The organism is Streptomyces sp. NPDC002328 (assembly GCF_042890065.1).
In the GTDB taxonomy this organism is placed as follows: domain Bacteria; phylum Actinomycetota; class Actinomycetes; order Streptomycetales; family Streptomycetaceae; genus Streptomyces.
The window spans coordinates 465978-522589 of record NZ_JBIARQ010000001.1; the positions used below are offsets into that span (position 1 = coordinate 465978).

Consider the following 56612-nt stretch of genomic DNA (forward strand, 5'->3'; position numbering starts at 1 on the left):
CGGGGCCCCCCCCCCCCCCCCCCCCCCCCCCGGGGGGGGGGGGGGGGGGGCGGGGCGGGGGGGGGGGGGGCGGCCCCCCCCCCCCCCCCCCCCCGGGACGGCGAGGGGCGGCATCATGCCATGCATGCGTGCTGCCCGGCTCATCAAGATGGTGCTGCTTCTTCAGTCCCGGCCCGCCATGACCGCCGCCGAGCTGGCCCGCGAGCTGGAGGTGTCGGAGCGGACCGTCACCAGGGACGCCCAGGCCCTGTCCGAGGCCGGCGTCCCGGTGTACGCCGAGCGGGGACGCGCCGGCGGCTACCGCCTCGTAGGCGGCTACCGGACGCGCCTGACGGGACTCGCCCGAGGCGAGGCCGAGGCGCTGTTCCTGAGCGGCGTACCCGGCGCGCTCAGGGAGATGGGCCTGGAGGACACCGCCTCGGCGGCCCGCCTGAAGGTGTCCGCCGCCCTGCTGCCCTCCCTCCGCGACGCCCCGAGGACGGCGGCGCAGCGGTTCCACCTGGACGCCCCGGCGTGGTTCCAGGAGCCGGAGCCGCCCCCGCTGCTGCCCTCGCTCGCGGAGGCGGTCTGGGACGACCTGCGCGTCACCGCCCGCTACCGGCGCGGCGAGGACGAGGTGTGCCGGACGCTGGAGCCGTACGGCCTCGTGCTCAAGGCGGGCGTCTGGTACCTGTGCGCCCGCGTGACGACCACCCCGGCGGGCCCAGCGGACCCGGCGACGACCCCCGGTGCCTTCCGGACGTACCGCATCGACCGGTTCAGCGCGGTCGAGCCCCTGCCGGACCGTTTCGTCCGGGACGACCTCTTCGATCTCCCCGGCTTCTGGGCCGACCAGGCGGAGCGTTTCGCGCGGTCGATCCTGCGGGCGGAGGTCGTGCTGCGGCTGTCGCCGACGGGCGTGCGCAGACTGCCGTACGCCGTGGATCCCGTGGCCGCCCGCGACGCCCTGGCAGGGGCCGAGGCCGAGGAGAGCGCGGGCGGGTGGGTGACGGCGGTGCTGCGGGTGGAGTCCGAGGACGTGGCGCACACCCAGCTCACCGCGCTGGGCCCGGAGGCCGAGGTGCTCTCCCCCGAGTCGCTGCGCCGCCGTCTCGCCGAGGACGCGGCGCGGCTGGCGGAGCTGTACCGGCGATAACAATCCCCCGCACTCCGGGTGCGGCCCACCCCTCCAGGCACGATGCTGGGACCCGTGATGGACGAGACGGAGTTCTGGGAGCTGGTCGACGCCGCCCGCGAGGCGGCCGAGGGGGACCCCGAGGAACAGGCCGACCTGCTCGTGGACCGGCTCCTGCGGCTGGACCCGGACATGGTCCTGGACTTCGCCCGTCACTTCGAGGCCCGCTACCACCGCGCGTACACCTGGGATCTGTGGGGCGCCGCGTGGGTGCTGCTCGACGGGGCGAGCGACGACGCCTTCGACTTCTTCCGGTGCTGGCTGATCGGTCAGGGCCGCGAGGTGTACGAGGGCGCGGTGCACGATCCGGACTCGCTCGCCGAGCTGCTGGGCGAGTTCGACGAGGAGATCGACGGCGACGGCGAGGAGCTCGGCTACGCCGCCGACGAGGCCTACGAGCAGCTCACCGGGACCGTCGCCCCGGATCTGGGCATCGCGCCCGCGCCCGCGGAGCCCGAGGGCACGCCGATCGACTTCGAGAACGCGCGGGCGCTCGCCGAGCGCTACCCGCGACTGTGGGAGCGCTTCAAGGACTGATCGCCGCGGCGGACGCGGAGGCGCGTCTCAGGCAGCCGTGCGGCGGCGGGTGCTGTCCGACGGGATGTAGGCCTGCGGCTGCTCGGCCCGCACCGCGTGGTGCATCGGCGCCTTGTTGGCCTGCTCCAGCGCGGAGGCGGTGCTCGCGGCCGGGCCGAGGACGACCGCGGCGACGGCGCAGACGACCGTCCAGGGGCTGCGGGCGGCGCGGGTCCAGCCGGCGGCCGTGTCGACGCTCTGCGTGCTGTTCATGGCTTCCCCACCTCCGGGTCGGTTCCTGTCACGCATGACCGTAGGGCGCGGGGATGGGAGGACTCTGAACGCCGCCTAGGGCATTCCTGTGAACGCGGGGAACGACGTCCGGCCCTGGAGCCGGGCCGCCGTCCGGCGGATCTCCGGCAGGCGCTCGGCGAGGGCCGCGCCGGGGCAGGTCGTCATGAAGCCGTCCCGGTGGCCGGCGAGGGCGGGCAGCAGGACGGTGGTGCCGGCGGCGAACCGGCTCTGGCTGTTGCTGGAGGTCAGACGGACCGTCGACCGCGGGTCGACTCCGGACCGGCCGAGCTTCCAGGCGGCGACGGCCGCGATCGCGTCGACCATCGGCTGCGGCACGGCCGCCCCGGCGGTGAAGGTGCCGAGCGCGGCGACGCCGGCGGTGCGGTGGTTGAAGCCCTGGGTGTGCGCGCCGGTGACGGCGCGGTCGATGCCGCCCGCGCGGCCCTCGTAGACGGTGCCGCAGCGGTCGACGAGGAAGTTGTAGCCGATGTCGTCCCAGCCCCGCGCGCCGGTCTGGCCGGTGTAGAGGTGGCGGATGATGCGGGGCGCGTCGGCGCAGTCGTAGCCGTTGGGCGAGTCGGTGTGGTGGACGAAGACGGCGACGACCTTGTCGTCGTGGCGCGGCGGCGGCTGGCTGCGGGCGGCGAGGCCGGCCGGGTCGGCGGGGTCGGCGAGCCAGACCGAGCGGGGCACGACGTAGGGCCGGGGGGCGAGGTGCGCGGTCGCGGGGCGGGACCCGGCGGAGTGGAGGGCGCGGGCCGCCGCGGCGGCCGTGGCGGCGTGCTCGATCCCGCCCGCGCACAGCGGCAGGGCGAGGGCGGCGGCGAGTCCGGGCAGACAGCCCAGGGTGACGAGGAGCGGTCTCGGCAGCCGTGCGGGAACACGCAGCCGTGCGGGAACACGCAGCCGTGCGGGAACACGTGCCCGAAGCCGTTCCGGAAGATGCGCCGGAAGGTGTGCCGGAAGCCGTTCCCGCACGCGCCGCGCGAGGCGGGTGGCCTGTCGGATGGCACGCATGGTCCCACTCTCGGACGGTTCGTCCAGGTCCGCGATGTGTGGTGTGCCACCCGGTGGAACCATCCTCCCGGTCCGTGGCGTTTTTCGGGGTACACGCGTGCGTGGCCGGTTCGGTCCGCCACGGGTGTGGCCGAATCACACCTGATCACCGGGCCGGTCCCGCACGTACTAGAGGATCCGAGAGAAAGGCGGCCGCGTGGACCTGCTCGACATCCTGCTGGTGCTGGTGATGCTGGCGTACGCCGCCTCGGGGTACCGACGCGGCCTGGTGGCCGGCTGTGTCTCGCTGGCCGGTTTCGTGGGCGGCGCGGTGGTGGGCGTGTGGGCGCTGCCGTGGGTGATGGGCCTGGTGACGTCGGGCACGACGGCGGCGACGGTGACCGCGGTGCTCACGGTGCTGGTCCCGGCGGCGGTCGGGCACGAGCTGGCGGGGCGGCTGGCGCTCCGGCTGCGCCGGGAGCTGGACCGGGGGCCGCTGCGGGTGGCCGACGGGATCGGCGGGGCCGCGGCGAACGCGGTGGCGGTGCTGATCGTGGCGTGGGTGGCGGCGAGCGTGCTGGGCGCGTCGGCGTCGCCGATGGTGACGTCGGCGATCCGGGACTCCCGGCTGCTGGGGACGGTGCAGGACACGATGCCGGACACCACTCCGGCGTGGTTCTCGCGGGCGACGTCCGCGCTGACCCAGGCGGGCTTCCCGCAGGTCTTCAACCCGTTCGAGACGGAGTCGACGGCCGAGGTGGCCAAGCCCTCCGGCGACAACGTCACGGCGAGCGCGACGAACGCGGCCAAGCTGAGCACGGTGAAGGTCGAGGGCGTCTCGGGCAGCCAGGGCCGCGAGGGCAGCGGGTTCGTGTACGCGGCGGAGCATGTGATGACGAACGCGCACGTGGTGGCGGGCATCGACGACCCGACCGTGCGGGTCGGGGGCGTGGGGCGGACGTACGAGGCGCGGGTGGTGCTGTTCGATCCGGCCAAGGACGTGGCCGTGCTGTACGTGCCGGAGCTGCGCGCGCCGGTGCTGCGCTTCGACGACGAGGCCGCCCGCGGGGACGCGGCGGTGGTCGCCGGCTATCCGCAGGACGGCGGTCTCGACCTCCAGGCGGCGACCGTGGCCAACCGGGTGGACGCGATCGGCAGGAACATCTACAACGACGCGACGGTCACCCGCGAGATCTACTCGGTCCGCTCCAAGGTCCGCCCCGGCAACTCCGGCGGGCCGCTGCTGACCACCGACGGCCAGGTCTTCGGCGTGGTCTTCGCCCGCTCCACCTCGGACGCCGAGACGGGCTACGTCCTGACGGCCGCGGAGGTCTCGGGCGACGCCGAGCGGGCGGCGGGGGCGACGCAGGCGGTGGACACGGGCGAGCTCACGTCGTGAGCGGCGGGGGCGGCGGGGGCGGCGGCGGCGCTACAGGAACCGCCCCATGAGGACGTCGTCCACGTACTGCCCGCGCAGCCGGAACTCCTGCGGCAGGACGCCCTCCACCGCGAACCCCTCGGACGCGTAGAGCTCCCGGGCGGGGGCGTTGTGGCCGAGGACGCGCAGGGTGAGCCGGCGGGCGCCGCGTCGGCGGGCCTCCTCGACGGCCGCGCGGACCAGGGCGCGTCCGACGCCCCGGCCGCGTGCCTCGTCGGCGACGGCGAGGCCCTGGATCTGCCGGACGTGGGCGTTGCAGGCGAGGTGGGTGGGGAAGCCGAGGCGGATGTAGCCGACGAGGCGGGGCCCGGTGAGGTCGGCGGGGTCGGCGAGTTCGGCGAGTTCGGCGAGTTCGGCGAGTTCGGCGACCAGGTGGTCCTCGGGGCGGTGGCGTTCGTCGAAGAAGGGGCCGTACGGCGGCTGCGGCTCGGGCACGACGGCGTGCAGCGGGGACCAGGTCAGCCGGTCGAGCAGGGCGAGGGCGTCCTCGTCGGCGGGCAGGGCCGGGCGTATGCGCGGGGCGTCGGGCAAGGGGACGGGCTCGGGCGTGAACTGGGGCATGGGCGTCACCCTATGACTCGTCATGGCGCGTGATTTCGCGGCGGCACCCGGCAGGATGGCGGCATGGAACCTACGCGAATCGCGGTGGCCGGCGCGTCCGGTCTCATCGGCAGCGCCCTGGTGCGGTCCCTGACCGCGGACGGACACGAGGTGGTGCGCCTGGTACGCCATGCGCCCGAGTCCGCCGACGAGCTGCGCTGGGACCCGGAGCGGGGGCGGGTGGACGAGGCCGGGCTCGCCGGGTGCGACGCCGTGGTCAACGTGGCGGGGGCGGGCGTGGGCGACCGCCGCTGGACGGACGCCTACAAGAAGCGGATCCATGACAGCCGGGTGCACGGGACGCGGGCGCTGGCCCGCGCGCTGGCCTCCCTGCCCGAGCGGGAACGGCCTCGGGTGCTCGTCAACGGCAGCGCGATCGGCTTCTACGGTGAGACGGGCGAGCGGATCGTCGACGAGGACGCGCCCTCCGGGAAGGGCTTCCTGCCGGAGCTGTGCGTGGAGTGGGAGGCCGCCGCGGCCCCCGCCGCTGAGGCGGGCGTGCGGACGGTGTTCGCGCGCACCGGGCTGGTCGTCGCGCGCGGCGGCGGCGCGTGGGGACGCCTGTTCCCGCTCTTCCAGGCGGGGTTGGGCGGGCGGATGGGCGACGGACGGCAGTACTGGTCGTACGTGTCGCTGCACGACGAGGTCGCGGCGATCCGTCATCTCCTCGACCGGGACGACCTGTCGGGGCCGTTCAACCTGACCGCGCCGGAGCCGCTGACGAACCGGGAGATCACCGAGGCGATGGGGCGGGTGCTGCACCGGCCGACGCTGTTCGCGGTGCCGGCGCCGGTGCTGCGGAAGGTGCTGGGCGAGATGGCGGGGGATGTGCTGGGCAGTGCGCGGGTGGTGCCCAAGCGGCTGCTGGAGTCCGGGTTCACCTTCGCGTTTCCCGGGATCGACGATGCCCTGCGCGCCGCCTGAGGCACCGTCAGTTCGCTGAGGAACCGGCCGGGACCGTATGCGACCGCTGTGCGACCGTGCCCTGTCCATGCGCGACTGTTCCCGACCGTTCACGGCCCTACCCTCGATCCGAACTCGGGTATCCCGGACGCCCGTTGGGGGCATCACGTCTCCACCGGCCGCGCAACCTCGAGGCGAGGAGGGGCACGTGCTTGAGCCCGCTTACCAGGCAGACGTCGTCATCGTGGGAGCCGGGGTCGCCGGTCTCTCCGCGGCGCATCGGCTGACCGACGCAGGAGTGACGACGACGGTCCTGGAGGCCGCCCCCTGCGTGGGCGGCCGGATGGCGACCGAGAAGGTCGACGGCTTCCGGCTCGACCGCATCGGACAGCTGCTGTCCACGGCGTATCCCGAACTGGCGCTCACCCCGGGGCTGGACGCGCTGGTGCTGCGTCCGTTCGCCCCGGGGGTGCTGCTGCACAGCGACGGACGCCGCCAGCGCGCGGGCGCGTCGGCGGCCGCGGGGAGCGCGGGGGGCGCGCGGGGCGCACTTCACGCCGTACGCGCCCTGACGAGCGCCCCTCGGCCGGGGTCGCTGTCCAAGCCCCGCCCCGGGGGCGCGCGGGCCGTGGCGGCCCTGCCCCGGGTGCGCGCGGGCGCGCCGCTGGGCACCGCCGTGGACCAGGCGCGGCTCGGCGCCGCGCTCACCCGGATCGCGGCGATGCCCGTCGACCGGCTGCTGCGCCGCCCCGAGTCGCCGGCCGCGCAGGCCCTCGCGGCCCGGGGGCTGCCCGCCCGGACGATCGACGGCTTCCTGCGTCCGCTGCTCGCCGCGCTGCTGTGCGACCCGGACCTCACCACCTCCAGCCGGTGCGCCGACCTCGCGCTGCACGCCTTCGCGGCCGGACGGCTGTGTCTGCCGGAAGGCGGGGCGGACGTGCTGCCGGAGCTGCTCGCGCGGACGCTGCCGGCGGGGACCGTGCACACGGGGGTGCGGGTCACCTCGGTCTCGACGACCTCGGTGACCACCGCCGAGCACGGGGTGTTCCGCTGCCGCGCGGTGCTGGTCGCGACGGACGCCCGGACGGCGGCGGAGCTGCTGCCGGGGCTGCGGGTGCCCGACTTCCACCCCGTGACGGTCCTGCACCACACGACGGACGAACCGCCGGCGACCGGCGGTTCGCTGGTCCTGGACGCCGACCGGGGCGGGCCCGTCGCCCACACGGCGGTGATCAGCGATGTCGACCCGAGCCGGGCGCCGGCCGGACGGACGCTGATCTCGTCCACGGTCCTCGGCGCGCCCCCGCCCGGCGTCGACACCGCCGTCCGCATCCACCTCGCCCGGCTCTACGGCGTCCCGACCGCCCGCTGGGAGACGCTCGCCGTCCACCACACCGCGGAGGCCGTCCCGGCGATGCGGGCGCCGCACGATCTGCGGCGGCCGGTGCGGCTGCTGGCGGGCCTGTACGTCTGCGGCGACCACCGGGACACGAGCACGGTCCAGGGCGCCCTGCACTCCGCCCACCGGGCGGCCAGGTCGATCATCTCCGACCTCACCGCAACAGCCTCCCTCCACACGGCGGACCCCACCCCCACCTTGCGCCACCCCACACCGGCAGCAGCATGACCCTGGGGGCTCCGCCCCCAGACCCCCGGGCCTATGCCCACCCACCACCCGACTCGCTTGGGAGAAGGGCGAGCAAATCCAGCCCGTCCGGCGTTTGAGGACGAGGCCCGTTCAGGGCCGAAAGGGGGGTCCGGGGGCGCAGCCCCCGGGGACGGGGCGGTTAGGGACGGCGGGGCGAGGAACACCGGCCCCGCCGCCCGGCGGGTCAGCCCAGCCCCACCACCCGGTCCCGATACAGCCGCGCCGGCGCGGCATCCCGATACGGCTCCAACCGCCGCTCGAAATCCCGCACATACTCCACAGCCCGCACCGACCGCATCTCCACCGCCTGCCCCGCCGCCTCGGCCGCCAGCTGACACGCCTGGTCCAACTCCCCCAACCCCAACCGCGCCGACGCGAGCACGACCCGGCAGAACAGCCGACTCCGCGCGAACGCCACCGGCCGCAACTGCAACGCCCGCTCGGCATGCTGCGCCGCCGCCCGGAACTGCTGAAGATCCCGATGGCAGTGCCCGAACTCGTCCGCGAGCTGCCCCTCGTCGAAGAACCGCGCCCAGAACGGCACTTCGTCCCCCGCCCGCCCCGCCTCCAGCGCCCGTTCCGCCCGCACGAGGGACGCCGTGCAGGCCCGCACCTCGCCCAGCACCCCGTGCCCGCGCGCCTCGGCCGAGTGCAGCAACGCCTGCACGACGGGCGGCGCGTTGGTGCCGACCCCCTGCTGGGCGACACGCGCGAGCTGCACCGCCTCCCGCCCATGGCCGAGATAGACCGCCTGGCGGCTCATCGTGACGAGCACGTACGCCCCGTACGCCCGGTCCCCGGCGGCCTGCGACAGACGCAGCGCCTGGACGAAGTACCGCTGCGCCAGCCCGTGCGCGGCGATGTCGAAGGAGGTCCAGCCGGCGAGGCGGGTGAGGTCGGCGGCGGCGGCGAAGAGCCGGCGGCCGGTCTGCTCGCCGTAGGTTCCGCGCAGCATCGGCTCGCACTCGTGCTCCAGGTAGCGCACGAGGGCCTGGCGGGCGTGGCCGCCGCCGTACATGTCGTCGAGGGTGCGGAACAGCTCGCCGACGGAGCGGAGCGCGGAGATGTCGCCGCCGGTGACCCGCTGGCCGGGACCGCGCTCGGCGGTGCCCCGCTGCCGAGGCACACCGCGCCCGCCCGGCACGGCGTTGCCGACACCGACCCCGACGGCCTTGCCGAGCCCCACGGCCGCACCGGCGCCACCCGGCGGCAAGCCCCCGAGCACCCCGCCCCCACCACCGCCACCAGCGCCACCACCGCTGCCGCCACCGCTCCCGCTCCCGCCCTGCGGAGCCGCCGACCGACTCCCCGGACGCCCCTGCACGGGCACCCGGACCCCCACCGAGGCCGGTGCCGCCCCGGAGACGACGGCCGCCGCCGCGGGCGGCTGGTCGCCGCGGGCGACCCTCTCGTCCGCCCGCCCGATCAGCCAGTCCCGGCTGGGCACCACCAGCCCCGCCGACGTGAACGCGATCTTGCGCAGTTCGGCATGGCTGCCGGAGTCCTTGCGCCACAGCCCGCCGACGATGTCGACGGCCTCCTCCGGCGTGCCGGCGAACTCCAGCCCCGCGTACACGGGGGCGCAGGCGTCCAGGCCGAGGTCCTGGGCGGTCAGCCGGCGGCCGAGGCGGCGGGTGAACACCTCGGCGATGAGGGCTGGGGTGGTGCCCCGGGGCTGCTGTCCGCGCAGCCAGCGGGTGACGGAGGTCTTGTCGTATCTGAGGTCCAGGCCGTGTTCGAGACCGAGCTGGTCGACGCGCCGAGCCAGACCCGCGTTGGAGAAGCCCGCTTCTGCGATGAGCGCGGCGAGCTGGCGGTTGGGAGTGCGCTGCGCGGGTCGTTCCGTCATCTGCGGTGCGGTCTCCTGCCTTCCGGGCTTCTGAAGTGCCCGGATTGCCCTGTGAGCAGCCCTAATGGCCTCGTGAACGGCGCGAATGTAGCGGAGCGTAAGCATGCGATCGCACATCTCGACCTTCATTCATCCGATCGTGTGAGGATTGCCCGCAGGGCTGACGTGTCGGCACCGGACGTACAGTGGCGTGGGCGCGATACGTGCCTGACACAGCCATCCGCTGTTCACACAGCCGTCCGCTGTCACGTCTAGGGAGGCGCTTGCCGTGAGTGAGTTGCGGTTCGTCCGTATGGGGTTCGGCGCGGACGCCGTCGAGTACCGGGAGGCGTGGGACGAGCAGCGCCGGGTGCACGCGGCGCGGTTCACCGACGAGGTCCCCGACACCGTGCTGCTCCTCGAACACCCCCCGGTGTACACGGCGGGCCGGCGCACGTCGGACAGCGAGCGGCCGCTGGACGGCACTCCGGTCGTCGACGTGGACCGCGGCGGCAAGATCACCTGGCACGGCCCGGGTCAGCTGGTCGGCTACCCGATCCAGAAGCTGCCCCGCCCGGTGGACGTCGTCGCCCATGTGCGGCGGCTGGAGGAGGCCCTGATCCGCACCTGCGCCGACTTCGGCCTGGAGACCACCCGGGTCGAGGGCCGCAGCGGGGTCTGGGTCCTCGGCGACCCGGTGGAGCGGCGGCCGGCGCTCGGCGGACTGTCCCTGGACTTCGATCCCCGGCTCACCGACGAGGAGTTCGACCCGCGCCTGAACGGCCCGGAGTACGCGCCGTCCAACGCCGGCCAGCGCCGCGAGGACCGCAAGATCGCGGCGATCGGCATCCGCGTCGCCAAGGGCGTCACCATGCACGGCTTCGCCCTGAACGTGAACCCCGACAACAAGTGGTTCGACCGGATCATCCCGTGCGGCATCCGCGACGCCGGAGTGGCGTCCCTGGCCGCCGAGCTGGGCCGGGACGTGACCATCGAGGAGGTCCTCCCCGTCGTGGAACACCACCTCTCCGACATCCTGGCCAACGCCGACCTGAAGCCCCGGGAGATCGAAAAAACACCGGCGGCATAAAGCAGCCCGGCTGGGGGTGCCCCCTCTGGGGGAGCTTGAGGACCAAGCCGTCCAGGCCGAAGCGGGGGCCTGGGGGCGGCAGCCCCCAGCAAGGCCAGCACCGACGCCGGCCGACAAATCAACGGGCGTACCCTGAAGAACGCCGAAGAATCAAACGCTAGGGAGCCGGTCGTGTCCGCAGTCGCACCCGACGGACGCAAGATGCTGCGCCTGGAGGTCCGCAACAGCCAGACCCCCATCGAGCGCAAGCCCGAGTGGATCAAGACCCGGGCGAAAATGGGCCCCGAGTACACCCAGATGCAGAACCTGGTGAAGAGCGAGGGGCTGCACACCGTCTGCCAGGAAGCCGGCTGCCCCAACATCTACGAGTGCTGGGAAGACCGTGAGGCGACGTTCCTCATCGGCGGCGACCAGTGCACCCGGCGCTGCGACTTCTGCCAGATCGACACCGGCAAGCCGCAGGCGCTGGACCGCGACGAGCCGCGCCGCGTGGGCGAGTCCGTGGTGACGATGGACCTGAACTACGCCACGATCACCGGCGTCGCCCGCGACGACCTCGAGGACGGCGGCGCCTGGCTGTACGCCGAGACCGTGCGCCAGATCCACGAGCAGACCGCGGGACGCGAGGGCGGCCAGACCAAGGTCGAGCTGCTCGCCCCCGACTTCAACGCCGTCCCGGAGCTGCTGCGCGAGGTGTTCGACTCCCGGCCCGAGGTCTTCGCGCACAACGTCGAGACCGTGCCCCGGATCTTCAAGCGGATCCGCCCCGGCTTCCGCTACGAGCGCTCCCTGGGCGTACTGACGGCCGCCCGCGACTACGGGCTCGTCACCAAGTCGAACCTGATCCTCGGCATGGGCGAGACCCGCGAGGAGGTCAGCGAGGCGCTGCGCCAGCTGCACGACGCGGGCTGCGAGCTGGTCACCATCACGCAGTACCTGCGGCCCTCCGTGCGGCACCACCCGGTGGAGCGCTGGGTCAAGCCGCAGGAGTTCGTCGAGCTGAAGGAGGAGGCCGACCAGATCGGCTTCTCCGGTGTGATGTCGGGTCCGCTGGTGCGGTCGTCCTACCGCGCCGGGCGGCTCTTCGGGATGGCCATGGAGTCCCGCGAGTCCTCCGCTTCGCGGCGCGACGAGGAGGTCGTCGCAGCCCAGGCCGTCTGACGCCGGGCCGTCCGCGGTTCCCCGGATGGCCGCCGGGCAAGCGTGTGAATTCGGGCACAAGCGGCTACTCGCCAGTAGCGGCCGAATCGACGCGGTCCTGACCGTCCTCGCAGATGAGGGCATACGTCAGGACCGCGTCAGCGTTTTCCCCCCGCGCATCAGGGTTTCATTGGCGTTTGACCGGTCGGTCACGCCCTGGTAACACCAATCAGTGATGCTGGTGTCACACCACGTCGATTCGTGCCCAAGCCGCACTGAGGGGGACCTCCACATGCAGGCCGCGCCCGTTCGCGCCACCGCGATCCCTTCCTTCACCGACGCCCTGCGCGCCGTCGAGTCCCTGCTCATGAGCGGCGGCCAGCGCACCGCCCGGCGCAACGCCTGGACCTCCGTCCTGGAGGACCGCCGTCGCGCCAAGGACCGCTTCGAGGCGCAGCGCGTCCTCGAAGAGTTCACCTCCGCCAGTTCCTGAACACCCCCGCCTTCCCGCTCCCGGGCACTGCCGTCGTCGGCGCCGCCGGGGCCACGTAGACTGCTTCGCATGGCGAGGAAGGACACGGCGGCGGACGCCGCTAACCCCGGGCGACTGAAGCAGATCGCTCTGACCTACAAGATGACCCGCAAGGCCGACAAGAAGATCGGTCTTGTACTCGCGGCTGTCGGAATCGTCACCTTCGGTGTCTTCCTCGCGATCGGTTTCTTGATCGGCCACCCCATCTATCTCGGCATCCTGGGCTTCCTGCTCGCCTTCCTCGCGACGGCGATCGTGTTCGGCCGCAGGGCCGAGCGGGCCGCCTTCGGCCAGATGGAGGGGCAGCCGGGCGCTGCGGCGGCCGTGCTGGACAACGTCGGCCGAGGCTGGACGACCACCCCGGCGGTGGCCATGAACCGCAGCCAGGACGTGGTGCACCGGGCCGTCGGCAAGGCCGGCATCGTCCTGGTCGCCGAGGGCAACCCGAACCGGGTGAAGGGCCTGCTGGCCGCCGAGAAGAAGAAGATGAACCGCGTCGTCTCGGACGTCCCGGTGCACGATCTGATCGTCGGCACGGGCGAGGGCCAGGTCGAGCTGAAGAAGCTGCGGACCACCATGCTGAAGCTGCCGCGGGTGCTGACCGGCCCCCAGGTGACCACCACCAACGACCGGCTGCGCGCGATGGGCGACCTGATGAGCAACATGCCACTGCCGAAGGGCCCGATGCCCAAGGGCATGCGCATGCCGAGGGGCGGGGGGCCGAAGGCCCGCTGACCCCGGTCGGTCACGAGACACGAAGACGACGAAGGAGGGGCGCCCGGATCACCGGGCGCCCCTCCTTCGTCGTCTTCGCCGTCGGTCGTCTTCGCCGTCGGTTGTCTTCGACGAGGTACTAGATCCGTACCTCGACGGTCTTGGCCAGCCGGTCGTGCAGGCCGCGGCCGTCGCGGTCCCAGATCAGGGCCGGGACGGCGAGGCAGAGCAGGACCGTGCGCAGCAGGGCGCGCAGCGGGTTGACCGTGCCGGTCTCCAGGGCGACCACGCGCAGACCGAAGAGGCGCTTGCCGGGGGTGAACCCGACGGTGCCGACGGTGAGGACGCCGGTCACGAAGAAGATCAGCAGCGCCCAGTTGCTGGTGGCCTGGCCGTAGCCGTCGGTGATGAGGCCGTATGCGATCAAGAGGCACAGGCCCCAGTCCACGGCCAGCGCGCCCAGCCGGCGGCCGGGGCGGGCGATCGAACCCGGTCCCTGCTCCGGCAGGCCCAGCTGCTCGCCCCGGTACCCGAAGTCGGCACCGGCTTCCTCCATGGCCGCGCGGGGCCCGGAGAGCCACGATCCGAGTGCTTGCCTGTTGTCCACCCGTCCACGGTACTGCGCACCCTGGTGGCCCTGGCACGGCGGGGGTGGCGGCGACGGCGGTCGGAGCTACCGTGGAACCCGGGCGGTTAACTTCTGCGAAACAAATGGGTCACGCCCGAGAAATCACCCGTCCCTAGGGTCGACGACAGCGTGTGCCACCGCACTGGCCGCACGAACGAACTACCACCCCGGCGCGACGGTCGGGAGTAGGAGGAGCTGGATGTTCCAGAACGCCGACGAGGTCAAGAAGTTCATCGCGGACAAGGATGTCAAGTTCATCGACGTCCGGTTCTGCGACCTGCCGGGCGTCATGCAGCACTTCTCGCTGCCCGTCGAGGCGTTCGACCCGGACGAGGAGCTCGCGTTCGACGGTTCGTCGATCCGCGGTTTCCAGGCCATCCACGAGTCCGACATGGCGCTGCGCGCCGACCTGTCGACCGCGCGCGTGGACCCGTTCCGCCGCGACAAGACCCTCAACATCAACTTCTTCATCCACGACCCGATCACGGGCGAGCAGTACTCCCGTGACCCGCGCAACGTGGCGAAGAAGGCCGAGGCCTACCTCGCGTCGACCGGTATCGCGGACACCGCGTACTTCGGTCCCGAGGCCGAGTTCTACGTCTTCGACTCCGTTCGCTTCGCCACCAGCGCGAACGAGAGCTTCTACCACATCGACTCCGAGGCCGGCGCCTGGAACACCGGTGCGCTGGAGGACAACCGCGGTTACAAGGTCCGCTACAAGGGCGGCTACTTCCCGACCCCGCCGGTCGACCACTTCGCCGACCTGCGTGCGGAGATCTCCCTGGAGTTGGCCGCGTCCGGCCTCCAGGTCGAGCGCCAGCACCACGAGGTGGGCACCGCCGGCCAGGCCGAGATCAACTACAAGTTCAACACGCTGCTCGCCGCCGCGGACGACCTCCAGCTCTTCAAGTACATCGTGAAGAACGTCGCCTGGCGCAACGGCAAGACCGCGACCTTCATGCCGAAGCCGATCTTCGGCGACAACGGCTCGGGCATGCACGTCCACCAGTCGCTGTGGTCGGGCGGCTCCCCGCTCTTCTACGACGAGGCCGGTTACGCGGGCCTGTCGGACACCGCCCGCTACTACATCGGCGGCATCCTCAAGCACGCCCCGTCGCTGCTGGCCTTCACCAACCCGACGGTGAACTCGTACCACCGCCTGGTCCCGGGCTTCGAGGCGCCGATCAACCTCGTCTACTCGCAGCGCAACCGCTCCGCGGCCATGCGTATCCCGATCACGGGCTCCAACCCGAAGGCCAAGCGCGTCGAGTTCCGCGCGCCCGACTCCTCCGGCAACCCGTACCTCGCCTTCTCGGCTCTGCTCCTCGCGGGCCTGGACGGCATCAAGAACAAGATCGAGCCGGCCGAGCCGATCGACAAGGACCTCTACGAGCTCGCTCCCGAGGAGCACGCGAACGTCGCGCAGGTCCCGACCTCGCTCCCGGCCGTCCTCGACTCGCTCGAGCGCGACCACGAGTTCCTGCTCGCCGGCGACGTCTTCACGTCCGACCTGATCGAGACGTGGATCGACTTCAAGCGCGCGAACGAGATCGCCCCGCTCCAGCTGCGTCCGCACCCGCACGAGTTCGAGCTGTACTTCGACGTGTGATCGACCCGTAGGTCGTACGTCTGGATTCGTACGTCCGTCCGTCGGCGCCCCCGTTTCCTGTTTCTCAGGGCGGGGGCGTCGTCGTATGGTTCGTGCACAGCTGTTCGACAGAGGTGACGGGGAGACGGGGATGTCCGAACAGGACGACGTGGAGCGGGAGTTCGACCACAGATGGGCGGACTCGGCGGAGCACAAGGAGCCCTCGGCGCGGGCCCGGATGCTGGCCGCCCGCTGGAAGGAGAACCCACCCGAGCCCCAGCCCTTCCGGGCCGACCCGGGCCCGGTCGCCCCGCGCAGATCGTCCTGGCTGTCGACGACGATCGTGCTGGGCTGCGTGGCCCTGGTGATCTTCCTGCTGGGGTACACGCAGTACCGGTCGCCGTACTAGGAGTCGATTCGGGTGGGAGGCCTGGTGCTGGTACGGGTTGCCGCCGAGGTGGGAGCAGGCCGCTCCCCTGCCCGCCGATCTGTCGACGCTCGACGAGTCCCGGCTCGCCCTCGCCCTGTGCCACCGCGACGGGCGGATCCGTGAGGCCGCGGCGGAACGGGCGGCGCGCTTTCCCGGTCTGCTGCCGCTGATCGTCGTCCGGTGTACGTGCTGGAGCGCCGCAAGTGGGAAGCCGGGCTCCGTGGCTGAGCCTTTGCGGAGAGCGGGGGTGGGCGCGACCGGTTCATGGGGTGCGTGGGTGCACACTGGGCCGTGGGACGAGTGCCTGACTGCGGGGTGATGCAGATGCAGAGCCGTTTCCGGGGCGACCGGGGGCTGACCGTGCGGATGACGGTCACCATGTTCCTGCTGGGGTTGCTGTACGTGGCGTTCGTCGTCGCGTTGATCGTGTTGCTGAAGTCGTGGGTGCTGGTCGTCGCCGTGATCGCGGCGATGTTCGTGGCGCAGTTCTGGTTCTCCGACCGGGTCGCGCTGTTCGCGATGCGCGGGCGGGTCGTGGAGCGGGAGGAGTATCCCGAGCTGCACGCCGTCGTCGACCGGCTGTCCGCGCTCGCGGACATGCCGCGGCCCGTCGTCGCGGTGTCCACGATGGACATGCCGAACGCGTTCGCCACCGGGCGCGATCCCGACCACGCGGTGGTCTGCGTGACCACCGGGCTGCTGCGGCGGCTGGAGCCCGCCGAGCTGGAGGGCGTGCTCGCGCACGAGCTGTCGCACGTGGCGCACAAGGACGTCGCCGTGATCACCGTCGCGTCGTTCCTCGGCGTGATCGCGGGGCTGGTGGTGCGGTTCGCGTTCTACGGGCAGATGTTCGGCGGAGGGCGGCGGGACCAGAACACCGCCGCCGTCTTCGCCGCCGTGATGGGGGTGTCGGCGGCCGTGTACGCGATCAGCTTCCTGCTGATCCGGGCGCTGTCGCGGTACCGGGAGCTGGCCGCGGACCGGTCGGCGGCGCTGCTCACCGGGCGGCCATCGGCGCTGGCGTCCGCGCTGACGAAGGTGTCCGGCGACATCGCCCGGATCCCGTCGAAGGATCTGCGGACGGCGCAGGCGTTCAACGCGTTCTACTTCACCCCGGCGCTGGGCGCCGAGCCCGGGGTCGCGGGCCTGTTCTCCACCCACCCGAGCCTGGAGCAGCGCCTCGAACAGCTGGGGCGGATCTCCGCCGAACTGGGTGAGGCGGCGACCCCCGGGAGAGCGGGCTGACCATGGGGCTGCTGGACATCCTGCTCGGCCGGACCAAGCCGGCCGTAGCCGATCTGGACCGGCTGTTCGCGCTGCCGTCGGCGGCGGTGACGTTGCAGGCGGCGGCCGGGTTCACGCCGACCGGACAGGGCGCGGTGTGCTTCGCGACGGTCGAGGGCCCGGCCTTCGAGCAGACGCACCGGGAGGTCCAGGCGCTCCTCGACGCCGACACCGAGCGCACCGGTCCGCCGGTGCGGCTGCTGCGGGACGAGTACGGCTACTCCTGGCTGCTCTCGCACCGCGCCCCCGAGGAACTCCCGTTCCTGGTCAACGATCTGCACGCGGTGAACAGCGCGATGGAGGTCAACGGGTTCGGGCCGCAACTGCTGTGCTCGCTGGCCGGGTTCCGCGCCGACGGGGAGGGTGGCGGTGAGCCGGGGCGGCGGCTGGCGCTCGTCTACCTGTACAAGCGGGGCACCTTCTACCCGTTCGCGCCGCTGCCCGGCGCGGGGCAGCGGCGCGACAGCGCGCTGGAGCTCCAGGTGCGGGCGGCCCTCGCGGACGACCTGCCGGTCGAGCAGGACCTGAGCCGCTGGTTCCCGGTGTGGGGCGCCCCCGGCCTGTGAGAGCCGGGGACGCCCGCGCGGACGCTTACTTGGCGCGTCCGCCCTCCTGCCGACGGGACTCGAACGGGCGCTCGCGACGGTAACGGCGCTCCCACTTGGCCTGCTGGTCGCGGCGGTCGCGGTAGGCCTTGTAGGAGGTCGGCGCGGTGCTCGCGGCGGGGCCGGGAACGGACGCCGAGGTCGCGGTGCGCCCGTAGCGCACGTACAGGTAGAGCACGGCGACGGCGGCGAGCCAGTAGAGGTGGTTTCCGAATCCCAGGACCACCAGGACGGCGGTGCCGGAGAGAACGACGGTGCCCATGGTGTGCCTCCTTCCTGGGCAGGGGTGGGTGGCTGTGCGTGAGGGTGCGGGTTGGGGGGATGTCCTCACCGTAGCGACGCCGTCACTCGATGTGCATCTCCTTTTCGGCGGACCTAGAGTCACCAGAAACAGCACATCTACGACATTCGCCGCCTTAAGGGGTGCCCTCCATGAGCAATCTCTTCGTCGTCGCCTACGACGACCTCGCCACCGCCAACCAGGTCCGCGAGAAGCTGTTCGAGCTGTCCAAGGAGCATCTGGTCGAGCTGGAGGACGCGGTGGTCGTCGAACGGCACGACGACGGCCGGATCAAGCTCCACCAGGCGGTGAACCACACGGCGGTGGGCGCGGCCGGCGGCGCGGTGTGGGGCGGGGTGATCGGACTGCTCTTCCTGGCCCCGCTGCTCGGCGCGGCGGTGGGCGCGGCGGCCGGCGCGGCCGGGGGCGCGTTCGCCGACACCGGCATCAACGACGACTTCATGAAGGACCTCAGCCAGAACCTGCGCCCGGGCGCGGCAGCCCTCTTCGTCCTGGTCAAACACGCGGCCGAGGACAAGGTGATCCCGCAACTTGCTCCGTTCGGCGGCCAGTTGGTGCAGACCTCGCTGAGCAAGACAGAGGAGGAGCACCTCCGCGAGGCAATCGCAGCAGCCCGGGCCCCGAAGCCGCAGAACGGGGCGCCGACGGCGTGAGTCGACGGCGGAGGTGTGCTGGGCCGACGCCTGGAGGCTTATGCGGCAGGGGCGTTGGAGGCATACGACGCCAACGACCCCGGGTGCCGGGCCCCGTCCGATGGGACGGGGGCCGGCGGGGTGCTTACCTCGAGTAGCGCATGAAGGCTCGCACCATGTGGCACGTCGTGTCCGACGGCGGGTGGATGCCGAGCGATCGGGCCGTGTTGCGGATCTTCTCGTCGCGCGCCTGGCTGGGGAGGTAGACGCCGGAGTCGAGCAGGGCGATGGCGAGGCGCATCGCCTTGAGCCGGCGGTTGTGGGTGATGTACCAGTCACGGGGCCGGCCGGGCGGCAGCGCCCTCTTCTGCACGGGCACGTAGGGCAGGTTCAGTTGGGTCGCGAGCGGCTTCGTCTTGAGTGCGGCAGCGGGCACGGGCATCCTCCTGTCGCGGTCAGGGCACCGACCGGAATCTCCGGCGGGAACCCTCGAACACTGCTTCCATTCTACTGGCCACCACTGACAAAAGCCCCTGGCCACACGGGCTTTCGGGGCCACGGTGACGCACGGGATGAACGGGTTTCCGGGCGTCCGCCGAACCTCCGGTTACCGTGATCTCCATGGAGATCTGGATCAATCCTGCCTGTTCCAAGTGCCGCAGCGCGCTGAGTCTGCTCGACGCCGAGGGGGCCGAGTACACCGTGCGGCGGTACCTGGAGGATGTGCCGAGCGAGGGCGAGATCAGGGGGGTGCTCGAACGGCTCGGGCTCGAGCCGTGGGACATCACCCGGACGCAGGAGGCCGTCGCCAAGGAGCTGGGGCTCAAGGAGTGGCCGCGGGACGCCGGTTCGCGTGAGCGGTGGATCTCGGCGCTCGCCCGGAACCCGAAGCTCATCCAGCGTCCGATCATCACGGCGGACGACGGGACGGCGGTCGTGGCCCGGACGGACGAGGCCGTTCGGGATGTTTTGTCACGATGAGGGAGGGTGCCTCGTGTGAGTCACTTCACTGACTCCTGTCACCACTGAGCAACCCTGTTCGGGATCTCGTACATAGCGGCGTACGCTCCCCGACCTCTCAGGAGGCGCGCATGTCGCGTAGGAGAACTCTCAGCACGAAGAAGAAGCTCGCCCTGTTGGTGAGCGCCGCGACGGTGGCGGGAGGCGGGGCCTTCGTCATGGCGGCCACCTCGAACGCCGCGCAGAGTCCGCAGACGGCCGCCGAGTCGACCGTCTGTCAGGGTCTCGCCACCGCCCTCGGCAACAACCAGCGGTTCATCGCGGACCAGCAGGCCAAGCCGGACGCGCAGTCAGCGGCCCGGATCGCCAACCGCGAGGCGGTCATCGCGCAGATCAAGGTGCAGCAGGAAGCGTCCGGTTGCGTCGTTGGGGAGTCGGCTCAGGGCTCCCAGGTGACGCAGCCGACGCAGCCCGCCCAGCCCGCGCAGCCGCCCGCGCAGAGCGCCCCGGCCGGGAACGGCGGTGCGGGCAACGCCGGCGACACGGGTGGAGCCGCTGGCGCCGGCGATGCCGGTGGCGCCGCCGCCGGTCAGCAGGTCTGCAACGGCTCGACCGTCACCCTCTCCGGAGAGGGCGGCGCCCCGGCCGCGTCCAGCAACCAGTTCCCGGCGGGGACGAAGCTGAAGGTCACCAACCTGGACAACAACAAGTCCACGACCGTCGAGGTGACCTCGGTGTCCGGCAGCTGTGTGCTGCTGAACAACGCGGCCTTCGAGCAGGTGCGTGAGCCCGGCAAGTTCCTGATCCGCCGGGCCGTGATCGAAAAGGTGGGGTGAGGCTCAGACGACCAGAAACTCCCTGAGGCGGCGGCCCGTACCGGAGGGCGCGGCGAGCGGCAGCGCGTGATGGGACACGTCCGCAAGGACGTCAGTCTCCACACACGGGAGCAGCTCACCCGCCCGGGCCGGCACCTCGTACGTGTCATGGGTCCTGCTGTTCGCGGCCACGAGCAGCAGGACCCGCGCGTTCCCGGCCCCGCAGCGCCGCCGGGAAGCCCGCGGCGCGGCGGGAGCGACGGCTGAGCGCGGAGGTGTTTCGCCTCGCATACGGCCCGCGCGGCGGCCTCACGGCGTGAGCCGGGCCACAGCACCACCAGGTAACACGGGGTTCACACTCGGGCAATGACCGGGAAATCGCCTGTTGACAGGCTCGCGCACATCAAACGCGGCGCCCCAGTGCCGCAGCGCCGCAGCACCCGCAGTGCGCCCAGACACACCCCCGAAGGATGTGGCCCGTGAGCTTCAAGGCTGAGTACATCTGGATCGACGGCACCGAGCCGACGGCCAAGCTGCGTTCGAAGACGAAGATCCTTTCGGACGACGCCAAGGGTGCCGAGCTGCCGATCTGGGGCTTCGACGGGTCCTCCACCAACCAGGCCGAGGGCCACGCCTCGGACTGTGTGCTCAGCCCCGTCTTCGTCTGCCCGGACCCGATCCGCGGCGGCGACGACATCCTGGTGCTGTGCGAGGTCCTCAACATCGACCTCACCCCGCACCCCTCCAACACCCGCGCCGCGCTGGTCGAGGTCGCCGAGAAGTTCGCCGCCCAGGAGCCGATCTTCGGCATCGAGCAGGAGTACACCTTCTTCAAGGACGGCTACCCGCTCGGCTTCCCCAAGGGCGGCTTCCCGGCCCCGCAGGGCGGCTACTACTGCGGCGTCGGCGCGGACGAGATCTTCGGCCGTGACGTCGTCGAGGCGCACCTGGAGAACTGCCTGAAGGCGGGTCTGGGCATCTCCGGCATCAACGCCGAGGTCATGCCCGGCCAGTGGGAGTTCCAGGTCGGCCCGCTGGCCCCGCTGGTGGTCTCCGACCAGCTGTGGGTGGCCCGTTGGCTGCTCTACCGCACCGCCGAGGACTTCGGCGTCGCGGCCACCCTCGACCCCAAGCCGGTCAAGGGCGACTGGAACGGCGCCGGCGCGCACACCAACTTCTCCACGAAGGCGATGCGCGAGGGTTACGACGCGATCATCACCGCGTGCGAGTCGCTCGGCGAGGGCTCCAAGCCGCTCGACCACGTCAAGAACTACGGCGCCGGCATCGACGACCGCCTCACCGGCCTGCACGAGACCGCCCCGTGGAACGAGTACTCCTACGGCGTCTCCAACCGCGGCGCCTCCGTGCGCATCCCGTGGCAGGTCGAGAAGGACGGCAAGGGCTACATCGAGGACCGCCGTCCGAACGCCAACGTCGACCCGTACACGGTGACCCGCCTGCTGGTGGACACCTGCTGCTCCGCGCTGGAGAAGGCCGGGCAGGTCTGACCCACGACTCCTCCGAGGGGCGCTCACCGGTGCGGTGGGCGCCCCTCACCCGTATCGTGCGCCCCCATGGGGACGGAGAGCGGTCGGGCGGGGCGGGTGCGGGCGTACGGTCTGGCGGGGGACGTGCCGGGGCTGCGGCCGGGGCAGGAACGACCGCCGACGCGGGAGCGGAAACCAGCTCGAGGACGCAACCCGTCCGGGAACTACAGCCCGCCCGGGAGCGACAACCGGCGCGGGAGCGGGGGCCAGCGCGGGGATGACAACCGGCCGGCTGTCGGCGGTCCACCCGGAGTTGGTCAAGGCGCTGGCACGGTTCCCGGAGGTGGCGGCGGAGCGCGTCGAAGAGCTCGCCGAGCTGCTGACGCGGCACGGCACCGGGTACCCGACGGCCGCCGTCGCCGTGCTGGCTGCGCTGGGCCCCGCCGCAGGCGACGTGGGCGAGCGGGCGTTGCGGCGCTGCGTGGCCGAGGGCGTCCACTCCTCGGTCTCGGCGGAGGCCGCGGTTGCGCTCTGGCCTGTCGTGCGTTCCAGGACCTCATGTACGGCCACGCCCTGCACCCCGATTACGCGCTGCGCGCCGCCGTCCGCGAGCTCCTCGCGACCGCCCGGGTGGTCGGCTGACGTCAACTTCCCGCCAAGGAAGCGTCCAAGCAGTGAGAGGAGTCTGCTGTGACGGGCGTGTGTCTGCTTCAATGGGCCCATGGCCAGCTTCCAGAAGTGCTCCGCGACAGGTCGCTACGACCTCGAGCCCTTCTGGCCTTCCCGTCAGCACCACGACTTCGACCGGGTGTGTTGCCGCGTGAGGAACGCGCAGGCCCTCTAAAGCCGTACACCCCGGCCTTCGGCCAGCGCGCACACGACGTACGTCCCTCGACGGACCCCGACCACGAATCGCGGCCGTCGTCCTCACCGACGAACCTCCTCGCGCGAAAGAGCTGACCTCTCATGGCGACCACTCGTTCCCTCTCCGCCGCTCCCCTCACCGCCCCGGCCGTCTCCGGTTCCGCCACCGCCACCGCTCCCGTTCCCGCCCGTCACCGGCTGCGCGCCGTGGACCGGGACGAGGTGGTGGACGTCGCGGACTTCCTGCCGCCGGGCGCGACCTGGCTGCCCGCCCCCCAGCACACCCTGCCCGCGCTGCCCGGCCGGCCGCCGATGGTCGGGTACCTGGTGCTCGTCCCGGCCGACCAGCAGCCGCCGTTCCTGCCGGTGGCGGTGCCCGACCGGCCCGACGAGACCGTCGCGGCCTCCGTCACCTCCACCGCCCCCTCCGCCGTCGCCGCCACCGCCGTCGCCTCCACCGCCGTCGTCGAGGGCGCGGGCGCGGCGACCGACCGCGCCGTCCGGATCGACCCCGTGCAGCGCACGGCCTGGGTCGACGGGGCCGAACTCGACCTGACCTACCTGGAGTTCGAGCTGCTCGCACACCTGGTCGCGCACCCGCACCGGGTGCACACCCGCGACCAGCTCGTCACCACGGTGTGGGGCTACGGCCACGTGGGCGACGGCCGCACCGTCGACGTCCACATCGCCCGGCTGCGCCGCAAGTTGGGCGCGGAGCACCGCAAGTCGATCCAGACGGTCCGCCGGGTGGGCTACAAGTACACGCCGTCGACGGGTCGTTGACGGCAGACGGCACGTCGGACCGACGGCCCGCCCCACGACGGCTCGTTCTGCCGTCGGCAGATCACCGTTCCCTGCCACGCCCGGACCGGGCACAGTCACCGGCATGAGACTTCTGGTGCTGGGTGGTACGGAATTCGTGGGACGGGCCGTCGTCGAGGCTGCCCTCGGGCGCGGCTGGGAAGTGACGGTCCTCAACCGGGGGCGGCACGCACCCGTCCCCGGTACACGGTCGCTGGTCGGCGACCGCACCGCGCCCGGGGGCCTCGCGGCCCTCGAACAGGGCGAGTGGGACGCCGTCGTCGACACCTGGTCGGCGGCGCCCCGCGCGGTGCACGAGGCGGCGCGGCTGCTGCGGGGCCGCGCCCGCCGGTACGTGTACGTGTCGAGCTGCTCGGTGTACGCCTGGGCCCCGCCCGCCGGTTACGCCGAGGACGCGCCCGTCGTCGAGGGCGCGGAGGCCGACGCCGGGCAGACCGACTACGCGCGGGACAAGCGGGGCGGCGAGCTGGCCGCGGTCGACGCGTTCGGGGCGGACGCCTCGGTGCTGGTGCGGGCGGGACTGATCCTCGGCCCGTACGAGAACGTGGGCCGACTGCCGTGGTGGCTGACCCGGATGGTCCGCGGCGGCCCGGTCCTGGCGCCGGGCCCGCGCGACCTGCCGCTTCAGTACATCGACGTCCGCGACCTCGCCGAGTGGATCCTCGGGTCGGCGGAACGGGAGTTGAGCGGCCCGTACAACCTGATGAGCACTCAGGGGCACGCGACCATGGGCGAGTTCCTCCACGCGTGTGTACGGGTCACCGGCTCGGACGCCGAACTGCGCTGGACCGAGCCGCAGTTGATTCTGGACGCCGGTGTCGAGCCGTGGACGCAGCTGCCGGTGTGGGTGCCTCCGGGCAGCGACGCACACGACGCCCTGCACTCCGCCGACGTCTCGCGGGCGGTGGCGACGGGCCTGTCCTGCCGCCCGGTCGAGGAGACCGTCGCCGACACCTGGCAGTGGCTGCGCGACATCGGCGGCACGGCCCCCCAGCGACCCGACCGGACCAGCAAGGGCCTGGACCCGGAGGTGGAGGCGAAGGTGCTCGCGAGCGCGGCGGCAGCGGAGGCCTCCCGCGACTGACCGGAGCGCGGTCCGGGGGTGCGCCCGGGGTGTACCTGGCACCACCCCCTGACCGGGGCCCTCGGGCCAGTGCCCCCGCCCCCGGGGTCGGACAGACTGACGTCATGGACATCAACACGAAGAGCAGCGGCGGCAGTTCGAGGGCGCAGGGAATGCTGCGGGCCGCCGGGCGGGGGTTCGTGCTGGCCGTGGTGTCGCTGCCGGCGGCCGTTCTGTGCTTCACCCTGTCCCTCGTCTCCCTGGCGCTGATACCGATCGGGATCGGCCTGTTCACCACGCCATGGGTGCTGAAGGGGGTGCGCGTCTGGGCCGAGCGGCGGCGGGCGGTCGCCGCCGCGTGGGGCGGGGTGCGCATCCCGTCGGCGTACCGGCCGGAGCCCGAGGACGCCAACCCGTGGACGCGGACCTTCGCGCTGCTGCGGGACCCGGCGACCTGGCGGGATCTGCGGTGGTTGCCGGTGGATATGACGGCCGGGTTCGTGACCGCGCTGCTGCCGGCGGTGCTCGTGCTGTTCCCGCTCGAAGGGTTCGCGCTGCCGCTCGGCCTGTGGCGGGTGTACGCCGAGACGGAGGGCGGCGCCTACTGGTACGGGTTCGTGCCGGTCGAGGACCAGACCTCCGCGTTCGGCGCCGCAGCCCTCGGCGCCGTCGTCCTGATCATCGCTCACCGGTACGCCGTGAGCGCGTTCCAGGCCCACTTCCGTCTCACCCGAGCCGTCCTCATGCCCAGTCAGGCCGAACTGGCCGAGCGAGTACGGGTGTTGACCGAGACGCGACGGGACGCGGTGGACGCCTCGGCGGCGGAGCTGCGGCGCATCGAGCGGGATCTGCACGACGGCGCCCAGGCCCGTCTGGTCGCGATGGGCATGGACCTCGGCACCGTCGAGGCGCTCCTCGACAAGGACCCGGAGAAGGCCCGGCGTCTTCTCGCGCGGACCCGGCAGTCCTCCGCCGAGGCCCTCGCCGAGCTGCGGGACCTGGTGCGCGGCATCCACCCGCCGGTGCTGGCCGAACGCGGACTGGGTGACGCCGTAAGGGCGTTGGCGCTGCGGACGCCGACGCCCACCGAGGTGACGGTGGAGCTGGAGGACGGCCGCGCGGACGCGCCCGTGGAGTCGGCCGCGTACTTCGCCGTCAGCGAGGTGCTCACCAACGCGGTGAAGCACTCCGGCGCCGACCGGATCTGGATCGACCTGCACCACAGTGACGGCCGGCTGCGGATCTCGGTCACCGACGACGGCAAGGGCGGCGCGGCCGTCGGCGCCGGCTCCGGACTCGCCGGGGTGGAAAGGCGACTGGGTACATTCGACGGCGTCCTGGCCGTCAGCTCCCCGGCGGGCGGTCCCACCATGGTGACCATGGAGATCCCGTGCGCGTTGTCCTAGCCGAAGACCTGTTCCTGCTGCGGGACGGGCTGGTACGCCTCCTGGAGGCCTACGACTTCGAGGTCGTGGCCGCCGTGGAGAGCGGGCCCGAACTGGAGCGGGCCCTCGCAGAGACGAAGCCGGACGTCGCCGTGGTCGACGTCCGGCTTCCGCCGACCCACACCGACGAGGGCCTCCAGTGCGCGCTGCGGGCCCGCCGACGCACGCCCGGCTTCCCGGTGCTGGTGCTGTCGCAGCACGTGGAGCAGTTGTACGCGCGCGAGTTGCTCGCCGACGGCAGCGGCGGGGTCGGCTATCTGCTGAAGGACCGGGTGTTCGACGCGGACCAGTTCGTGGACGCCGTACGGCGGGTCGCCGGCGGCGGCACCGCCATGGACCCGCAGGTGATCCAGCAGTTGCTGGCGCGGCGCGCCGACGACCGGCCGCTGGGCCGGCTGACGCCCCGCGAGGTGGAGGTGATGGAACTGATGGCGCAGGGCAGGTCGAACGCGGCGATCGCCGCCAAGATGGTCGTCACGGAACGAGCCGTCGCCAAGCACACCGCGAACATCTTCGGCAAGCTGGGCCTCGAGGTCTCCGACGACGACAACCGGCGGGTGCTGGCGGTGCTCGCCTACCTGGACCGGGACAGGTGATTCAGGTAACTCCCTTGTCCAGTAGGGCTGTTGAGGATGTCACCTGTGGGGGCCTTGGGGCTGAATTGTTCCACGGACCTCTCATCAATTTCTGAGACCGCTGAACACCTCCGGTGCGGCATGCGTATGGATGGACGCCGCTTCACTCCTGTCGGGCGCCTCAATGCTGCCCCGCAAGGAAGTCAGAGGAGTTCCATGGGACGCAACACACGTAAACGCCGTTCGTCGATGGCCAGCAAGGCCATAGCCGCATCGGCGGCCCTAGCGCTCGGTGGGGGCGGGCTTGTCTGGGCGAATTTCTACGCTTCTGCGGGCGAGAAGAACTCGTCCCGCAACCAGGTCAAGGCCGCGGCCACCCAGGTGGCGACCATCTCCTGCCCCGACGTCGGGCAGAAGCTGACCAATGTGCCCCGCGGTGCGCGCGCGGGCGTCGACAGGGAGTTGGCGCTGCTGGACAAGCAGATCACCGAGGCCTACGCCCGGCTCGCCTCCACCCGCCAGGCACAGACCAATGACGCCGGATTCGTCCAGAACGCGATCCTCGGCCCGCTGAAGGACAAGCGGACCGCGACGATCGACCGGATCCGGATCAACATCCAGCGTGCCGGCGGCTCCGCCCAGAACCTGAGCCAGCTCTCCACCTGCACGCCGCAGACCGTGCAGACCAACGCCGGCAACGGCGGCGGCCAGAACAACGGCGGGAACAACAACAACGGCGGCCAGAACAACGGCGGCCAGAACAACAACGGCGGCCAGCAGGGCAACGGCGGCCAGAACAACAACGGTGGCCAGCAGGGCAACAACGGTGGCCAGCAGAACAATGGCGGCCAGCAGGGCAACGGCGGCCAGCAGGGCAACAACGGCGGTCAGCAGCAGGGCAACGGCGGTCAGGCCGGAAACGGCCCGGTCGCTGCGGACTTCGTCGACATCACCCAGGCCGGTAACAACAACCAGCTGGGCGTGGGTCAGAACGGTCTCGCCGCCAACGGCAACAGCGGTTCGCGGGGCACCTTCACCTCGAACTGCGGCACCAACGGCAACGACAACCACAACACGGACAACGTGATCGTGGCCCCCGGTGTCACCAACGGCGCCCACCACCTGCACGACTACGTCGGCAACCAGAACAACGACGCCTTCGCGAGCGACCAGGAGCTGGCCGGTGCGAGCACCAGCTGCCAGAACCAGGGCGACAAGTCGTCGTACTTCTGGCCGGTGCTGCGCGTCCAGGACGGTTCGCAGGACTTCGACCAGAACAACGACGGTGGTGGCAAGGAAGGCAACGTCGGCAAGATCCTTCAGCCCGCCCAGGCGCAGCTGAAGTTCGTCGGCAACAAGAAGGGCAACGTCGTCGCGATGCCGACCGCCCTGCGCATCATCACCGGTGACGCGAAGGCCTTCGTCAACGGCAACGCCAACGCCAACGTCAACTGGAGCTGCACCGGCTTCGAGAACAAGGTGCAGCTGAAGGACAAGTACCCGATCTGCCCGCAGGGCAGCCAGGTGGTCCGGACGTCCAACTTCCAGAGCTGCTGGGACGGCCAGAACATCGACAGCGCCAACCACCGGACGCACGTGTCCTTCGTCCAGGCGGACGGCACCTGCGCCAACGGCTTCAAGGCGATCCCCCAGCTCCAGGTCCGACTGGTCTACAACGTTCCGCGTCCGGCCATCCAGAACGGTGTGGTGACGAACGCCTACGCGGTGGACTCCTTCCCGGAGAACCTGCACAAGCCGATCACCGACCACAACGACTTCATCAACTTCTTCTCGGGGAACCTGATGAACAAGATGGTCAACTGCATCAACACCGGCAAGCAGTGCAAGTGACCCCGAGGGTCTGACCGAGCACTGAGCGAAGACGAAGGCCGGCGGTGAGAAAATCTCACCGCCGGCCTTCGGCGTGTCCGCGTGACGAATGCGGGGACTCGAGCGGACTTGAGCCCCCGGTGACCTCAGTGACCGGAGTGCGTCGCCCCGTCGGAGGGCTCGTGCGATCCCTCGTGCGCGGCATGGTCGATGCCGTCCTCGATGTCGCCGCCTAGCGTCTTGCGCAGCGCCGTCACCGTGTTCGTCTCGCCCACGGCCACCCACTTGCGGCCCACCAGGTAGTGACCGCCGTAGTCCTTGGCCCCGTTGATCCACTCCCGCAGTCCGCGGTCGGTGGCGAAGGTGACCAGGATGAACTTGCCGTCGGGGTTCTTGCAGATCGCCTGGCGCAGTTCGTCGGCGTCGGTCTGCATGTTCGGCGTGCACTTCACCTCGGCGGCCAGCTGCTCAAGGCTGCCCGTCGCCGTCTCGGGGACGGCGGCCTGCGCGTCGCCGCCGGAGCCGCCGCAGCCGGTCAGCGCGAGCGCCGCCGCGGCGCCGGCCACCGCTAGTGCCATCGGTCGGGTCACGTTCATCTGTCCGTCCTCCCTGGAAGAGCCTCGTCCTGGATACGGCTCCCGCGCACGGTCCGCTCAAAATACCCGTGTCCCGATGCCCCCGGCCGTGCCAAGGTGGGCCGGTGAAACACGACGACCAAGACTGGGAAGACCGGGTGACCGCCGCCTGGGGGTCCTTCGACGCCTACGGCGAGGAGGGCGCGGCCGACTTCCGGGCCGTGATCGACGCGCTCGTGGCGGAACTGCCGGCGGGCAGCCCGCTCGGCCCGTTCGAGCGGGCCTGCGCCTGGGACTCCACCGGCCGCTCGGACCTGGCGGTCCCGCTGTACCGGGAGGCGCTCGCGGCCGGCCTCGACGGCTACCGGGGCCGGCGCGCCAGGATCCAGCTCTCCAGCTCCCTGCGCAACATCGGCCGCCCGGAGGAGGGCGTCGAGCTGCTCACCCCGGAACTGGGCGCCCCCTCCGACGAGTTGGACGACGCCGTCCGCGCCACCCTCGCCCTGTGCCTGTCCAGCCTGGGCCGCGACCGCGAAGGCCTGGCCCTGGTCCTGGAGTCCCTGGCCGCCCACCTCCCCCGCTACCGCCGATCCATGACGAACTACGCACGGGCACTGAACTAGACACGGCAGGCACGGGAGGCACGGCAGGCACGGCCAGGCACGGCAGGCACGGCAGGCACGGCCAGGCACGGCCAGGCACGGGAGGCACGCCGGGCACGGCCGCCCCGGGGCAACCCCCCGCACGCACTCCCCCGCCCCGCGCGTCCCCCCGGGTGACCATCCGGTTGTTCGCTCGTTGCGCTGGGCGTGCAGCCACAGGATGTCGTTCCGCGCCCCGTACCCGGATCCTCCGCCGACCGGGTCGTCGACGTCGAGCAGGCCGAGGCCGCGCTCGTCGAGCATTACCCCCGGCTCGTCCGGATCGCCTATCTGGTGCTCTCCCCGGATCTCGGCCGCGGCCGGCGCGTCCTGACCGCGCACGCTCTCGTCCAGCGCGCCCTGCCCCGCGGCGGCGGCCCCGCGCCCGTGATCCCGGCGCAGTCCACCGCCCGTGACGGCGACGCCGGCTACGCCTACGTCCGCCTCCAGGTGGTGCGCGCGGCACTGGCGGCGGGGCTGCCGCTCAAGCGCCGGGTCCGGGCCGGGCGGGCCCAGCTGCCGGCGCTGCTCCCGGCGCTGCTCCCCCAGGTGTGGGGGCTGCGCCTCTTCCCCCGCTCCGGCGGCGCCGAGGAACTCGCGCTGGACCAGTCCCTCACCGCGCTGTCCGGTCCGGCCCGCGCCGCCTATGTGCTGCGCGGCCTGGAGAAGCTCTCCGACGGCGAGGTGCGCAAGGCGCTCACCGAGGCCGGGGCGGAGGACGCGAGCGCCGCGCTCGGCGAGGCCGACGCCGTCCCGGCCCGGTACGGGCTGCTGGAGTCCCCCGAGTTCGACCCCTGCTCGCTCCAGGCCCGCCCCACCGATCTGATGCGCCGCCGCCGGCACACCCGGGCCGCGCTCGCCGCCGCGGCCGCGCTCGCCGTGTGCGGCGCCCTGTTCGCGCTGCCCGGCGGCGGCTGGGGCCCCGACGGCGCCGCCGCCCCGCCGTACGCGCAGAACCCGGCGGCGGAGGCCGCCCTCGACCCGGGCCGGCTGGTCAGGGTCTCCCCCGTCGCCTGGAAGACCGCCACCCGCGCCGACTTCTCCGTGTGGCCCGCGCGCGGCGAGCTCACCGGGGACAGCGCGCTGCTGCGCCGCGCCCTCGCCGTGTGGGCCCGTCCCGGGGAGACCGTGCGCGTCTCGGCGACGCCCGGCACCCCGGCCGGCGGCCCCTCCGGCCCGCCCCAGCTGCTCTACGCGGGAGACGTCGGCACCGCGCGCGTGGTGATCCTCCACGACGGTCTGCGCATCGCCCGCTACGCCGAGCCGAAGGACGGCACGGACGGCGCGGCCCTGGACCTCGCGCGGGCGGACGGCGCGCTCGGCCCCGAGGCGGGCGCGGTGGTGCTGGACCGGGCCGACGGCAACGTCCGCTATCTGACGGCCCCCTGGGTGACGAAGGCGGCCGAGCGGGACCTGTCGAAGCCGGGCGCCGGGCTGATGGACCTGACGCTGACCGACGGCATCACCTCGCCGCTGGCCAGCCCCGCCACCCGGGCCGGCGCCTGCACCACCTGGAACGTGCTCCAGCTCTCGACCGCCTCGGGCCCGTACCTGCTGAGCGACCTGGGCGAACTCGTGCCCGCCCGGATCACCGCCGGCCGGCCCTCCGCGCCGAAGGACGCGACGGGCGCGGAGGCGCTGCGCACGTGGGCGCCGTTCGCCTGCTCGCTGGGCGAGGTGCGCGGGCAGGGCGTGCGGGCGGTCAACGCCTGGGCGTACGCGCGGCAGCCGCTGCCCGACGGGAGCGGCGTCGGCGGGTGGGCGTGCACGCGCGCCGAGACCTGGCGGGGCGACGGGACCAGGGTGCTGGCCCAGTTCCGTACGCCGGGCGGTCTCTTCGGGGCGGTCGCGGCCCAGGCCGGGGACGTCCCGGCGTGCGGTCCGCGCGAGCCGCACGTGCTGGCCGGGGTGCTGTGGAAGTCGGAGTCCGGCTCCTGGTACCTCCTCGCGGCCGGCGACAAGGGCACCGAGTCGGTGCGGGCGACCGGCGGGGTGCGCGGGGAGTCGGACGACAACCTGCTGGCCGTACGGGCGAAGCAGGGGGCGCGGGCGGGCGTGGAGGGGACGCTGGAGGACGGGCGGTCGATCAGCGGACTGCGGTAGCGAACACCGTGAGCGGTCCGGTCCGTTCGCGTCCGGATTCGATCGGTAAGGTGTTCGTATGACTACCGGGGTCCGCCGCAGGATGGGAGTGGAGGAGCGTCGGCAGCAGTTGATCGGCGTCGCCCTCGAACTGTTCGCCCGTCGCTCCCCCGACGAGGTCTCCATCGACGAGATAGCGGCGGCCGCCGGTATCTCGCGCCCCCTCGTCTACCACTACTTCCCCGGCAAACTCAGCCTGTACGAGGCCGCGTTGAAGCGGGCCGCGCAGGATCTGGCGGGCCGGTTCGCCGAGCCGCACACGGGGCCGCTCGGGGCGCGGCTGCTGCGCGTGATGCGCCGGTTCTTCGACTTCGTCGACGAGCACGGGCCCGGTTTCTCCGCCCTGATGCGCGGCGGCCCGGCGGTGGGCTCGTCGACGACGAACGCGCTCGTCGACTCCGTGCGCCAGGCCGCCTACGAGCAGATCCTGTCCCACCTGGGCATCAGCGATCCGCCCGCGCGCCTGGAGCTGGTCGTGCGCTCCTGGATCTCCCTCGCCGAGTCGACCGCGTTGATCTGGCTGGACGGGCGGCGCATCCCGCGCGAGGAGCTGGAGGTGCAGCTCGTGCAGGACTTCGCCGCGCTCGCCGCGGTGAGCGCCGCCCATGACGCGGAGCTGCGCACCCTGCTGCGGCCCGTCCTGGGCGACGAGCCGGCCGACGGCCCGTTCGGCGCCCTGGCGGCCCGGCTCATCGCGCTCGCGTCCTGACGGACCGGGCCTGACCGCCGTCGCGTCAGCTCTCGTACTTGCGGTACGAGGGGTCGAGGTCGCGCACCTCGGCGGAGGCGTGCACGGCCAGGCCCTCGGCGGGCTTCAGATGCTGCCGCAGCAGGTCCAGTACCGATTCGGTCAGCCGTGCCTTGGTCTCCTCGGTGCGGCCGGCCAGCAGTCCGATGTGGACGTGGACGATGGCGTGCCCCTCGGTGTCGGGGCCGACGGTGGCGTCCTCGGTGCGGCGGAACTGCGTCTTGCAGGCGGGCGGCTTGGCCGCCGCGATCTCGACGACGGCGGTGTGCAGCGCCGTGGCGAACCCGGGCCGGTCGAAGTCGTCGACGAGCCGGTCGGAGTAGTCGACGGTGATCTGCGGCATGAGCGCTCCTGATTCTGGGCGGCACGGCGGTCGACACGGCGGGCGACCCGGTCTCGGGCACCCTGGTTCCGGGCGACGCGGATCACCCTAGTCGGCCGCCTCGCCGGCCCCGGCGGCGAGGCTCAGGGCCAGCATCGCGATGTCGTCCTCGCGGTCGTGCCCGAAGCAGCCGAGCAGGGTGTCGCACAGCGCGTCCAGTCCCGGCAGCGCACCCGCCGAGGCCGCCCGGAGGTGCTCCATGGAGACGGCGAGGTCGGTGCCCCTGGTCTCGATCAGACCGTCGGTGACCATCAGGAGCCGGTCGCCGGGTTCCAGGAACAGTTCGGTGGGCGGCGGATGGGGCACGCCCAGGCCGAGCAGGGGGCCGGCGGCCTTGACGTAGTCGGCGCTGCGGGTGTCGCGGACGATGAGCGGCGGGATGTGACCGGCGTTGGCGACGAGGGTCCGCCCGGTGCCGGGGTCGAGCCGGACCAGGCACACGGTCGCCGTGACCTCGGGGTGATAGTGCAGGAGCATCCGGTCCAGCCGTTCGGCGAGCACGGCCGGGTCGCTCTCGTCGACGCAGTAGGCGCGCAGCGCGTGCCGGATCTCGACCATGACGGTGGCCGCCTCCAGCGAGTGCCCGACGACGTCGCCGACGGCGGTGAGCACAGCGTCCCCGGTGCGCAGGGCGGCGTAGAAGTCGCCGCCGATCTCGGTCTCCCGGGAGGCGGGCACGTAGCGGACCGCGACGTCGATGCCGGGCAGGTCGGGCAGCCGGTGCGGCTGGGGCAGGAAGCTGTGCTGGAGGGTGAGCGCGACATGCCGCTCGACCTGGTACATGAGGAGCGGTTCGGCGGCGAGCGCGGCGGCCTGCGCGAGCCGCGCCACCATCGCCTCGCGCTCGGGGTTCACCCGGCGTACGTCGCGGGTGGGCATGGCCAGGCAGACCGACGCCCGGCCGTCCTGGGCGGGGATCAGCACCAGCCGGGCGTCGTGCTGCATGCCGGGCCGGAAGAAGCCGGCGGGCCACAGCGGGGCGGGCACGGTGGTGATCTGCACCCCGGCCTGGCCGCGGGAGAGCCGGCGCAGCAGCCCGGCCACGGTGCGGTGGGCGCCCGCGTCGGGCAGCGCGAGCGAGGTGCGGTCGCGGGAGGCGCCGCGGTAGAGCACGTCGTCCGGGCCGAGGACGAAGACGGCGGCGGGCCCGCCGGTGAGCCGCCCGGCGCCCTCGGCGGCGGCGTCGGCGAGTTCCTGGAGGGAGCGCGCCGACTGCACCGTGACGATCGTCTCCGACAGCAGCGACAGCCTGCGGGCCAGCGCCTGGTCGCCGGCCCGCAGCCGGGCGGCGCGCACCGCGGCCCGGACCACCGCGTCGATCTCCTCGGGCTCGGCGGGCATCGTCAGATAGGCGTCGCCGCCCGCGTCCAGGCCCTGGCAGCGGAAGCCCGGGGCGAGCGCGGCGGCCGAGAAGTGCACGACGGGCAGCCCGGCCATGTGCGGCCGGGCCTTGAGCCGGCGGCACAGGTCGAAGCCGCTCATGTCCGGCAGGCCCACGTCGACCAACGCCACGTCGGGCAGGGCGCCCTGGCGCAGCCGTACGTCGAGTTCGACGAGCGCCTCGCTGCCGCTGGCCACCGGGACGACCTGATGGCCGGCGCGGCGCAGCAGCGCGCCCATGGCGAAGCGGCTGGCCGCCACATCGTCCACGACCAGCACCGTCGTGTCGGTCCGCTTGCCGTCGACGTCCATTGTCAGCCCTCGGACACCCCGGTGGAGCGGACCGCGTTCGTGGTCCGCTCCACAAAGGTAAGCCCTTGCCTAGGGTGTGCGGGAGAAGACCGCCACGGTCCGCCCCGGAACGGCGAACGTGCCCGATTCCGCTTGGTAGGTCGCAAACTTGACGGTAGAGTCCGCGCCCGCCGCCTGCACCGGGTGCAGGCGGTAGCCCTTCCGGGCGAGCGAGGCGACCCGCTGCTCCTGTGTCCGCGGCGTCGCGTTGAAGACGACGACGAGGTCGCCGAGGGCCATGGTGATCACGCCGGGCGTCTCGTCCGCGCCGGACAGCGGGAAGGACAGCGCCGACTGCACCCGGGCGGCCGTGCCGAGGGAGAACGCCTGCTCCGTCGTACGGATCCTCAACAGGTCCCGGTAGGCGGCCGATGCGGCGTCGATCTGCGGGCAGCCCACCCGGACGGTGTTCAACAAGGGCTTGGCGTAGGGCCACTTGGACTGGTTGTCGGCGGCGGGCGGAAGTCCGCGGCCGAAGCCGTTGCCGTCGGCGCAGTTCCAGTGGATCGCGTTGAACCAGTCGCCGCTGTCATAGGAGTTGCGGTCCAGGGACTTGGAGCGCAGCAGGTCGGTGCCGGCCTGGGAGAGGGCCGGGCCCTGGGACAGGGTGGCCGTGGCCATGGCGAGGACCTGCATCCTGGCCCGGTCGGCGGCGCTCGTCGTCGCGGGCAGCTTGAAGGCGAGGGCGTCGAAGAGCGACTCGTTGTCGTGGGCGTCGGCGTAGGCGAGGGCGTCGCCGGGGGCGTCCGCGTAGCCGGCGGGGCTGCCGTTGTAGTCGACCTCGGCGCCGGTGACCTCCCTGCCGCCGGTGCCGGTGAAGCGGTACGCGGCGAGGTTGCCGCTCAGGCCGACCTTGATCAGGTCCTGGTAGTGCAGCAGCCGGGCCTTCTGTTCGGCCGGAGTGCCGTTGCTCGTAGAGGAGTTGGGGTCGGTGTACAGCCCGGACGCGAAGCCCTGGACGCCTGGGTCCTCGTCGAAGGGGCCGCCGCCGCGCACGGCGTCACGGGCGCGGTCGGAGAAGGTGGCGACGCCGGTGCCCGCCATGTTCTTCTGCGTGGCCTGGACGAACCGGGCGTCGTCGGCGACCTCGCCGAAGTTCCAGCCCTCCCCGTACAGGATGATCTTCTTGCCGTCGACGCCGTCCTTCTGGAGCGTCAGCGCGTCGAGGGCCTTGCGGACGGCGAGGATGTTGGCCTTGGGGTGGTGGCCCATGAGGTCGAAGCGGAAGCCGTCGACCTTGTACTCCCTGGCCCAAGTGACGATCGAGTCGACGACCAGCTTGCCCATCATGGCGTTCTCGGTGGCCGTGTTGGCGCAGCAGGTGCTGTTCGCGACCGAGCCGTCCGCCAGGAGCCGCTGGTAGTAGCCGGGGACGACCTTGTCGAGGACGCTGGTGGCGGCCTGTCCGGAGGCCGCGGTGTGGTTGTAGACGACGTCCATGACGACCCGCAGGCCGTCGTCGTTCAGCGCCTTGACCATCCGGCGGAACTCCACCGTGCGGGCGGTGCCGTCGGGGTCGGTGGCGTACGAGCCCTCGGGCACCGTGTAGTGGTACGGGTCGTAGCCCCAGTTGTAGGCGTCCTTCGCGGCGGTCTTCGCCACGCACGCCTGCTGCTGGTCGGAGTCGGGCGCGTGGGCGGCGAGGTCGCAGTCGACGGTGGCCTGGTCGGCCTTGCGCTCCGGGATGGTGGCGATGTCGAAGGCGGGCAGGAGGTGGACGTAGGAGGTGCCGGCCTTCGCCAGCCGACGCAGGTGGCGGGAGCCGTCGCTGTCCTTGTCGGTGAAGGCGAGGTAGGTGCCGGGGTGCGCGGCCGTCGGGTCGGCGACCGAGAAGTCCCGGATGTGCAGCTCCTGGATCTGGGCGTCCTTGAGGGGGACGGCCCGGGGCTTGGCGTAGTCGGACCAGCCGCGCGGGGCGAGGGACCTGTCGGCCAGGTCGACGAGGAGGCTCCGCTCGGAGTCCGCGGTCAGGGCGAGGGAGTAGGGGTCGGTGACCTTGTTGGTGACGACCGCGCGGACGCTGGGCGCCCACACCGTCACGGCGTACCGGTAGGGCTTGCCCTTCCAGGACTTCGGGCCGGTGACGGACCAGACGCCGGTGGCGGCGTTCCGCTTCATCCTTACGGTGGCGCCGTCGAGTTCCAGGGACACGTTCCGCGCGGTCGGCGCCCATACGGCCAGCGTGGGGCGGCCGTCGCGGAAGGTCGGGCCCAGGTCGGCCTCGGTCGCGCCGGCGTAGAGGTCGTCGAGCACGCCGGCGATCTGCACGCCCGTCGCCGCGAGGACCGCGCCGTTCGCGGCCCGCTGGGAGGCGACGAGCTGTCCGCCGAGGGCCTCGCGGACGCGGTCGCGGTCCCGGGGGTCGACGGTCCAGGCGGCGTAGCCGCTCAGGTGCGGGAACCTGGCCTTCTGGGCGTCGCTGAGCGCGGTCTTCGACAGCCGGAGCCAGCGTTCGTCGTCGCTGGTCAGCGCGCCGTCCTTCACCTCGATCGAGCCGTCGCGGGAGTACAGCAGCTGGGTGGAGGCGGCGGCCTCGGAGCCGTTCCAGGCGACGGTGTTCCGGTCGATCCAGACCGCCTTGGAGGTGGTCAGGTCGAGCGCGGCGGCGGACCCGGCCGGCTGCGGGAGCAGGTACTTCTCCTGGCCGCCCATCAGCCACACCTCGTGGCCGTTCGCCGTGAGGTCCAGGGACTGGTCGGCGGGCAGGTCCTTCTCGTCGCCCTTGTGGAGGATGTAGCTGAGACTGGTGGCACCCTCGGTGAGCGGCACCTCGAAGACCGCGCCATAGGGGTCAGTCTTCACCGGTTTCAAGGGGTTCGACCAGTCGGTGGGGTGCGCGGCGCCCGTCCAGACGTGCAGTCCCCAGCCGTCGTAGGCCCCGTCGGCGCGGTGGTAGTGCAGGACGGCCTTGGTCTTGTCCGGCGACGGAAGGGCAGGGCGCTCGGTGCGGACCTCGGGCTTGCCCTGCTCGATCCAGACCTCGCCCGTCCGGGTGACGTCGATGGAGCGGTCGACGGAGACGTCCTTGTTCCCCTGCTCGTCGATGACGAGGAAGCCGACGTTCGACGCGCCCGGCTTCAGCTTGACGTAGGCGAAGGCGCCGTAGGCGTCCCGGCCGACGAAGGGGTGGCTGTCGGGCCAGTCCGTGGACTCGCCGTCGGCGAGGTCGCCCCAGGCGTACAGGCCCCAGCCGGCGTAGTCGCCGTCGGTGCGCTTGTAGTGGACGATCGCGTCGTCGCGGGAGGACGCGGTGGGCGTCTCGGGGACGGGCGGCGCGCCGGTGACGGAGGCCGCGGTCGCGCTCGCGGTGCGTCCGGCGGAGTCGACGACGACCGCCTTGTAGCGCAGGGCGGTGCCGGGCGGCACGTCCTCGCCGATGGTCTGGGTGACCTTGTACGGGGCGTGGTCGGCGGTGCCGAGCGTGCGCCACGCGCCGTTCCCGACCTGAGCGGCGAAGACGACGCGGTCGAGCTGTCCGCCTCCCCCACTCTCGGCTTCGATCTCGACGGTGCCGGTGGCTCCGGCGGCCGGGGCCCGGAGCGTGACGGCGGGCGCGGCGGCGGGCCGGGCGAGCGGGCGGGCGGCCTGGAGGACGATCGCCGAGCCGGCCGGGACGGTGACGGTGATCTTCTTGTCGGCGTCGGACGTCACGGAGGCCGAGGTGCCGTGGATCCCGCGGAAGGCCGTGCGCGCCGAGCCGGTCGGGAAGGTCGCCGGCTTCGCCTCGTCGGCGTTGTTGAAGGCGACGACGTACTCGACGCCGGTCTTGGCGTCGGTGCGGGAGACGGCGTAGACGCCGGGTCCTTCGGCCGCGTAGCGCTCGGTCTGGACTCCGTCGGCGAGGGCGGGGTGGGCCTTGCGGAGCTTCGACAGGGCGCTGATCTGCCGGTACAGCGGCGCGTTGGGGTCGTAGGCGTCGCTCGCGTGGGTGCGGTCGGTGCCGATGAGGTCGTCGTCGAGGTAGTCGGCGGTGTGTGAGGCGAACATGGTCTGGCGGGCGTCCTTGTCGCCGCCGGCACCGGTGAAGCCCTGTTCGTCGCCGTAGTAGACGACCGGGTTGCCGCGGCTGAGGAACATCAGCTCGTTGGCGAGCCGGTCCTTCCTCAGCAGTTCGGCGTCGGTGGCGTCCGGGTCGTCCTGCTTCAGGAAGGTCCCGATGCGGCCCATGTCATGGTTGCCGAGGAAGGTGACCTGCTCGTAGGCGTTGGCCTTGTCGGTCGTGTACTTGTAGTCCGCGCCGAAGACGGCGGCCAGCTTCTTCGCGCTGCCGCCCTGGGAGGCGTACTGCCGGGCCGCCTCCTGGAAGGGGAAGTCGAGGGTGGCGTCCAGGCGGCCCTGGGTGACGTACGGGGAGGTGACGTCGGTGTCGGCGGAGTACACCTCGCCGAACATGAAGAAGTCGTCGCGTCCTTGCTTGGCCGCGTAGGCGTCGAGGGCGGTCGCCCACTGGGTCCAGAACTCCATGTTGACGTGCTTCACGGTGTCGATGCGGAAGCCGTCGATGTCGAAGTCCCGCACCCACCGCTGGTAGATCTTCTCCATGCCGCTGACGACCTCGGGGCGCTCGGTCCACAGGTCGTCGAGGCCGGAGAAGTCGCCGTGGGCGGAGCTCTCCCCGGCGAAGGTGGAGTCGCCGCGATTGTGGTACAGCGCGGGGTCGTTGAGCCAGGACGGCACCTTGTCGTTCGTGGCGGCCCGGGGCGTGCGCGGGAAGGAGTCCGCGTCGACGGCGGGGAACTTCCCGCCCTCGGCGGCGTAGTCGGCGTCGTCGAAGGGCCGGCCGTCCTTCGTCAGATAGGGGAAGGCGCCCTTGGAGAGGTAGTCGTACGACTTCTCCTGGTAGTCGACGACGTCCGCGGTGTGGTTGGTGATGACGTCGAAGAAGACCTTCATGCCCTTGGCGTGCGCCCGGTCGATGAGGGTCTCCAGGTCCTTGTTGGTCCCGAAGTGCGGGTCGACCTGGGTGAAGTCGGTGATCCAGTAACCGTGGTAGCCGGCCGAGGCGTTGGCCCCGGTGCCCTGCACGGGCCGGTTCTTGAAGATGGGGGCCATCCAGATGGCGGTGGTGCCGAGGCCCTTGATGTAGTCGAGCCTCTTGGTCAGGCCCTTGAGGTCGCCGCCCTGGTAGAAGCCCTTGTCGGTGGGGTCGTAGCCGGTGGTCAGGCGTGAACCGGTCAGCCTGCCGCGGTCGTTGGCGGTGTCGCCGTTGGCGAAGCGGTCCGGCAGGACGAAGTAGAACTGCTCACGGGTCAGGTCGTGGCGGGATTCGGCCCTCGCCAGCTTCGCGTCGGACGGGGGCGCGGGCGGGGCGTCGGCCCGCGCCGCGAGGGGCTGGACGAGCGCTGCGGCCAACGCGGTCACGGTGACCGCGGCGACCCGTCCGGCCCCGGGGGTACGGCGTCCGACCTGGGCGGTTCGGCGTCCGGCTCGGGCGGTTCGGCCTCCGGGCGGCGCCGGCCATCTCGGTTTCACAGCAGTGGACTCCTTGCGCTACGGCTCTCGTGGGTCCGACCCCGCGCGACCGTATCGCCGACGAAAGCTTTTCAGCAAGAGTCCTGAAACCATTGGAAAGAACTTTCAGCAGCGTCTTGGCATCGCCGCAGATGACCGAGCCTCCCTTTGACCTAACAGCTCGACTTCCCCACGTAGATCGCCAGCGCCGTATTCGCACCCAAGCCGGCGGTGAACTGCCCGCCGGAGTTCACCGTCACCGTCGTGTTGTTCTGGACGTTGCAGTACGTCCCGGCGGGCAGCGAGGTCTGATACGTCCGGGTCAGCGAGCCCGACTCGTGGTTGATGGCCACGAAGCCCTTGCCGCCCCGCCCGAACGCGATCGCGTCGCCGCCGTTGTCCCACCAGTCGGTGACGGCCTCGCCGCGCACCGCGGTGCGGAAGGCGACCATGCGCAGGATCTCCGGCCAGGCGTGCTGGCACTTCCAGCCGTTCTGCCAACAGGCGTTCACCGCGCCCCCGTTGGGCGGTCCGGCGTCCGTGTCGGAGAACTCGTAACCGGAGTTGACGTCGGGCGCCCCGTAAGGCCAGGCCAGCATGAAGACGTTGGCCAGGGTGTAGTTGGCACCGTCCTTGTAGCTGAGGGTGGAGCCGTTGCGCTCGGTGTCGTGGTTGTCGACGAAGACGCCGGCGACAGAGCCGCTCATATAGCCCCAGCCCTCGCCGTAGTTCTTGAGGTAGGCGAGGTTCTCGCTGTTGAACACGCGCTTGAGGTCGTAGGCGTAGCGGAACTCCTGGACGTCGCCGTTGCCGGTGTACTCGGTGGGCTGGACGGCCTCTCCGCTGCCGTAGATGACCTCCTGCTTCCAGTAGACGCTCGGGTTCGTCAGGCGGGACTTGATGTTCGCGAGGTCGGCTGCGGGGATGTGCTTGGCCGCGTCGACGCGGAAGCCGTCCACGCCCAGGGACAGCAGGTCGTTCAGATAGCCGGCGACGGCCCGGCGGACGTAGTCCTCGCCGGTGTCGAGGTCGGCGAGTCCCACCAGTTCGCAGTGCTGGACGTTCCAGCGGTCCTGGTAGTTGACGATCCGCGAGGTGCAGTCGTCGAAGTCGTACGACGAATACAGGCCCGGGTAGGCGTACTTGGTGTACGACGAGCCGCCGGTGCCGGTGCCGTCGCCCGCGGCCATGTGGTTGACGACCGCGTCGACGACGACCTTCACGCCCGCCGCGTGGCAGGTGTTCACCATGTTCTGGAAGGCCGCGCGGTCGCCGAGCCGTCCGGCGATCTTGTAGCTGACAGGCTGGTACGACGTCCACCACTGCGCGCCCTGTATGTGCTCGGCGGGCGGGGAGACCTGAACGTATCCGTAGCCGGCGGGGCCCAGCGTGTTGGTGCACTCGCGGGCGACGGAGGCGAAGTTCCACTCGAAGAGGACGGCGGTGACGTCCTTCGCGCCGGGCGGGGAGGCCTGCGCGATGGACGGGTTCATGACAAGGGTGGCGGTCGCGAGTGCGAGCGCCCCGGAGAGGGATCTGCGTGCCATGCGGGGTTCCTTCGTCTTTGAAGGCTCTTGCTGAAATCTTTCAGCAAACTTGCGGTGACGCAGATGTTAAAGGCCCGCCGCCTGAAAAGGCAGCGGGCCGTGTGAAGTTGATGCAAGAACTTTCAGCGGACCGTCAGACGGCGGTCCACCACACCGTCGTGTCCGCCGGCACCTTCGTCTCGCCGTCCGCCTCGGCCGGATCGCCGCTGGCGAGCAGGACACGGCCGTACGAGGGGACCGTCACCGACTCCCCCGTGGTGTTGGCGACGCACACGAACTCGCCGCGGCGGAAGGCGAGAACGCCCTCGGGCGCGCGCAGCCACTCCACCGAGTCGCCCGCGCCCAGGTCGGGCCGGGCGCGGCGGAGGGCCAGCGCCGAGCGGTACAGCTCCAGCGTCGAGCCCGGGACGCCGTTCTGCGCCTCGACGCTCAGCTCGCCCCAGCTCTCCGGCTGCGGCAGCCAGCTGCCCCCGCCGCCGAAGCCGTACGAGGAGCCCTCGCGCGTCCACGGGATCGGCACCCGGCAGCCGTCGCGGAAGCCGTCCTGGCCCGCGCCCCGGAAGTACGCCGGGTCCTGGCGCACCTCGTCCGCGAGGTCGACGACGTCGGGCAGGCCGAGTTCCTCGCCCTGGTAGACGTAGGCCGAGCCCGGCAGCGCGAGCATCAGCAGGGAGGCCGCTCGGGCCCGCCGCAGACCGAGTTCGCGGTCGCCGGCCGTGCGGATCTGGGTGCCGAGGCCGGGCGGGTTGGCGAAGCGGGTGGCGTGCCGGGTGACGTCGTGGTTGGACAGCACCCAGGTGGCCGGGGCGCCGACAGGGCGCATGGCCTCCAGGGTGCGGTCGATGACCTCCCGCAGCTCCTTCGCGTCCCAAGCGGTCGACAGATACTGGAAGTTGAAGGCCTGGTGGAGCTCGTCGGGGCGCACGTAGTGGGCGGTCCGCTCGACGGTCGGCGTCCACGCCTCCGCGACGAAGATGCGCTCGCCGGCGTACTCGTCGAGCACGAGACGCCACTGCCGGTAGATCTCGTGGACGCCGTCCTGGTCGAAGAACGGCATGACATCGTTGCCCAGCAGCTTCACCTGGTCGTGGGATCCGAGGTCCGGCAGGCCCTCCGCCTTGACCAGCCCGTGCGCGACGTCGATGCGGAAGCCGTCGACGCCGATGTCGAGCCAGAAGCGCAGGATGGAGCGGAACTCGTCACCGACGGCGGGGTGTTCCCAGTTGAAGTCGGGCTGCTCGGGCGCGAAGAGGTGCAGGTACCACTCGCCGGGCGTGCCGTCGGGCTCGGTGATCCGCGTCCAGGCGGGTCCGCCGAAGATGGACTCCCAGTCGTTGGGCGGGAGTTCGCCGTCCGCGCCCTTGCCGGGGCGGAAGTGGTAGCGCTCCCTCAGCGGCGAGCCGGGGCCCTCCGCGAGCGCGCGCTTGAACCACTCGTGCTGGTCGGAGGAGTGGTTGGGGACCAGATCGACGATGACGCGCAGGCCCAGCAGGTGGGCGTCGCGGATCAGCGCGTCGGCGTCGAGGAGGTTGCCGAACATGGGGTCGACGGCGCGGTAGTCGGCGACGTCGTAGCCGGCGTCGGCCTGCGGGGAGGCGTAGAAGGGGCTGAGCCACACGGCGTCCACGCCGAGGTCGCGCAGGTAGGGGAGGCGGGCGCGTACGCCTTCCAGGTCGCCCATGCCGTCGCCGTCGCTGTCGGCGAAGCTGCGCGGGTACACCTGGTAGATCACCGCGTCCCGCCACCAGTCGCGGTGCCGGGCGACGGTGGCGACGGCCGTGTCGGGCCGGGGCGTGGGGGCCGGGGCGGCGTGCTGCTGCTGGCTCATGGCGTCCTTGGTGGTGCGTAAACGGGTGTCGGTCATGGGTCGTGGGGTTCTCGGCGACGAGCTCTCGGCGACAGGTTCTCAGCGGCGGGGTTCGGCGGCGGGCGGCGAGGTGGTGCGGCGGCCGCGGTGTCTGCGGGGTCGGATGGACACCGCGGCCGCCACCCGCGCCGTCCGGGACGTCCAAGGGCGTCCGGGGGCGCGGGAACCTGTCTCCCGCGAGGGCGGGCTCAGCCCTTGGTGCCGCCGGCGGTCAGTCCGGTCACCAGGTTCTTCTGCACGAGGTAGAAGAACGCGGAGACGGGTATCGCGATGAGCACCGCGGTGGCGGCCATCAGGTTGCGCTGGGCGTCGTGCTCGCTGACGAAGCTCTGGAGGCCGACGGCGAAGGTGTACTTCGAGTCGGACAGCATGAACGTCGAGGCGAAGGCGACCTCGCCGAAGGCGGTGAGGAAGTTGTAGAAGGCGGCGACGGCGAGGCCGGGCTTGGCCAGCGGCAGGACCAGCCGCAGGAAGGTGCCGAAGGGGGTGAGCCCGTCGACGCGTCCCGCCTCGTCGATCTCGAACGGGATGGTGTCGAAGTAGCCCTTGAGCAGCCAGGCGCTGTAGGGCACGACGGTGGTGCAGTTGACGAGGATCAGTCCGAGGTAGGTGTCGATGAGCCCCAGCTCCGACATGATCTGGTACATCGGCACGATCAGGACGGCGACCGGGAACATCTGGGTGACGAGCAGGACCCACATGAACTTCTTGTAGCCCGGGAAGCGCATCCGGGAGACGGCGTAGCCGCTGGTGGCGGCGATGATCACGCCGATGGCGGTGGTGCCGAGGACGACGACGAGCGTGCTCTGGAGCCAGTCGAAGAACCCGGTGTGCCGGAGGACGAACGTGTAGTTGTCGAACGTCATCTTGTGCCAGATGCGGCCGGGGTGCAGATAGTCGTCCTTGTCCGGGCCGAGGGACAGGAAGATCAGCCAGGCGACCGGGAAGAAGGCGACGAGGCTGGCCACGATCAGGGTGCCGTGGGTGGCGAGGGTGGCGAGGGGGCCGCGCCGGCCGCGGCGGGTGGCGGCGGCCCGGGGGGCTGTCGCGGTGGGCTGCTCGGTCTCGGCGACGGAGGTCGGGGCGGTGCTGGTGCTCATGGGGACTCCTGCCTCAGATCGCGAGCTGCTGGTCGTTGCGGTTCAGCCAGCGGCGGTAGAAGGAGGTGAAGACGATCAGGACGGCCAGCAGCAGGATGCCGTAGGCGGCCGACTGGGCGAAGTCACGCGGTTGCTGCCCGAAGCCGAGGTAGTACGCCCAGGTGACGAGGATCTGCGCGTCCGGGGCGGTGTCGCCGAACAGCAGGAAGATGATGGCGAACTGGTTGAACGTCCAGATGACGCCGAGGAGGACGACGGTGGAGCTGACGGACCTCAGGCCCGGCAGGGTGACGTACCGGAAGCGCTGCCAGGCGTTGGCGCCGTCCATCTCGGCCGCCTCGTAGAGCGACCTGTCGATCGACTGGAGTCCGCCGAGCAGCGAGAGCATCATGAACGGCACGCCGCACCAGGTGTTGACCATGATCGCGGCGAACCGCTGCCAGAAGGTGTCCTCCAGCCACAGCGGCGAGGGCAGGTGCAGGGCGTCGAGCGCGGTGTTGATGATGCCGCCGTCGGCGAGCATGAACCGCCAGCCGAAGACGGTGACGAAGGTGGGCACGGCCCAGGGCAGCACCAGGATCATGCGGTAGAAGGTGCGCCCGCGGAACTTCTGGTTGAGCAGCAGCGCGAGGCCGAGCCCGATGAAGTAGTGCAGGGCGACGCACAGCGCGGTCCAGACGACGGTCCAGACGAAGTGCGACCAGAAGCGGTCGTACGCCGTCGGGCCCCACAGGATGTCGGCGTAGTTGTCGAGGCCGATGAACTTGTAGGTGGCCTCGATCTCGTTGACGCCGATGGTGCGGGCCGTGTTGAGGCTGTTGGCGTCGGTGAGGGTGAGGTAGAAGCCGTAGACCAGGGGGTAGAGCACGAGGACGCCGAGGACGATCGCCACCGGGGCGATCATCGCGTAGGCGTACCAGTGTTTCTGGTAGCCGTGCTTCAGGCGCTGACCCAGCCCGGGCCGCGGGTCTCGCTCACCGCGCCGCTTGCCGGTCGCTCGGTCGATGGCGACTGTCATGGTTCGACACCTTCTGGGAGATCAGGGGATCGAGGACGGACTGGCGGCCGGGGCCTGGCACAGGCCGGTGGCCGCCGGTCCCTCTTCCCCGAGAGGGAGGTCCGGCGGCCACGCGGGGCTCACTTGCTGAAGTCGGGCACCAGCTTGGCGATGGCCGTCTCGGCGGCGCCGAGGCCCTCGTCGAGGGACTCCTTGCCGCCCGCGATCTTGGGCAGCTCGGTGTCCAGCGGTCCCCACAGGGAGCTGTACTCGGGCAGCGCCGGGCGCGGCTGGGCGGCGGACAGGACCGCGCCGTAGCCGGCGATGCCCGGGTCGGCCTTGACGGCGTCGGTGTAGGCGTCGTCACGCGTCGGCAGGGTGGAGTTCTTCTGCGCGATGGTGGCCTGCGACTTCGCGGAGGTCATGAAGTTGACGAACTTCAGCGCGGCGGCCTGGTGGGCCTTGTCCGAGCCGGCGTAGACCGAGAGGTTGTGGCCGCCGGTCGGGGCGCCCGCCTTGCCGGTGGAGCCGGCCGGGACGGTGGCGATGCCGAGGTTGTTCTTGTCCGTGAACGCGGCGCCCTTGTAGAAGTTCGTGATCTCCCAGGGGCCCTGGACGATCGCGGCGACCTTGCCGTTGACGAACGCGTCCTGGATGTGGGCGTAGGCGTCGGCGGTGGTGTCGGCCTTGTGCAGGCCCTTGCCGTCGAACAGGCCGAGCCAGGTGCCGTACGCCTTCTTCGCCGCCGCCGAGTTGACGGTGATCTTCTTGGCATCGGCGTCGACGGTGTCGGCGCCCTCGCCGTAGAGGAAGGACTGGGCGTAGTAGGCCTGGGTGGAGCCCCAGTAGCCGTCGACGCCGGTCTTGTCCTTGATCGTGGCGGCGGCCGTCTTCAGCTCGTCCCAGGTCTTCGGGGCGGCGGTGATGCCGGCCTTGGCGAAGAGCTCCTTGTTGTAGACGAGGGCGAGGGTGTCGGTGACGATGGGCACGCCGTAGGTCTTGCCCTCGTACTTGGCCTGCTCGATCAGGTTGGGCTTGAACTTGGCCTGGTCGGCGAGGGCCTCGGTGCCGTCGAGCGGCAGGAAGAAGCCCTTCTTGGCGAAGGCCGGGGTCCAGCCGACCTCGGAGCGCAGGAGGTCGGGGGCGCCCTTGGAGCCGGCGGCGGTGTCGAACTTGTTCTGCGCCTGGTCGAAGGGGACGTTGACGTACTTGACCTTGATGTCCTTGTTGGCGGCCTCGAACTCCTTGACCAAGGCCTGGTACGTCGGCGCCTCGTTCGTGGCGTTGGAGGTGTCCCACCAGGTGATGGTGACCGGACCGTCGGCCGAGTCGCCGCTGTCGCTTCCGCCGCAGGCCGTCGCCGCGAGGGCGAGGGACGCCACCAGCGCGGTGGCCGCTATGCCACGCCGCATTGAGTTCTCCTTGAGGGTGAAAGCCCGAGTAGCTACAGGGGGCGGTCCCGTCCGCTTCCCTGTCGACTTGCCGACTGCGCCGTTGCGGCGGCCGCCGGGCGACGTGAACGTAACAGCGCTGTAAGCGTTGCGAAAGACCTTGCAGAAAAAAAGTGCAAGACATCTCCGAAGTTATCCGGGCGTGACCTCTCGGCGACCGTCGTGAGACGCTTGTTTACAGGGGTCGAGCGGTATGCGGTCGGCTGTGCAAGACTCTGCAAGCCCTTGCCGTCACTTTCATAGGGAGCGCGATGACACAGCAGCCCGGGCCGGGCCGTTCGACCGGTCGCCCACGGCGCCCGTTCGGTGGGCAAGGGGTCACCCGGCCGGTACAGTCCACCCCTGTGACCACACGGCTTGCCGACATCGCTGCGCAGGCGGGGGTGAGCGAAGCGACCGTCAGCCGGGTCCTCAACGGGAAGCCGGGCGTCGCCGCCACCACCCGCGAGTCCGTGCTCGCCGCCCTCGACGTCCTGGGCTACGAGCGCCCGGTACGGCTGCGCCAGCGCAGCGCGGGCCTCGTCGGCCTCATCACGCCGGAGCTGGAGAACCCGATCTTCCCGGCCCTGGCCCAGGTCATCGGCCAGGCGCTGACCCGCCAGGGCTACACCCCGGTCCTCGCCACCCAGACCCCGGGCGGCTCCACGGAGGACGAGCTGACCGAGATGCTCGTCGACCGCGGCGTGGCCGGCATCATCTACGTCTCCGGCCTGCACGCGGACACCACGGCCGACATGCAGCGCTACGAGCAGCTGCGCGCGCAGGGCGTGCCCTTCGTCCTGGTCGACGGCTTCTCCCCGAAGGTCCAGGCCCCCTTCATCTCCCCCGACGACCGCGCGGCGATGACCCTCGCGGTCACCCACCTGGCCTCCCTGGGCCACACCCGCATCGGCCTCGCCCTCGGCCCGAAGCGCTTCGTCCCGGTGCAGCGCAAGATCGAGGGCTTCGTCCGCGCCATGCACGACCAGCTGGGCCTGAGCGCGGAGACCGTCGAGGCGGACCTGGTCCAGCACTCCCTGTACACCCTGGAGGGCGGCCAGGCCGCCGCCACGGCCCTGATCGACCGCGCCTGCACGGCGGTGGTCTGCGCCAGCGACATGATGGCCCTGGGCGCGATCAGGGCGGCCCGCCAGCGCGGTCTGGCGGTCCCCCGGGACATCTCGGTGGTCGGCTTCGACGACTCCCCCCTGATCGCCTTCACGGACCCGCCGCTGACGACGATCCGCAAGCCGGTCCCGGCGATGGGCCAGGCGGCGGTGCGCACCCTCCTGGAGGAGATCGGCGGCACTCCCGCCCCGCACAGCGAGTTCGTGTTCATGCCGGAACTGGTGGTGCGCGGCTCCACCGCCTCGGGGGACCGCAACCGCCCCTGAATCCCCTTCGGCATGCGGGTGGGACGGCTCCGCGGGACGATCGGGAGGTAACGCTTATCTGGCAGACTCTGTGTCCATGGGTGAACCGACCGTGACATCTCTGGAAGGCCGGGACAAAGCCGTCCCGCACTCCGTCACGACCAGGTCCCCCCGCAGACGGCCCCGCTCGCCCCGCCGGCCCCGCGTGTGGTTCGAGATCCTGCTCATCGCGCTGAGTTACTGGACGTACTCACTGATCCGCAACGCGGTCCCGGAGCAGAGGGCCGAGGCGCTGCGCAACGCCGACTGGATCTGGCGCTTGGAGCACCAGTTGGGCATCGCGGTGGAACAGTCGATCAACCATGCCGTCAACTCGGTGACTTGGCTCGTCGTCGGCATGAACTACTACTACGCGACCCTGCACTTCGTGGTCACCCTGGGCGTACTGGTCTGGCTCTACCGCGCCCACCCCGGCCGCTACGCGGCCACCCGCCTGGTCCTCTTCGCGACCACGGGAGTAGCCCTCGTCGGCTACTACCTCTACCCCCTGGCGCCCCCGCGCCTCATGAACGGCGCGGCGTTCGTCGACACGGTCGTGGTCCACCAGACCTGGGGCTCGATGGCCTCCGGCGACCTGAAGAGCATGTCCAACCAGTACGCCGCGATGCCGTCCATGCACATCGGCTGGTCCCTCTGGTGCGGCCTGACGATCTTCGCCCTGACCACGGCCCCCTGGGCGAGAATCCTGGGCCTGCTCTACCCCACCCTCACCCTGCTGGTGATCGTCGCCACGGCCAACCACTTCTGGCTGGACGCGGTAGGCGGCATCCTCTGCCTGACCTTCGGCTACACCCTGACCCGCCTCTGGTACGGCACACTGCCCCACCAACTCCCGAGAGCACTCACCCGGGGCCGCCTGCTGCCGGACGGGTAGGGCCGACCGGACGACGGCGGGGGCCCGGCGGCCCGGACAGCCGGACGACGGCGGAAGGGGACGTGGCGGTGGTGTCCGCCCGCAGCGGCCGGCGCGTCGACACGAGCACGTTGCCAACCCTGATCCCGCGCCGGACCGAGGACGGATACCGCCGAAGCGGCCCCGGCTCAAGACGGCGCCGGCCCGACCGGCACCGAAAGCAGACCGGCACCCGGACGACGCCCCCTCCCCCTACCCCCCGTAGAACAACTCCTCCACCACTCCCCGAGCCCGTCGAGCAGTACGCCGGTACTCGTCCAGCATGTCTCCTACCCGGCCCGGGCCGTACCCCAGATAGCGCCCCACGGCGCCCAGCTCACGGGCGTCGGTGGGGAACGTGTCTCCTGCGCGGCCCCGCACCAGCATCACCGCGTTGCGTACGCGGGTGGCCAGGACCCAGGCCTCGTCGAGCGTCGCCGCGTCCTCCTCCGACAGCAGCCCGGCCTCCCGCGCCGCACGCAACGCCGCACGCGTGCGCGTGGTGCGCAGCCCCTCCACCTCGGCCCCGTGCCGCAGCTGGAGCAGCTGCACGGTCCACTCCACGTCGGACAGCCCCCCGGGCCCCAGCTTGGTGTGCAGCTTGGGATCCGCCCCGCGAGGCAGCCGCTCCGACTCCATCCGCGCCTTCAGCCGCCGGATCTCCCGCACGGCGTCCTCCCCCAGCCCGCCCTGCGGATACCGCAGCGGATCGACGAGGGACATGAACCGCCGCCCCAGCTCCTCGTCCCCGGCGACCGGCTCGGCCCGCAGCAGCGCCTGCGACTCCCACCCCAGCGACCACCGCCGGTAGTACGCCTCGTACGACTTCAGCGTCCGCACCAGCGGCCCCGTCTTCCCCTCGGGCCGCAGATCGGCGTCGATCAGCAGGGGCGGATCCGCGCTGGGGATCTGCAACAGCCGCCGCATCTCGGAGACCACGGCCCCCGCGGCCCGAGCTGCCTCCTGCTCCTCGACCCCGTCCCGCGCCTCGTGCACGAAGAGGACGTCCGCGTCGGAGCCGTAGCCCAGCTCGTGCCCGCCGAACCGCCCCATGCCGATGATCGCGAACCGGGTGGGCAGCTCGTCCCCCCACCCCTCCCGCACGACGGCCCGCAGCGTGCCGGCCAGCGTGGCCGCCGTCAGGTCGGACACCGCCCCGCCCACCAGGTCCACGAGCGCGCCCTGACCGGCCTCGGCGGGCTGGGACTCGGTGCCGTAGGAGCCGACGATGTCCGCGGCGGCCGTACGGAACAGCTCGCGCCGCCGGACGCCGCGGGCGGCGGTGACCGCCTGGACGGCGCCGTCCGCCCGGCCGACGGCGGCGAGTATCTCCTGCTCCAGCGGCCCGCGCCCGCGCGGCTCCAGCCCGCCGCCGCCCCCGCCCATGCCGCGCCCCCCGTCGCCGTCGCCGAGCAGCGCCACGGCCTCGGGGGCGCGCATCAGCAGGTCGGGGGCGAGCCGCCCGGCGGACAGCACCCGGGCGAGGTTCTCGGCGGCGGCGCCCTCGTCGCGCAGCAGCCGCAGGTACCAGGGGGTCTTGCCGAGCGCGTCGGAGACCTTGCGGAAGTTGAGCAGCCCGGCGTCGGGGTCGGCGGAGTCGGCGAACCAGCCGAGGAGGACGGGCAGCAGCGTCCGCTGGATGGCGGCCTTGCGGGAGACGCCGGAGGCGAGCGCCTCCAGGTGCCGCAGCGCGGAGGCGGGGTCGGCGTACCCGAGCGCGACGAGCCGCTCCCGAGCCGCGACCGTGCTCAACCGGGCTTCACCCGGCGCGAGTTGGGCCACCGCGTCCAGCAACGGCCGGTAGAACAGCTTCTCGTGGAGCCGCCGGACCACGGCCGCGTGCCGCTTCCACTCGCGGTTCAGCTCGCCGACGGGGTCGGAGCGCAGCCCCAACGACCGCCCGAGCCGCCGCTGTTCGGCTTCCTCCTCCGGGACGAGATGGGTCCGCCGCAGCCGGTACAGCTGGATGCGGTGCTCCATCGAGCGCAGGAACCGGTAGGCGTCGTCGAGCTGGACGGCGTCCGCCCGCCCCACGTACCCGCCGGCGGCGAGGGCCTGCAAGGCGTTCAGCGTCGTACCGCTGCGCAGGGAGGCGTCCGCACGCCCGTGCACCAGTTGCAGCAACTGGACGGCGAACTCGACGTCCCGCAGCCCGCCCGGCCCGAGTTTCAGCTCGCGCTCGATCTCGGCGACGGGGATGTTCTCGACGACCCGGCGGCGCATCTTCTGCACGTCGGCGACGAAGTTCTCGCGTTCGGCGGCCTGCCACACGAGCGGTTCGACGGCGGCGACGTACTCCTCGCCCAGCTCGAGGTCGCCGGCGACCGGCCGGGCCTTCAGCAGCGCCTGGAACTCCCAGGTCTTGGCCCAGCGCTGGTAGTAGGCGAGGTGGCTGCTCAGGGTCCGTACGAGCGGTCCGTTGCGGCCCTCGGGCCGCAGGTTGGCGTCGACGGGCCAGATCGACCCCTCGACGGTGGTCTCGGAGCAGATCCGCATCATGTGCGAGGCGAGCTTGGTGGCGGCCCGCAGGGCCTTGTCCTCGTCAGCGCCGTCGGCGGCCTCGCCGACGAAGATGACGTCGACGTCGGAGACGTAGTTCAGCTCGTGTCCGCCGCACTTGCCCATCGCGATGACGGCGAGCCGGCAGAGCGCGGCGTCGTCGGGGGCGGCGGCGCGGGCGAGCGCGAGGGCGGCCCGCAGGGTGGCCGTGGCCAGATCGGCCAGCTCGGCGGCGGTCTCGGCGACGTCGGTGGTGCCGCAGACGTCCCGCGCGGCGATGGACAGCAGGCACCGCCGGTAGGCGACCCTCAGCGCGACGGCGTCGTCCGCCTCGGCGAGCCCGCGCTCGAACTCCTCCACGCCGGGGTGCAGGTCACGGGGCTCGTAGGTGACGAGCGCCTCCCAGTCGCGCGGATGCCGGGCGAGGTGGTCGGCGAGCGCGGCGGACGCGCCGAGCACCCCGAGCAGCCGGTCCCGCAGCGGCTTGGCCGCGATCACGGTGTCGAGCAGCTCCCGCCGCGCGGTCGCCCCCGGCTGCGCCTCCAGGAGCCGTACGAGGCCGTGCAGGGCGAGGTCGGGGTCGGCGGTCCCGCCGAGCGCCTCCAGCAGGACGGGGTCGTTGCGCACGGGGGACAGCTCGTCGCCGTCGAGGAGGCGCTCGGCGGCGGAGGGATCGGTGAAACCGTGCCGCAGCAGCCGCGAGAAGGTACTGCTCCTGCGCCCCGGCCCCGTCATCCCGGCCTCCTGAGTCCGATCAAGGTCGTACGGAGTCGAGCCTAACCGCAGAGCTCGGCCCGAGCGCCGGGACGAGTACGGGAAAGTCCCGCCGAGCGGTGGCGCGGAGCCGGCTTTTGGGCTTCGGTGAGACGAGCCACAAGCGACCGGACGCAACCGCCGCCGGGACATCCGCCGAGGGAAAGGGCCCGCCCATGCAGTACACGCTCGAAGTGATTCCGCTGCCCGTCAGCGACATCGACCGGGCCCGCGACTTCTACCGCGACAAGGCCGGGTTCCACGTGGACATCGACCAGGAGGTCATGCCGGGCATGCGGATCGTCCAGCTGACCCCGCCCGGCTCGGGCTGTTCGATCGCCCTGGGCGACAGCATCTGGGAGACCTTGCAGGGCCCGCGTCCGGAGCCCGGGTCGTACCAGGGTCTCCAGCTGTGCGTGGCCGACATCGAGGCCGCCCGCGCGGAACTCGTCGAACGCGGCCTGGACGTCTCCGAGCCGGTCCGGTACGCCCCCGACGACGGCGCCACCTTCATGTACTTCACCGACCCGGACGGCAACGGCTGGGCCATCCAGGAATACCGCCGCAGGGCGAAGGAGCCGCTGCACCAGCTGCTGGGGGACCTGGCGAACCGGGCGTCGTAAGTCGTACGGAGAGCCACGCGCGCGGCGACGAGGGGCCGGGCCGTCGGAAGGCTAGGCCGTCAGGAGGCATCCGGATGGTGATCCGGTGGATCACCGCGGACGATGGTCCGCAGTGCCTCCGCGACGGTCGAAGGAGATTCCCGTGGGTGCTGACGACAGTGATCCGGTGCGGAAATCCCCCAGGTCCGGCGTGGGCTGGCGGCTGCGGGTGCCGTGTGTCCCGAGGAGTTCCAGGGGGTCGGTGGCGGTCATGGTGGGGGTGCTGCTGGTACTCCTCCCGTCGGCGGTCATGCTGGGCTGCTTCGGCGTCGAGAACGTGGGGTCGGCCCTGACCTACCCGGGGCGCATCATGGGTGCCGTCCTCGTCGCGTTCGCGCTCGTCACGCTGTTGGGAGCCGGAGCGGTGGTGGACCACTGGTACCGGAACTGCTTCAGCCATTCGGGACTGGTCGCGCTGGCCGGCGCGGCCGCGGCGCTCCTCGCCAATGCGATGCTTCTGTACGAAGTCATCAACGGCGATTCCATCGGTTACCTGGTGTTGTACTGGCTGCTCACGGCGGGTTCCCTGTGGGCCGTCATCATGGTGTGGCGGACCTTGACCGTGATCCCCACTCCCAAGCGGGTGGCCGCGGCAGTGATCGTCTCGACGATCGTCCCGCTGACCAATTGGAGCTACCAGAACCTCTACCAACCCGGCCAGCTCCGCAGCAAGCCTCTCGTCACGATGACCGTGGGGAAGCCCATGCTCAGTCAGGACCGCAAGGCGTTCTCGCTGCCGGTCGACATCAGGCTCCAGAACCGCAGCGACGTGGGTTTCTACGTGCTGGGAGCCGAGTTCCACGTCATGGGGGAACGGGTGCTGCTGAGCCCGCATGACCGGCTCCGCGCGCAGTGGCGTGCGGATGCCGAACAGTGGAGCAGACCCCATGAGACGCACCCGCTCGCCCGCAGGGAGATCCACCAGCCCGGCGAACTGGTGGCCGCGCACCCGTGGGCGTCATCCGGAAAGTGGGTCGAGGCGGGCGATGAGCTCTACACCCGCACGGTGGTGCAACTGCCCGCCGACACTCCGTACGACCAGTTGGCGTTCTATGCCAACGTCAGTCTGGCCCGCAAGGACCGGCTGGGCCTGGAGCAGATGGCCCAGCCGAAGCACTCCTGGTCCGGCGGCAAGGTCCCCTCGTGGATTGCGAAAGACCTCGACTCCATCATCCACCGCAGCAGGGTGCACGAGAACAACGCGATCGACGAGCACACGATGGATCCCCGCTACGTCACCGTCTACTGGGCGTTCGGCCCGCATGGCGCACAGGTGATCACCAGCATCACGCGGAAGGGCGAGGAGGACCGCGAACTCAGCAAGGCGGAAACGCGTGAGGTGGTGAACAGGTACGGCCTCCTCGTGGCTGGATCAGGCCCCTACGAACGCACACTGTGGGACGTCAAGAGCCAACGATGACCCGCACGGCCCCGTCCTGCGCGCGTCGCCGCCGCCCCAGCCCCTCCAGCCACACCACAAGAGCCAGCGAGCTGTTCATCCGGTCCCAGGCGCAGGCGTCCCCCATGCCGAGCTGTGCCTCTCTCACCGCCCGGCACAGCGTCTCGACGTCGAACATCTCCGTGACCAGCGGATGCCGTGCCGAGCGGCAGAGGTCCACGAGTTCCTCGCCGTGGGCCCGCAGGCCGCGGGCGTAGACGTCGTTGAAAGGGATCTTGACCGTTCGGTCGCGGATCCGGGGCGGGAGCAGATCCGCCATGGCCTCGCGCAGCACCGCCTTCGGCCGGCCCGGACGGAACGTGGCCTCGGCGGGAAGGCGGCGCATCGTGGCGACGACCTCCGGGTCGAGGAAGGGGTGCGAGAGGAAGAATCCGTTCTGCCCTGCGTGATGCCAGGACAGCGGGTCGGGGGCGGCGACGTAGTTGGCCGCGTCGTAGAGGGACTGTTCGGGTTCGTGCCCGAACAGGAAGCGGCTCTCCGCGATGCCGGCTTCGCGACAGCCGTGGGCCCGCGCGAATCCGGGTCTCAGCCACGGGGGCCGGGCGAAGGCGCCGAGGCCGCCGAGCACCGTTCCGCGACGGCGGACGAGCCCCTTGATCCGCTCGGTCGCCAGCGGAAGGGCCGGCTGCACGACGTAGGCGGAGACGACGTCCCGCAGGCCTCGCTCGCTGCCCGCGGCCCAGGCACGTGCCTGCTTCGTCAGCCGGCGGAGCTGCCCGGTCCGGGCCAGCCCGTGCAGGTGAAGGGGATTGGCGTCGGCGACGGGGTCGGCTCCGCAGCCGGTCAGGAGGGTGTCGCAGCCGAGGTCGGCGGCAGCGGTGTGCAGCCTGCTCCAGAAGGGGGCGCGGAAGGCGTGTGCATGGGGCTCGTCCGGGTCGCCCGCGTGGTGCTCGAAGTCGTCGAAGTCGGCCACGTCGTCGGCATCGACGACGACCGGTCGCGCGGCGGGGGCGTGACGGCGTATCGCCTCCATCGCCTCGTCCAGGTAGGGCTGCTCCCCGGCGAGTTCTCCCGTGCCGAAGCGCCCGGCGAGCAGGACGAGGTCGCCGGAGCGGTCCTGTGCCGAGGCTGGCGGACCCGCCGCGAGCAGCGCGATGCTGGTGGAGTCGGTGCCGCCGGAGACGTGACATGCCGTCATCGTGCCCATACGGCGACCGACGGCGTTCTCCAGTGCGAGGCGCAGGTCCTGCGCGGCCCCGCTCGGGCGGCGTCCGTCCGATGCCACCGACGATCGGTCGTCGGCCTGACCAGCGCGCCGCAGCGTCCGACCGCGCAGCCGCCCCGTGAGCGACAGTTCCACCACCTCACCGCCGAGGACTCGGTGCACGCCGGCGAACGGGGTGAGTTCCGAGTGCGGTTGGGCCATGTTCCCGGTCAAGGACCGGCAGAAGTAGCGGCGTTCCAGCTCCGCGGTGTCGCCGAGGCGGCCGGCCGAGGTGCTCACCAGGCTCACACGGCCACCGGACTCCCGGTAGAACAGGGGGATGCGTGCTTGCTCGTCCCGCATCAGGAGGATGCGGTCGTGGCACACGAGGACAGCCGCGTAGTCGCCGGTCGGCAGCCGTGGTGCGGCTCCGGGTCGGGCGAAGTCGTCGAGGAGGCGGCGGGCTCCCGTGCCGCGGTCCCGGAACGAGCCGGCCCAGCCGACGACCGCCGCGGTGCCGGCCGGTGAGGAGACAGTCGCCACGAGTCCCTGCCGGGTCATCGCCCCGTCGGTCCACAGCTTCGGTGCGCCCCCGGCCCATTCAAGACCGAGTGCCTCCACCTCACCGCCCTCCGCCGTCGATCGAGAGGACCGGCGCGAACGCGTGCCCGTGCGGATCGGCGTCGGGGATGCACAGTCCGTCCGAGGACGTCCACGCGTGCAGGGCGAACGGGTGCTCACGCACGCCGACGTGGAGCACGGCTCTCAGGCCACGCCGCCGCAGCAGGACGAAAGCCGTCACGGCCTCGGCTTTGCAGTCGTCGTTCACCAACCAGCTTCTGCGGCTGTGCGATTGCACGGCCCGCTTCAGCCATGCGACGTCCTCCGCGGAGGGAGGGTCCGCACGGGCATAGTCCGGGGCGGCCAAGGACAGGAGCCGAAGGACGCGCCCGAATC

Annotated in this window: 49 protein-coding genes (1 of these 49 only partly in view); 30 read left to right on the forward strand and 19 right to left on the reverse strand. The window is 71.7% G+C overall.

The window, feature by feature from the left end; all coding sequences use genetic code 11:
• The first annotated feature begins 124 nt into the window (after positions 1-124).
• On the forward strand, positions 125-1135 hold the full coding sequence (locus tag ACFYX4_RS02090; RefSeq protein ID WP_389324292.1) for a helix-turn-helix transcriptional regulator: 1011 nt from the start codon (positions 125-127) through the stop codon (positions 1133-1135).
• Positions 1136-1192: 57 nt separating this feature from the next.
• Entirely contained in the window at positions 1193-1711 is a 519-nt protein-coding gene (locus ACFYX4_RS02095) for a DUF4240 domain-containing protein (RefSeq protein ID WP_389326674.1), read from the forward strand.
• Between the two features lie 27 nt (positions 1712-1738).
• On the opposite strand, the gene ACFYX4_RS02100 is transcribed toward ACFYX4_RS02095, so the two are convergent.
• A complete protein-coding gene (locus ACFYX4_RS02100) occupies positions 1739-1963 on the reverse strand; it encodes a hypothetical protein (RefSeq protein WP_389324295.1) in 225 nt (74 codons plus the stop codon).
• Between the two features lie 75 nt (positions 1964-2038).
• On the reverse strand, positions 2039-3001 hold the full coding sequence (locus tag ACFYX4_RS02105) for a peptidoglycan recognition protein (protein WP_389324298.1): 963 nt from the start codon (positions 2999-3001) through the stop codon (positions 2039-2041).
• A gap of 196 nt (positions 3002-3197) precedes the next feature.
• On the opposite strand from ACFYX4_RS02105, the gene ACFYX4_RS02110 reads away from it, so the two are divergent.
• Positions 3198-4379, forward strand: a complete 1182-nt coding sequence (locus ACFYX4_RS02110) for a MarP family serine protease (protein ID WP_389324301.1) — start codon at positions 3198-3200, stop codon at positions 4377-4379.
• Between the two features lie 30 nt (positions 4380-4409).
• On the opposite strand, the gene ACFYX4_RS02115 is transcribed toward ACFYX4_RS02110, so the two are convergent.
• On the reverse strand, positions 4410-4979 hold the full coding sequence (locus ACFYX4_RS02115) for a GNAT family N-acetyltransferase (protein WP_389324304.1): 570 nt from the start codon (positions 4977-4979) through the stop codon (positions 4410-4412).
• 63 nt (positions 4980-5042) lie between these two features.
• Between ACFYX4_RS02115 and ACFYX4_RS02120 the strand changes: the two genes are divergently transcribed.
• Complete coding sequence (locus ACFYX4_RS02120; protein ID WP_389324307.1) at positions 5043-5942, forward strand: TIGR01777 family oxidoreductase; 900 nt, start codon at positions 5043-5045, stop codon at positions 5940-5942.
• 187 nt (positions 5943-6129) lie between these two features.
• Positions 6130-7548 (forward strand): NAD(P)/FAD-dependent oxidoreductase, encoded by a 1419-nt coding sequence (locus tag ACFYX4_RS02125; RefSeq protein WP_389324310.1) that lies wholly within the window; start codon positions 6130-6132, stop codon positions 7546-7548.
• Between the two features lie 205 nt (positions 7549-7753).
• On the opposite strand, the gene ACFYX4_RS02130 is transcribed toward ACFYX4_RS02125, so the two are convergent.
• A complete protein-coding gene (locus ACFYX4_RS02130; RefSeq protein WP_389324313.1) occupies positions 7754-9418 on the reverse strand; it encodes a regulator in 1665 nt (554 codons plus the stop codon).
• A gap of 268 nt (positions 9419-9686) precedes the next feature.
• Between ACFYX4_RS02130 and lipB the strand changes: the two genes are divergently transcribed.
• From lipB to ACFYX4_RS02150, 4 genes are all read left to right on the forward strand, one after another.
• Positions 9687-10487 carry a lipoyl(octanoyl) transferase LipB gene (gene lipB / locus ACFYX4_RS02135; RefSeq protein WP_389324316.1) on the forward strand — a complete coding sequence of 267 codons (801 nt, stop codon included), beginning with the start codon at positions 9687-9689 and terminating at the stop codon, positions 10485-10487.
• A 171-nt stretch (positions 10488-10658) separates the two neighbouring features.
• Entirely contained in the window at positions 10659-11648 is a 990-nt protein-coding gene (lipA, locus tag ACFYX4_RS02140; RefSeq protein WP_389324319.1) for a lipoyl synthase, read from the forward strand.
• Positions 11649-11919: 271 nt separating this feature from the next.
• Complete coding sequence (locus tag ACFYX4_RS02145) at positions 11920-12120, forward strand: hypothetical protein (protein ID WP_358799336.1); 201 nt, start codon at positions 11920-11922, stop codon at positions 12118-12120.
• A gap of 69 nt (positions 12121-12189) precedes the next feature.
• The gene (locus ACFYX4_RS02150) at positions 12190-12894 is read left to right on the forward strand and encodes a DUF4191 domain-containing protein (protein WP_389324323.1); all 705 of its coding nucleotides are present in this window, start codon (positions 12190-12192) and stop codon (positions 12892-12894) included.
• A 118-nt stretch (positions 12895-13012) separates the two neighbouring features.
• On the opposite strand, the gene ACFYX4_RS02155 is transcribed toward ACFYX4_RS02150, so the two are convergent.
• Positions 13013-13480: an RDD family protein gene (locus ACFYX4_RS02155; protein ID WP_389324326.1), complete on the reverse strand. Its 468-nt coding sequence runs from the start codon at positions 13478-13480 to the stop codon at positions 13013-13015.
• Positions 13481-13700: 220 nt separating this feature from the next.
• On the opposite strand from ACFYX4_RS02155, the gene glnA reads away from it, so the two are divergent.
• The 4 genes from glnA to ACFYX4_RS02175 all read left to right on the forward strand — a co-directional run bounded on the left by glnA (position 13701) and on the right by ACFYX4_RS02175 (position 17369).
• Positions 13701-15110 (forward strand): type I glutamate--ammonia ligase, encoded by a 1410-nt coding sequence (glnA, locus tag ACFYX4_RS02160; RefSeq protein ID WP_389324329.1) that lies wholly within the window; start codon positions 13701-13703, stop codon positions 15108-15110.
• Between the two features lie 130 nt (positions 15111-15240).
• Positions 15241-15498, forward strand: a complete 258-nt coding sequence (locus tag ACFYX4_RS02165) for a hypothetical protein (protein ID WP_389324332.1) — start codon at positions 15241-15243, stop codon at positions 15496-15498.
• Positions 15499-15843: 345 nt separating this feature from the next.
• Positions 15844-16764: a zinc metalloprotease HtpX gene (gene htpX / locus ACFYX4_RS02170; protein WP_389324335.1), complete on the forward strand. Its 921-nt coding sequence runs from the start codon at positions 15844-15846 to the stop codon at positions 16762-16764.
• 2 nt (positions 16765-16766) lie between these two features.
• Positions 16767-17369 (forward strand): hypothetical protein, encoded by a 603-nt coding sequence (locus ACFYX4_RS02175; RefSeq protein ID WP_389324338.1) that lies wholly within the window; start codon positions 16767-16769, stop codon positions 17367-17369.
• Positions 17370-17394: 25 nt separating this feature from the next.
• Here ACFYX4_RS02175 and ACFYX4_RS02180 read toward each other — a convergent pair whose 3' ends face one another.
• Positions 17395-17670, reverse strand: coding sequence for a hypothetical protein (locus ACFYX4_RS02180; protein WP_389324340.1), 276 nt, complete (start codon positions 17668-17670; stop codon positions 17395-17397).
• Positions 17671-17840: 170 nt separating this feature from the next.
• Between ACFYX4_RS02180 and ACFYX4_RS02185 the strand changes: the two genes are divergently transcribed.
• Complete coding sequence (locus ACFYX4_RS02185) at positions 17841-18362, forward strand: DUF1269 domain-containing protein (protein ID WP_389324343.1); 522 nt, start codon at positions 17841-17843, stop codon at positions 18360-18362.
• A gap of 124 nt (positions 18363-18486) precedes the next feature.
• Here ACFYX4_RS02185 and ACFYX4_RS02190 read toward each other — a convergent pair whose 3' ends face one another.
• Positions 18487-18777, reverse strand: coding sequence for a hypothetical protein (locus tag ACFYX4_RS02190; RefSeq protein ID WP_389324346.1), 291 nt, complete (start codon positions 18775-18777; stop codon positions 18487-18489).
• A gap of 185 nt (positions 18778-18962) precedes the next feature.
• On the opposite strand from ACFYX4_RS02190, the gene ACFYX4_RS02195 reads away from it, so the two are divergent.
• From ACFYX4_RS02195 to ACFYX4_RS02235, 9 genes are all read left to right on the forward strand, one after another.
• Complete coding sequence (locus ACFYX4_RS02195) at positions 18963-19322, forward strand: arsenate reductase family protein (RefSeq protein ID WP_389324349.1); 360 nt, start codon at positions 18963-18965, stop codon at positions 19320-19322.
• Between the two features lie 110 nt (positions 19323-19432).
• Positions 19433-20137, forward strand: a complete 705-nt coding sequence (locus ACFYX4_RS02200; protein ID WP_389324352.1) for a hypothetical protein — start codon at positions 19433-19435, stop codon at positions 20135-20137.
• A 458-nt stretch (positions 20138-20595) separates the two neighbouring features.
• Positions 20596-21624: a glutamine synthetase gene (gene glnII, locus ACFYX4_RS02205; protein ID WP_389324355.1), complete on the forward strand. Its 1029-nt coding sequence runs from the start codon at positions 20596-20598 to the stop codon at positions 21622-21624.
• A gap of 256 nt (positions 21625-21880) precedes the next feature.
• On the forward strand, positions 21881-22297 hold the full coding sequence (locus ACFYX4_RS02210) for a hypothetical protein (protein ID WP_389324358.1): 417 nt from the start codon (positions 21881-21883) through the stop codon (positions 22295-22297).
• A gap of 272 nt (positions 22298-22569) precedes the next feature.
• The gene (locus ACFYX4_RS02215) at positions 22570-23250 is read left to right on the forward strand and encodes a winged helix-turn-helix domain-containing protein (RefSeq protein WP_389324361.1); all 681 of its coding nucleotides are present in this window, start codon (positions 22570-22572) and stop codon (positions 23248-23250) included.
• 103 nt (positions 23251-23353) lie between these two features.
• On the forward strand, positions 23354-24373 hold the full coding sequence (locus tag ACFYX4_RS02220; protein ID WP_389324364.1) for an NAD-dependent epimerase/dehydratase family protein: 1020 nt from the start codon (positions 23354-23356) through the stop codon (positions 24371-24373).
• Between the two features lie 104 nt (positions 24374-24477).
• Complete coding sequence (locus tag ACFYX4_RS02225; RefSeq protein WP_389324367.1) at positions 24478-25758, forward strand: sensor histidine kinase; 1281 nt, start codon at positions 24478-24480, stop codon at positions 25756-25758.
• The gene (locus tag ACFYX4_RS02230; RefSeq protein WP_389324370.1) at positions 25743-26393 is read left to right on the forward strand and encodes a response regulator; all 651 of its coding nucleotides are present in this window, start codon (positions 25743-25745) and stop codon (positions 26391-26393) included. Before ACFYX4_RS02225 ends, ACFYX4_RS02230 begins: the two co-directional genes overlap by 16 nt.
• 195 nt (positions 26394-26588) lie before the next feature.
• Complete coding sequence (locus tag ACFYX4_RS02235; RefSeq protein WP_389324373.1) at positions 26589-28223, forward strand: DUF1996 domain-containing protein; 1635 nt, start codon at positions 26589-26591, stop codon at positions 28221-28223.
• Between the two features lie 125 nt (positions 28224-28348).
• Here ACFYX4_RS02235 and ACFYX4_RS02240 read toward each other — a convergent pair whose 3' ends face one another.
• The gene (locus ACFYX4_RS02240) at positions 28349-28798 is read right to left on the reverse strand and encodes a hypothetical protein (protein WP_389324377.1); all 450 of its coding nucleotides are present in this window, start codon (positions 28796-28798) and stop codon (positions 28349-28351) included.
• Positions 28799-28902: 104 nt separating this feature from the next.
• Between ACFYX4_RS02240 and ACFYX4_RS02245 the strand changes: the two genes are divergently transcribed.
• From ACFYX4_RS02245 to ACFYX4_RS02255, 3 genes are all read left to right on the forward strand, one after another.
• Positions 28903-29400 (forward strand): tetratricopeptide repeat protein, encoded by a 498-nt coding sequence (locus ACFYX4_RS02245; protein WP_389324380.1) that lies wholly within the window; start codon positions 28903-28905, stop codon positions 29398-29400.
• Positions 29401-29586: 186 nt separating this feature from the next.
• On the forward strand, positions 29587-31521 hold the full coding sequence (locus tag ACFYX4_RS02250; protein ID WP_389324383.1) for a hypothetical protein: 1935 nt from the start codon (positions 29587-29589) through the stop codon (positions 31519-31521).
• Between the two features lie 58 nt (positions 31522-31579).
• Complete coding sequence (locus ACFYX4_RS02255) at positions 31580-32269, forward strand: TetR/AcrR family transcriptional regulator (RefSeq protein WP_389324386.1); 690 nt, start codon at positions 31580-31582, stop codon at positions 32267-32269.
• 25 nt (positions 32270-32294) lie between these two features.
• Here ACFYX4_RS02255 and ACFYX4_RS02260 read toward each other — a convergent pair whose 3' ends face one another.
• The 8 genes from ACFYX4_RS02260 to ACFYX4_RS02295 form a co-directional block, all read right to left on the reverse strand.
• Positions 32295-32651: a 5-carboxymethyl-2-hydroxymuconate Delta-isomerase gene (locus ACFYX4_RS02260; RefSeq protein WP_389324389.1), complete on the reverse strand. Its 357-nt coding sequence runs from the start codon at positions 32649-32651 to the stop codon at positions 32295-32297.
• An 87-nt stretch (positions 32652-32738) separates the two neighbouring features.
• Entirely contained in the window at positions 32739-34382 is a 1644-nt protein-coding gene (locus tag ACFYX4_RS02265; protein WP_389324392.1) for a SpoIIE family protein phosphatase, read from the reverse strand.
• A 69-nt stretch (positions 34383-34451) separates the two neighbouring features.
• A complete protein-coding gene (gene pulA / locus ACFYX4_RS02270; protein WP_389324395.1) occupies positions 34452-39893 on the reverse strand; it encodes a pullulanase-type alpha-1,6-glucosidase in 5442 nt (1813 codons plus the stop codon).
• 152 nt (positions 39894-40045) lie between these two features.
• Positions 40046-41419 carry an alpha-amylase family protein gene (locus tag ACFYX4_RS02275; protein ID WP_389324398.1) on the reverse strand — a complete coding sequence of 458 codons (1374 nt, stop codon included), beginning with the start codon at positions 41417-41419 and terminating at the stop codon, positions 40046-40048.
• A 133-nt stretch (positions 41420-41552) separates the two neighbouring features.
• On the reverse strand, positions 41553-43247 hold the full coding sequence (locus ACFYX4_RS02280) for a glycoside hydrolase family 13 protein (RefSeq protein WP_389326677.1): 1695 nt from the start codon (positions 43245-43247) through the stop codon (positions 41553-41555).
• Positions 43248-43474: 227 nt separating this feature from the next.
• The gene (locus ACFYX4_RS02285; RefSeq protein ID WP_389324401.1) at positions 43475-44386 is read right to left on the reverse strand and encodes a sugar ABC transporter permease; all 912 of its coding nucleotides are present in this window, start codon (positions 44384-44386) and stop codon (positions 43475-43477) included.
• Between the two features lie 13 nt (positions 44387-44399).
• Positions 44400-45404, reverse strand: a complete 1005-nt coding sequence (locus ACFYX4_RS02290; protein WP_389324404.1) for a carbohydrate ABC transporter permease — start codon at positions 45402-45404, stop codon at positions 44400-44402.
• Between the two features lie 119 nt (positions 45405-45523).
• On the reverse strand, positions 45524-46795 hold the full coding sequence (locus ACFYX4_RS02295) for an extracellular solute-binding protein (RefSeq protein ID WP_389324408.1): 1272 nt from the start codon (positions 46793-46795) through the stop codon (positions 45524-45526).
• A gap of 383 nt (positions 46796-47178) precedes the next feature.
• Between ACFYX4_RS02295 and ACFYX4_RS02300 the strand changes: the two genes are divergently transcribed.
• Both ACFYX4_RS02300 and ACFYX4_RS02305 read left to right on the forward strand, forming a co-directional pair.
• A complete protein-coding gene (locus tag ACFYX4_RS02300) occupies positions 47179-48207 on the forward strand; it encodes a LacI family DNA-binding transcriptional regulator (RefSeq protein WP_389324411.1) in 1029 nt (342 codons plus the stop codon).
• A 76-nt stretch (positions 48208-48283) separates the two neighbouring features.
• Positions 48284-49120 carry a phosphatase PAP2 family protein gene (locus ACFYX4_RS02305; protein WP_389324414.1) on the forward strand — a complete coding sequence of 279 codons (837 nt, stop codon included), beginning with the start codon at positions 48284-48286 and terminating at the stop codon, positions 49118-49120.
• Between the two features lie 231 nt (positions 49121-49351).
• On the opposite strand, the gene ACFYX4_RS02310 is transcribed toward ACFYX4_RS02305, so the two are convergent.
• Positions 49352-52372, reverse strand: coding sequence for a bifunctional [glutamine synthetase] adenylyltransferase/[glutamine synthetase]-adenylyl-L-tyrosine phosphorylase (locus ACFYX4_RS02310; protein ID WP_389324417.1), 3021 nt, complete (start codon positions 52370-52372; stop codon positions 49352-49354).
• Positions 52373-52566: 194 nt separating this feature from the next.
• Here ACFYX4_RS02310 and ACFYX4_RS02315 point away from each other — a divergent pair, with 194 nt between their 5' ends.
• Together ACFYX4_RS02315 and ACFYX4_RS02320 are read left to right on the forward strand one after the other, a co-directional pair.
• Positions 52567-53013, forward strand: coding sequence for a VOC family protein (locus ACFYX4_RS02315; RefSeq protein ID WP_389324420.1), 447 nt, complete (start codon positions 52567-52569; stop codon positions 53011-53013).
• A 250-nt stretch (positions 53014-53263) separates the two neighbouring features.
• Positions 53264-54472 (forward strand): hypothetical protein, encoded by a 1209-nt coding sequence (locus tag ACFYX4_RS02320; RefSeq protein ID WP_389326680.1) that lies wholly within the window; start codon positions 53264-53266, stop codon positions 54470-54472.
• Here ACFYX4_RS02320 and ACFYX4_RS02325 read toward each other — a convergent pair.
• Both ACFYX4_RS02325 and ACFYX4_RS02330 read right to left on the reverse strand, forming a co-directional pair.
• Positions 54456-56276, reverse strand: a complete 1821-nt coding sequence (locus ACFYX4_RS02325) for an asparagine synthase-related protein (protein ID WP_389324424.1) — start codon at positions 56274-56276, stop codon at positions 54456-54458. The genes ACFYX4_RS02320 and ACFYX4_RS02325 overlap by 17 nt on opposite strands.
• Position 56277: 1 nt before the next feature.
• Positions 56278-56612, reverse strand: the 3' portion of a protein-coding gene (locus ACFYX4_RS02330) for a lasso peptide biosynthesis B2 protein (RefSeq protein ID WP_389324427.1). It continues 259 nt past the right edge of the window; the window shows 335 of its 594 coding nt (coding positions 260-594); its start codon lies off the right edge, out of view — the gene reads right to left on this strand; it ends in the stop codon at positions 56278-56280.

What these genes read in the sequence shown, in the direction of transcription:
- ACFYX4_RS02310 (WP_389324417.1), bottom strand. Translation starts at nt 52,372, where the DNA reads ATGACGGGGCCGGGGCGCAGGAGCAGTACCTTCTCGCGGCTGCTGCGG.
- ACFYX4_RS02285 (WP_389324401.1), bottom strand. Translation starts at nt 44,386, where the DNA reads ATGAGCACCAGCACCGCCCCGACCTCCGTCGCCGAGACCGAGCAGCCC.
- ACFYX4_RS02165 (WP_389324332.1), top strand. Translation starts at nt 15,241, where the DNA reads ATGTCCGAACAGGACGACGTGGAGCGGGAGTTCGACCACAGATGGGCG.
- ACFYX4_RS02210 (WP_389324358.1), top strand. Translation starts at nt 21,881, where the DNA reads ATGACAACCGGCCGGCTGTCGGCGGTCCACCCGGAGTTGGTCAAGGCG.
- ACFYX4_RS02265 (WP_389324392.1), bottom strand. Translation starts at nt 34,382, where the DNA reads ATGGACGTCGACGGCAAGCGGACCGACACGACGGTGCTGGTCGTGGAC.
- ACFYX4_RS02090 (WP_389324292.1), top strand. Translation starts at nt 125, where the DNA reads ATGCGTGCTGCCCGGCTCATCAAGATGGTGCTGCTTCTTCAGTCCCGG.
- ACFYX4_RS02150 (WP_389324323.1), top strand. Translation starts at nt 12,190, where the DNA reads ATGGCGAGGAAGGACACGGCGGCGGACGCCGCTAACCCCGGGCGACTG.
- glnA (WP_389324329.1), top strand. Translation starts at nt 13,701, where the DNA reads ATGTTCCAGAACGCCGACGAGGTCAAGAAGTTCATCGCGGACAAGGAT.
- ACFYX4_RS02320 (WP_389326680.1), top strand. Translation starts at nt 53,264, where the DNA reads ATGGTGGGGGTGCTGCTGGTACTCCTCCCGTCGGCGGTCATGCTGGGC.
- ACFYX4_RS02260 (WP_389324389.1), bottom strand. Translation starts at nt 32,651, where the DNA reads ATGCCGCAGATCACCGTCGACTACTCCGACCGGCTCGTCGACGACTTC.
- ACFYX4_RS02200 (WP_389324352.1), top strand. Translation starts at nt 19,433, where the DNA reads ATGTCGCGTAGGAGAACTCTCAGCACGAAGAAGAAGCTCGCCCTGTTG.
- htpX (WP_389324335.1), top strand. Translation starts at nt 15,844, where the DNA reads ATGCAGAGCCGTTTCCGGGGCGACCGGGGGCTGACCGTGCGGATGACG.
- ACFYX4_RS02195 (WP_389324349.1), top strand. Translation starts at nt 18,963, where the DNA reads ATGGAGATCTGGATCAATCCTGCCTGTTCCAAGTGCCGCAGCGCGCTG.
- ACFYX4_RS02120 (WP_389324307.1), top strand. Translation starts at nt 5,043, where the DNA reads ATGGAACCTACGCGAATCGCGGTGGCCGGCGCGTCCGGTCTCATCGGC.
- ACFYX4_RS02305 (WP_389324414.1), top strand. Translation starts at nt 48,284, where the DNA reads ATGGGTGAACCGACCGTGACATCTCTGGAAGGCCGGGACAAAGCCGTC.
- ACFYX4_RS02275 (WP_389324398.1), bottom strand. Translation starts at nt 41,419, where the DNA reads ATGGCACGCAGATCCCTCTCCGGGGCGCTCGCACTCGCGACCGCCACC.
- ACFYX4_RS02145 (WP_358799336.1), top strand. Translation starts at nt 11,920, where the DNA reads ATGCAGGCCGCGCCCGTTCGCGCCACCGCGATCCCTTCCTTCACCGAC.
- ACFYX4_RS02215 (WP_389324361.1), top strand. Translation starts at nt 22,570, where the DNA reads ATGGCGACCACTCGTTCCCTCTCCGCCGCTCCCCTCACCGCCCCGGCC.
- ACFYX4_RS02105 (WP_389324298.1), bottom strand. Translation starts at nt 3,001, where the DNA reads ATGCGTGCCATCCGACAGGCCACCCGCCTCGCGCGGCGCGTGCGGGAA.
- ACFYX4_RS02225 (WP_389324367.1), top strand. Translation starts at nt 24,478, where the DNA reads ATGGACATCAACACGAAGAGCAGCGGCGGCAGTTCGAGGGCGCAGGGA.
- ACFYX4_RS02130 (WP_389324313.1), bottom strand. Translation starts at nt 9,418, where the DNA reads ATGACGGAACGACCCGCGCAGCGCACTCCCAACCGCCAGCTCGCCGCG.
- ACFYX4_RS02185 (WP_389324343.1), top strand. Translation starts at nt 17,841, where the DNA reads ATGAGCAATCTCTTCGTCGTCGCCTACGACGACCTCGCCACCGCCAAC.
- ACFYX4_RS02175 (WP_389324338.1), top strand. Translation starts at nt 16,767, where the DNA reads ATGGGGCTGCTGGACATCCTGCTCGGCCGGACCAAGCCGGCCGTAGCC.
- ACFYX4_RS02100 (WP_389324295.1), bottom strand. Translation starts at nt 1,963, where the DNA reads ATGAACAGCACGCAGAGCGTCGACACGGCCGCCGGCTGGACCCGCGCC.
- ACFYX4_RS02235 (WP_389324373.1), top strand. Translation starts at nt 26,589, where the DNA reads ATGGGACGCAACACACGTAAACGCCGTTCGTCGATGGCCAGCAAGGCC.
- ACFYX4_RS02180 (WP_389324340.1), bottom strand. Translation starts at nt 17,670, where the DNA reads ATGGGCACCGTCGTTCTCTCCGGCACCGCCGTCCTGGTGGTCCTGGGA.
- ACFYX4_RS02240 (WP_389324377.1), bottom strand. Translation starts at nt 28,798, where the DNA reads ATGAACGTGACCCGACCGATGGCACTAGCGGTGGCCGGCGCCGCGGCG.
- ACFYX4_RS02115 (WP_389324304.1), bottom strand. Translation starts at nt 4,979, where the DNA reads ATGCCCCAGTTCACGCCCGAGCCCGTCCCCTTGCCCGACGCCCCGCGC.
- ACFYX4_RS02315 (WP_389324420.1), top strand. Translation starts at nt 52,567, where the DNA reads ATGCAGTACACGCTCGAAGTGATTCCGCTGCCCGTCAGCGACATCGAC.
- ACFYX4_RS02290 (WP_389324404.1), bottom strand. Translation starts at nt 45,404, where the DNA reads ATGACAGTCGCCATCGACCGAGCGACCGGCAAGCGGCGCGGTGAGCGA.
- ACFYX4_RS02095 (WP_389326674.1), top strand. Translation starts at nt 1,193, where the DNA reads ATGGACGAGACGGAGTTCTGGGAGCTGGTCGACGCCGCCCGCGAGGCG.
- ACFYX4_RS02280 (WP_389326677.1), bottom strand. Translation starts at nt 43,247, where the DNA reads ATGAGCCAGCAGCAGCACGCCGCCCCGGCCCCCACGCCCCGGCCCGAC.
- ACFYX4_RS02295 (WP_389324408.1), bottom strand. Translation starts at nt 46,795, where the DNA reads ATGCGGCGTGGCATAGCGGCCACCGCGCTGGTGGCGTCCCTCGCCCTC.
- ACFYX4_RS02255 (WP_389324386.1), top strand. Translation starts at nt 31,580, where the DNA reads ATGACTACCGGGGTCCGCCGCAGGATGGGAGTGGAGGAGCGTCGGCAG.
- ACFYX4_RS02220 (WP_389324364.1), top strand. Translation starts at nt 23,354, where the DNA reads ATGAGACTTCTGGTGCTGGGTGGTACGGAATTCGTGGGACGGGCCGTC.